This window comes from Actinoplanes campanulatus (assembly GCF_014647795.1).
Lineage (GTDB): Bacteria > Actinomycetota > Actinomycetes > Mycobacteriales > Micromonosporaceae > Actinoplanes > Actinoplanes campanulatus.
In genome coordinates this window covers 511,617-566,952 of the sequence record NZ_BMPW01000001.1, presented here as the reverse complement: position 1 = coordinate 566,952, position 55,336 = coordinate 511,617, and the positions used below count along the sequence as shown (strand labels likewise).

The 55,336-nt window shown below is 72.0% G+C and carries 56 protein-coding genes (2 of these 56 only partly in view); 35 read left to right on the top strand and 21 right to left on the bottom strand.

Annotation, left to right across the window (positions count from 1 at the left end; all coding sequences use genetic code 11):
* Together IEZ13_RS02500 and IEZ13_RS02495 are read left to right on the top strand one after the other, a co-directional pair.
* Positions 1–425, top strand: the 3' end of a protein-coding gene (locus IEZ13_RS02500; RefSeq protein WP_183216207.1) for a 3-hydroxyacyl-CoA dehydrogenase NAD-binding domain-containing protein. The gene continues 1,636 nt to the left of window position 1, outside the view; the window shows 425 of its 2,061 coding nt (coding positions 1,637–2,061); the start codon falls outside the window, past its left edge; it ends in the stop codon at positions 423–425.
* Positions 426–567: 142 nt separating this feature from the next.
* Positions 568–1,305 (top strand): hypothetical protein, encoded by a 738-nt coding sequence (locus tag IEZ13_RS02495; protein WP_183216206.1) that lies wholly within the window; start codon positions 568–570, stop codon positions 1,303–1,305.
* A 62-nt stretch (positions 1,306–1,367) separates the two neighbouring features.
* Here IEZ13_RS02495 and IEZ13_RS02490 read toward each other — a convergent pair whose 3' ends face one another.
* The gene (locus IEZ13_RS02490; RefSeq protein ID WP_183216205.1) at positions 1,368–2,687 is read right to left on the bottom strand and encodes an HRDC domain-containing protein; all 1,320 of its coding nucleotides are present in this window, start codon (positions 2,685–2,687) and stop codon (positions 1,368–1,370) included.
* 144 nt (positions 2,688–2,831) lie between these two features.
* Between IEZ13_RS02490 and IEZ13_RS02485 the strand changes: the two genes are divergently transcribed.
* Positions 2,832–3,860 (top strand): S1C family serine protease, encoded by a 1,029-nt coding sequence (locus tag IEZ13_RS02485; RefSeq protein WP_183216204.1) that lies wholly within the window; start codon positions 2,832–2,834, stop codon positions 3,858–3,860.
* Positions 3,861–3,920: 60 nt separating this feature from the next.
* Here the strand turns inward: IEZ13_RS02485 and IEZ13_RS02480 are convergent, their stop codons facing one another.
* Positions 3,921–4,487: a DUF3000 domain-containing protein gene (locus tag IEZ13_RS02480; protein WP_183216203.1), complete on the bottom strand. Its 567-nt coding sequence runs from the start codon at positions 4,485–4,487 to the stop codon at positions 3,921–3,923.
* Positions 4,488–4,568: 81 nt separating this feature from the next.
* On the opposite strand from IEZ13_RS02480, the gene hemE reads away from it, so the two are divergent.
* The 3 genes from hemE (at position 4,569) to hemQ (ending at position 7,790) form a co-directional block, all read left to right on the top strand.
* Entirely contained in the window at positions 4,569–5,603 is a 1,035-nt protein-coding gene (gene hemE, locus IEZ13_RS02475; protein ID WP_183216202.1) for a uroporphyrinogen decarboxylase, read from the top strand.
* 94 nt (positions 5,604–5,697) lie between these two features.
* Positions 5,698–7,092 carry a protoporphyrinogen oxidase gene (gene hemG, locus IEZ13_RS02470; RefSeq protein ID WP_183216200.1) on the top strand — a complete coding sequence of 465 codons (1,395 nt, stop codon included), beginning with the start codon at positions 5,698–5,700 and terminating at the stop codon, positions 7,090–7,092.
* On the top strand, positions 7,089–7,790 hold the full coding sequence (gene hemQ, locus IEZ13_RS02465) for a hydrogen peroxide-dependent heme synthase (protein ID WP_183216197.1): 702 nt from the start codon (positions 7,089–7,091) through the stop codon (positions 7,788–7,790). Before hemG ends, hemQ begins: the two co-directional genes overlap by 4 nt.
* Here the strand turns inward: hemQ and IEZ13_RS02460 are convergent.
* Positions 7,787–8,230: a GNAT family N-acetyltransferase gene (locus tag IEZ13_RS02460; protein ID WP_183216195.1), complete on the bottom strand. Its 444-nt coding sequence runs from the start codon at positions 8,228–8,230 to the stop codon at positions 7,787–7,789. The genes hemQ and IEZ13_RS02460 overlap by 4 nt on opposite strands.
* A gap of 54 nt (positions 8,231–8,284) precedes the next feature.
* Between IEZ13_RS02460 and IEZ13_RS02455 the strand changes: the two genes are divergently transcribed.
* The 3 genes from IEZ13_RS02455 to IEZ13_RS02445 are packed head-to-tail and all read left to right on the top strand — an operon-like array spanning position 8,285 to position 9,823.
* Positions 8,285–8,539 carry an isoamylase early set domain-containing protein gene (locus IEZ13_RS02455; RefSeq protein ID WP_183216193.1) on the top strand — a complete coding sequence of 85 codons (255 nt, stop codon included), beginning with the start codon at positions 8,285–8,287 and terminating at the stop codon, positions 8,537–8,539.
* A gap of 22 nt (positions 8,540–8,561) precedes the next feature.
* Entirely contained in the window at positions 8,562–9,359 is a 798-nt protein-coding gene (locus IEZ13_RS02450) for a thymidylate synthase (protein WP_183216191.1), read from the top strand.
* Positions 9,356–9,823 carry a dihydrofolate reductase gene (locus IEZ13_RS02445; protein ID WP_183216189.1) on the top strand — a complete coding sequence of 156 codons (468 nt, stop codon included), beginning with the start codon at positions 9,356–9,358 and terminating at the stop codon, positions 9,821–9,823. The genes IEZ13_RS02450 and IEZ13_RS02445 overlap by 4 nt, the downstream gene beginning before the upstream one ends.
* On the opposite strand, the gene msrB is transcribed toward IEZ13_RS02445, so the two are convergent.
* Positions 9,807–10,205, bottom strand: coding sequence for a peptide-methionine (R)-S-oxide reductase MsrB (gene msrB / locus IEZ13_RS02440; RefSeq protein WP_183216187.1), 399 nt, complete (start codon positions 10,203–10,205; stop codon positions 9,807–9,809). The two genes, IEZ13_RS02445 and msrB, sit on opposite strands and share 17 nt — an antisense overlap.
* A gap of 84 nt (positions 10,206–10,289) precedes the next feature.
* Between msrB and IEZ13_RS02435 the strand changes: the two genes are divergently transcribed.
* From IEZ13_RS02435 to ligD, 3 genes are all read left to right on the top strand, one after another.
* Positions 10,290–10,757, top strand: coding sequence for a hypothetical protein (locus IEZ13_RS02435; RefSeq protein ID WP_229794413.1), 468 nt, complete (start codon positions 10,290–10,292; stop codon positions 10,755–10,757).
* Between the two features lie 99 nt (positions 10,758–10,856).
* Complete coding sequence (locus tag IEZ13_RS02430) at positions 10,857–11,360, top strand: LPXTG cell wall anchor domain-containing protein (protein WP_183216184.1); 504 nt, start codon at positions 10,857–10,859, stop codon at positions 11,358–11,360.
* A gap of 77 nt (positions 11,361–11,437) precedes the next feature.
* On the top strand, positions 11,438–12,463 hold the full coding sequence (gene ligD, locus IEZ13_RS02425) for a non-homologous end-joining DNA ligase (protein ID WP_183216182.1): 1,026 nt from the start codon (positions 11,438–11,440) through the stop codon (positions 12,461–12,463).
* On the opposite strand, the gene IEZ13_RS02420 is transcribed toward ligD, so the two are convergent.
* Positions 12,452–12,901 carry a GNAT family N-acetyltransferase gene (locus IEZ13_RS02420; RefSeq protein ID WP_183216180.1) on the bottom strand — a complete coding sequence of 150 codons (450 nt, stop codon included), beginning with the start codon at positions 12,899–12,901 and terminating at the stop codon, positions 12,452–12,454. The two genes, ligD and IEZ13_RS02420, sit on opposite strands and share 12 nt — an antisense overlap.
* Before the next feature lie 56 nt (positions 12,902–12,957).
* Here IEZ13_RS02420 and IEZ13_RS02415 point away from each other — a divergent pair, with 56 nt between their 5' ends.
* Positions 12,958–13,440 (top strand): potassium channel family protein, encoded by a 483-nt coding sequence (locus IEZ13_RS02415; RefSeq protein ID WP_183216178.1) that lies wholly within the window; start codon positions 12,958–12,960, stop codon positions 13,438–13,440.
* Here the strand turns inward: IEZ13_RS02415 and IEZ13_RS02410 are convergent.
* The 5 genes from IEZ13_RS02410 to IEZ13_RS02390 form a co-directional block, all read right to left on the bottom strand.
* Positions 13,367–14,941: an alpha/beta hydrolase gene (locus IEZ13_RS02410; RefSeq protein WP_229794412.1), complete on the bottom strand. Its 1,575-nt coding sequence runs from the start codon at positions 14,939–14,941 to the stop codon at positions 13,367–13,369. The genes IEZ13_RS02415 and IEZ13_RS02410 overlap by 74 nt on opposite strands.
* A 35-nt stretch (positions 14,942–14,976) precedes the next feature.
* Entirely contained in the window at positions 14,977–16,044 is a 1,068-nt protein-coding gene (locus tag IEZ13_RS02405) for an ATP-dependent DNA ligase (RefSeq protein WP_183216176.1), read from the bottom strand.
* Between the two features lie 40 nt (positions 16,045–16,084).
* Positions 16,085–16,450, bottom strand: a complete 366-nt coding sequence (locus IEZ13_RS02400; RefSeq protein ID WP_183216174.1) for a DUF3037 domain-containing protein — start codon at positions 16,448–16,450, stop codon at positions 16,085–16,087.
* Entirely contained in the window at positions 16,447–17,169 is a 723-nt protein-coding gene (locus IEZ13_RS02395) for a HipA family kinase (protein WP_183216172.1), read from the bottom strand. Before IEZ13_RS02395 ends, IEZ13_RS02400 begins: the two co-directional genes overlap by 4 nt.
* A gap of 732 nt (positions 17,170–17,901) precedes the next feature.
* Positions 17,902–18,453 (bottom strand): hypothetical protein, encoded by a 552-nt coding sequence (locus IEZ13_RS02390; protein ID WP_183216170.1) that lies wholly within the window; start codon positions 18,451–18,453, stop codon positions 17,902–17,904.
* Between the two features lie 554 nt (positions 18,454–19,007).
* On the opposite strand from IEZ13_RS02390, the gene IEZ13_RS02385 reads away from it, so the two are divergent.
* Complete coding sequence (locus tag IEZ13_RS02385) at positions 19,008–19,355, top strand: histone-like nucleoid-structuring protein Lsr2 (protein WP_183216168.1); 348 nt, start codon at positions 19,008–19,010, stop codon at positions 19,353–19,355.
* Between the two features lie 490 nt (positions 19,356–19,845).
* Here IEZ13_RS02385 and IEZ13_RS02380 read toward each other — a convergent pair whose 3' ends face one another.
* A complete protein-coding gene (locus tag IEZ13_RS02380; RefSeq protein WP_183216166.1) occupies positions 19,846–22,875 on the bottom strand; it encodes a putative bifunctional diguanylate cyclase/phosphodiesterase in 3,030 nt (1,009 codons plus the stop codon).
* A gap of 78 nt (positions 22,876–22,953) precedes the next feature.
* On the opposite strand from IEZ13_RS02380, the gene IEZ13_RS02375 reads away from it, so the two are divergent.
* The gene (locus IEZ13_RS02375; protein WP_183216164.1) at positions 22,954–23,583 is read left to right on the top strand and encodes a class I SAM-dependent methyltransferase; all 630 of its coding nucleotides are present in this window, start codon (positions 22,954–22,956) and stop codon (positions 23,581–23,583) included.
* Here the strand turns inward: IEZ13_RS02375 and IEZ13_RS02370 are convergent.
* The 3 genes from IEZ13_RS02370 to IEZ13_RS02360 all read right to left on the bottom strand — a co-directional run bounded on the left by IEZ13_RS02370 (position 23,580) and on the right by IEZ13_RS02360 (position 26,604).
* Positions 23,580–24,335: an ROK family protein gene (locus tag IEZ13_RS02370; RefSeq protein WP_183216162.1), complete on the bottom strand. Its 756-nt coding sequence runs from the start codon at positions 24,333–24,335 to the stop codon at positions 23,580–23,582. The genes IEZ13_RS02375 and IEZ13_RS02370 overlap by 4 nt on opposite strands.
* A gap of 56 nt (positions 24,336–24,391) precedes the next feature.
* On the bottom strand, positions 24,392–25,099 hold the full coding sequence (bioD, locus tag IEZ13_RS02365) for a dethiobiotin synthase (RefSeq protein WP_229794452.1): 708 nt from the start codon (positions 25,097–25,099) through the stop codon (positions 24,392–24,394).
* Between the two features lie 371 nt (positions 25,100–25,470).
* On the bottom strand, positions 25,471–26,604 hold the full coding sequence (locus tag IEZ13_RS02360) for an 8-amino-7-oxononanoate synthase (RefSeq protein ID WP_183216160.1): 1,134 nt from the start codon (positions 26,602–26,604) through the stop codon (positions 25,471–25,473).
* Between the two features lie 84 nt (positions 26,605–26,688).
* Here IEZ13_RS02360 and bioB point away from each other — a divergent pair, with 84 nt between their 5' ends.
* Together bioB and bsaP are read left to right on the top strand one after the other, a co-directional pair.
* A complete protein-coding gene (bioB, locus tag IEZ13_RS02355) occupies positions 26,689–27,684 on the top strand; it encodes a biotin synthase BioB (RefSeq protein ID WP_183216158.1) in 996 nt (331 codons plus the stop codon).
* Positions 27,684–27,860 (top strand): biotin synthase auxiliary protein BsaP, encoded by a 177-nt coding sequence (bsaP, locus tag IEZ13_RS48245; RefSeq protein ID WP_479722561.1) that lies wholly within the window; start codon positions 27,684–27,686, stop codon positions 27,858–27,860. Before bioB ends, bsaP begins: the two co-directional genes overlap by 1 nt.
* Here the strand turns inward: bsaP and IEZ13_RS02350 are convergent.
* Both IEZ13_RS02350 and IEZ13_RS02345 read right to left on the bottom strand, forming a co-directional pair.
* A complete protein-coding gene (locus IEZ13_RS02350) occupies positions 27,857–28,885 on the bottom strand; it encodes a GNAT family N-acetyltransferase (protein WP_183216156.1) in 1,029 nt (342 codons plus the stop codon). The genes bsaP and IEZ13_RS02350 overlap by 4 nt on opposite strands.
* An 87-nt stretch (positions 28,886–28,972) precedes the next feature.
* Positions 28,973–29,683: an ACT domain-containing protein gene (locus IEZ13_RS02345; RefSeq protein ID WP_183216154.1), complete on the bottom strand. Its 711-nt coding sequence runs from the start codon at positions 29,681–29,683 to the stop codon at positions 28,973–28,975.
* Between the two features lie 317 nt (positions 29,684–30,000).
* On the opposite strand from IEZ13_RS02345, the gene IEZ13_RS02340 reads away from it, so the two are divergent.
* The 16 genes from IEZ13_RS02340 (at position 30,001) to IEZ13_RS02265 (ending at position 47,125) form a co-directional block, all read left to right on the top strand.
* A complete protein-coding gene (locus IEZ13_RS02340) occupies positions 30,001–30,696 on the top strand; it encodes a pyrimidine reductase family protein (RefSeq protein ID WP_229794411.1) in 696 nt (231 codons plus the stop codon).
* Between the two features lie 97 nt (positions 30,697–30,793).
* Positions 30,794–32,539 carry an ATP-binding protein gene (locus IEZ13_RS02335; protein ID WP_183216152.1) on the top strand — a complete coding sequence of 582 codons (1,746 nt, stop codon included), beginning with the start codon at positions 30,794–30,796 and terminating at the stop codon, positions 32,537–32,539.
* 21 nt (positions 32,540–32,560) lie between these two features.
* Positions 32,561–33,712 carry an exonuclease SbcCD subunit D gene (locus tag IEZ13_RS02330; RefSeq protein ID WP_183216150.1) on the top strand — a complete coding sequence of 384 codons (1,152 nt, stop codon included), beginning with the start codon at positions 32,561–32,563 and terminating at the stop codon, positions 33,710–33,712.
* Positions 33,709–36,201: an AAA family ATPase gene (locus tag IEZ13_RS02325; RefSeq protein WP_183216149.1), complete on the top strand. Its 2,493-nt coding sequence runs from the start codon at positions 33,709–33,711 to the stop codon at positions 36,199–36,201. The genes IEZ13_RS02330 and IEZ13_RS02325 overlap by 4 nt, the downstream gene beginning before the upstream one ends.
* On the top strand, positions 36,198–37,169 hold the full coding sequence (locus IEZ13_RS02320; protein WP_183216147.1) for a hypothetical protein: 972 nt from the start codon (positions 36,198–36,200) through the stop codon (positions 37,167–37,169). The genes IEZ13_RS02325 and IEZ13_RS02320 overlap by 4 nt, the downstream gene beginning before the upstream one ends.
* A gap of 601 nt (positions 37,170–37,770) precedes the next feature.
* Complete coding sequence (locus tag IEZ13_RS02315; protein ID WP_183216144.1) at positions 37,771–38,451, top strand: sigma-70 family RNA polymerase sigma factor; 681 nt, start codon at positions 37,771–37,773, stop codon at positions 38,449–38,451.
* On the top strand, positions 38,448–39,224 hold the full coding sequence (locus tag IEZ13_RS02310) for a hypothetical protein (RefSeq protein ID WP_183216142.1): 777 nt from the start codon (positions 38,448–38,450) through the stop codon (positions 39,222–39,224). Before IEZ13_RS02315 ends, IEZ13_RS02310 begins: the two co-directional genes overlap by 4 nt.
* 223 nt (positions 39,225–39,447) lie before the next feature.
* Positions 39,448–40,143 (top strand): hypothetical protein, encoded by a 696-nt coding sequence (locus IEZ13_RS02305; protein WP_183216140.1) that lies wholly within the window; start codon positions 39,448–39,450, stop codon positions 40,141–40,143.
* 30 nt (positions 40,144–40,173) lie between these two features.
* Entirely contained in the window at positions 40,174–40,947 is a 774-nt protein-coding gene (locus IEZ13_RS02300; protein ID WP_183216139.1) for a DUF4142 domain-containing protein, read from the top strand.
* A gap of 38 nt (positions 40,948–40,985) precedes the next feature.
* Positions 40,986–42,251, top strand: coding sequence for a Pecanex-like protein 1 (locus IEZ13_RS02295; protein ID WP_183216137.1), 1,266 nt, complete (start codon positions 40,986–40,988; stop codon positions 42,249–42,251).
* Between the two features lie 201 nt (positions 42,252–42,452).
* Positions 42,453–43,421 carry a DNA-3-methyladenine glycosylase family protein gene (locus IEZ13_RS02290; RefSeq protein ID WP_372441812.1) on the top strand — a complete coding sequence of 323 codons (969 nt, stop codon included), beginning with the start codon at positions 42,453–42,455 and terminating at the stop codon, positions 43,419–43,421.
* Positions 43,422–43,480: 59 nt separating this feature from the next.
* Entirely contained in the window at positions 43,481–44,764 is a 1,284-nt protein-coding gene (locus tag IEZ13_RS02285; protein ID WP_183216133.1) for a hemolysin family protein, read from the top strand.
* A gap of 45 nt (positions 44,765–44,809) precedes the next feature.
* Complete coding sequence (locus tag IEZ13_RS02280) at positions 44,810–45,376, top strand: GAF domain-containing protein (protein ID WP_183216131.1); 567 nt, start codon at positions 44,810–44,812, stop codon at positions 45,374–45,376.
* A gap of 26 nt (positions 45,377–45,402) precedes the next feature.
* Complete coding sequence (locus IEZ13_RS02275; RefSeq protein ID WP_183216129.1) at positions 45,403–45,600, top strand: hypothetical protein; 198 nt, start codon at positions 45,403–45,405, stop codon at positions 45,598–45,600.
* A 43-nt stretch (positions 45,601–45,643) separates the two neighbouring features.
* A complete protein-coding gene (locus tag IEZ13_RS02270) occupies positions 45,644–46,579 on the top strand; it encodes a diacylglycerol/lipid kinase family protein (protein WP_183216127.1) in 936 nt (311 codons plus the stop codon).
* Between the two features lie 24 nt (positions 46,580–46,603).
* Entirely contained in the window at positions 46,604–47,125 is a 522-nt protein-coding gene (locus IEZ13_RS02265) for a nucleotidyltransferase domain-containing protein (protein ID WP_183216125.1), read from the top strand.
* Here IEZ13_RS02265 and IEZ13_RS02260 read toward each other — a convergent pair.
* The gene (locus IEZ13_RS02260; protein WP_183216124.1) at positions 47,122–48,225 is read right to left on the bottom strand and encodes an MBL fold metallo-hydrolase; all 1,104 of its coding nucleotides are present in this window, start codon (positions 48,223–48,225) and stop codon (positions 47,122–47,124) included. The two genes, IEZ13_RS02265 and IEZ13_RS02260, sit on opposite strands and share 4 nt — an antisense overlap.
* Before the next feature lie 149 nt (positions 48,226–48,374).
* Between IEZ13_RS02260 and IEZ13_RS02255 the strand changes: the two genes are divergently transcribed.
* Together IEZ13_RS02255 and IEZ13_RS02250 are read left to right on the top strand one after the other, a co-directional pair.
* Entirely contained in the window at positions 48,375–48,896 is a 522-nt protein-coding gene (locus IEZ13_RS02255) for an LURP-one-related family protein (protein ID WP_221245023.1), read from the top strand.
* A 24-nt stretch (positions 48,897–48,920) separates the two neighbouring features.
* The gene (locus IEZ13_RS02250) at positions 48,921–50,387 is read left to right on the top strand and encodes a deoxyguanosinetriphosphate triphosphohydrolase family protein (RefSeq protein WP_183216120.1); all 1,467 of its coding nucleotides are present in this window, start codon (positions 48,921–48,923) and stop codon (positions 50,385–50,387) included.
* 192 nt (positions 50,388–50,579) lie between these two features.
* On the opposite strand, the gene IEZ13_RS02245 is transcribed toward IEZ13_RS02250, so the two are convergent.
* The 4 genes from IEZ13_RS02245 to IEZ13_RS02230 form a co-directional block, all read right to left on the bottom strand.
* Entirely contained in the window at positions 50,580–52,214 is a 1,635-nt protein-coding gene (locus tag IEZ13_RS02245) for a GMC oxidoreductase (protein WP_183216118.1), read from the bottom strand.
* Between the two features lie 40 nt (positions 52,215–52,254).
* Positions 52,255–53,853, bottom strand: coding sequence for a phospholipid carrier-dependent glycosyltransferase (locus IEZ13_RS02240; RefSeq protein WP_183216117.1), 1,599 nt, complete (start codon positions 53,851–53,853; stop codon positions 52,255–52,257).
* Between the two features lie 82 nt (positions 53,854–53,935).
* Positions 53,936–54,826, bottom strand: coding sequence for a CDP-alcohol phosphatidyltransferase family protein (locus IEZ13_RS02235; RefSeq protein ID WP_183216116.1), 891 nt, complete (start codon positions 54,824–54,826; stop codon positions 53,936–53,938).
* Between the two features lie 156 nt (positions 54,827–54,982).
* Positions 54,983–55,336: the 3' portion of a fatty acid desaturase family protein gene (locus tag IEZ13_RS02230; RefSeq protein WP_183216114.1), read on the bottom strand. It continues 651 nt past the right edge of the window; only the last 354 of its 1,005 coding nucleotides appear in the window; the start codon falls outside the window, past its right edge; it ends in the stop codon at positions 54,983–54,985.

Below are 55,336 nucleotides of genomic sequence, written 5' to 3'. Positions count from 1 at the left end.
TCGCGCTGCTCCAGCTGGTCGGCCCCGCGGTGGCGTACCACGTGGGCGAGACCCTGCACGCCGCCTTCCCGGACCGCTACGTCGACTCGCCGAACCTCAAGCGGATCGTCGACTCGCGTCTCCCGGTGATGGTGGACAAGGAGATCAACCCGGAGATCATCAAGATCCTCGAGGTGGGCGACGCGCCGCTCACCGCCGACGAGGTCCGGCAGAAGGCCCTCGACGGCCTGGCCGAGGAGATCCGGATCATGCTGGACGAGGGTGTGGTCGCCGAGGCGCAGGACATCGACCTGTGCATGATCCTTGGCGCCGGCTACCCGTTCCACCTGGGTGGCGTCACGCCGTACCTGGACCGCAGCGGCACCGCGGAGCGGGTCGCCGGCAAGCGTTTCCTGCCGGACGGCGTGGCCAACGTCCGCTCCTGATCGGTTAACCCCTTCGGAGGCCCCCGCACTCTCAGTGCGGGGGCCTTCGGCGTACGGGTGTGACTACTCACGGCATGAACGGTCCGTTCCCGCTCCCCGGCGTCGATAAGATCCACCGACCTTCACGAGTCATGGAGCGTTGATGACATACCCTCCGCCGTCCGGCCAGCCGGAGTACCCGCCTTCCGGGTACAGCGCGCCGCAGCCCGGGTACGGCCCCTATGGTCCGCCGCAACCCGGCTACGGGCCCCCGCAGCCGGGCTATCCGGGCTTCCCGCCGCCGTTCCCGCCGGAGAAGCCCAAGTCCCGGACCGTGCCGATCATCCTGCTCTCGGTGGCGATCGGGCTGGTGCTCTGCGTCGGCGGCGCCGCCACGCTCGTGCTGATCGGCAAGAACGCGGTCGACGACGCGGAGGCCGCGGCCGCCCGGATCGCCATCACGCAGCCGCAGACGCTGGGCGGCCTGCCCCTCGTCGACGACCCGCAGTTCGCGGCCATCACCGAGGAGATGGAGAGCAGCCTGGCCGCCTACCCGGGCGCGTCCAGCTCGTTCGGCGCCCTCTACGGCTCGCCCGCCGAGCAGAACATGGTCGCCGCCCTGGCCACCAAGGCCACCATCACCGACCCGGAGAAGGAGCTCACCGAGTCGTTCCGGGTCTTCGGCCAGTCCGCCGAGGTGTCCGGTGTGTCCGATGCCTCCACCGGCGAGCTGGGTGGTGTCGCCCGGTGCGGCACCAGCAGCACCTCCGGCGTCGACCTGGCGATCTGCGGCTGGGCCGACGAGGGCAGCGTCGGCATGATCATGTGGTTCTTCAAGACCGCCGGCGACGTGCGTGCGGACTTCCCGGCGCTGCGCGCCGAGATCGAGACCAAGAGCTGAGTGTGACCGTCGGGCGGGATGTGCCGGTCCTGGTGGCCGGCACATCCTCCAGGTCGGACCGCTCAGAGGGTTTCGGGGAGGACCTCGGCCAGGTCGTCGGCGAGCAGGACCACCTGCCAGTTGCGGGCGCCGAAACCGAGCAGCGTGTCGCCCACCGTGCGGGACGTGATCTCGTCCGGCGGGGACCAGGCCAGCCGGCGGACGAAGTCCGGGCTGACCAGGTTCTCCGGCGGGAGGTTGTGCCGTTCGGCGGTGCCCACCACGATCTGCCGGCACCGGGCCAGCCGGGCCGCCGCGATCGGGTCGCGCTCGGCCCAGCGGTGCGGCGGGGGCGGCCCGTCCACCGGCTGGTTCACCGGCAGCGCGTCGTCCGGCAGGGCACGGGCCTGATCCAGCGCGTCCAGCCAGATCCGGGCCAGCCGGCGCACCGAGCGGCCGCCGAAGCCGGGGATGCCCAGCAGGGTGCGCTCATCCTTCGGATCGGCCTCGGCCGCCGCCACTATCGCCGAGTCGGGCAGCACCCGGCCGGGCGCCGAGTCCCGGCGGGCCGCCACGCCGTCGCGGGCGTACCAGAGCGCGCGGACCCGGGACTGGGCGCGGGCGCCGCGCACCCGGTGGATGCCCGAGGTGCGCCGCCACGGATCGGGGCGCACCCGCGGCGGGCGGTCCGCGCCGGCGACCAGCGCGGCGAACTCCTCGGCCGCCCACGCCGTCTTGCCCTGCTGTTCCAACTCGGCGGCAAGCATGTCGCGCAGGTCGGTGAGCAGTTCCACGTCGAGTGCCGCGTACGTCAGCCAGGACTCCGGCAGCGGCCGGGTCGACCAGTCCGCGGCCGAGTGGTGTTTCTCCAGTGAGTAGCCGAGCAGCTGCTCGGTCAGTGCGGCGAGACCGACCCGCTCGAAGCCGGCCAGCCGGGCCGCCAGCTCGGTGTCGAACAGCCGGCGTGGTCGCATCCCCAGTTCGGCCAGGCAGGGCAGGTCCTGGCTCGCGGCGTGCAGCACCCACTCGGTGTCGGCGAGGGCCGCGTCGAGGGTGCGTAGATCGTCGAGGGGGAGCGGGTCCAGCAGCACGGTGCCGGACCCGGCCCGGCGCAGCTGCACCAGATAGGCGCGCTGGGTGTAGCGATATCCGGAGGCGCGCTCGGCGTCCACGGCAACGGGGCCGTTGCCGGCCGTCAGACGGGAGACGATCTCGGCCAGCTCGGCCTCGGTCTCCACCGGGCGGGGCGTGCCGTCGCGGGGTGCGGTCAATGGTGTCGCGGGTCGGGGTTCCTCGGGGCCGCCCTCGGGACCGCCGGCGTGCGGGCCGGGCGGCACTGGGTGCGGTCCGTCTCCTGCCGTGTCCGGCGAGTCCCGACGGCGCAGGGGTGCTTCGTCGGTCACTCCGTAACCGTACGGGGGTAGCACCCTTGGCGTGCGCAGCCGGGGTCCGGCGCGTCGATTCTTGATCTCGTGCGAAGTTCATCCGTTCAGCGCTCCCTTCCGTACCACCTGTCGCAGCGCCGAGACCCGGGGAGGCCGCGCCGGATGACCGCACCATTCGAACCCTTCACGCCCGCCAACGGATCAGGCGGGCACCGGCGCGCCCAGGAGTGGGCCTGGGAGGACGACCGCTCCTGGAACCAGCAGCCCCAGCAGCAGCAACCGGCGTACGACCCGTGGGGTCAGCAACAACAACAGCAACAGCAGCAGTGGGCGCCCGAGCCGCAGTGGGCGCCGCAGCAGCAACAACAGCCGCAGTGGAGTCAGCCGGTCTACGAGACGCCGCAGCAGCCGGTCTACGAGCCGGCGCCGGCCCCCGCCCCCGCCCCGAAGCGCGCGCGGGGCCGCACGATCGTCATCGGCCTGGTCGCGGCGCTGCTGCTGGTCACCGCCTGGCAGGCGTTCCGGGTGGAGACCATGATCCAGAGCAGCAGCGACCTGGCCTCCGCCGTCAACGCCGAGCAGGGCCGCAGCCAGGAGCTGGAGAAGCAGCTCGCTACGGTCTTCGACCCGGAGGGCATCGCGAAGAGCGTGCTGCCCAGCGTGTTCCGGGTCCGGGCCGGCGACTTCACCGGTACGGCGTTCGCGGTCGGCCAGGCGAACGGGCGGACCAACCTGTTCACCAACTTCCACGTGGTGGAGGAGGTGTGGACCGGCGGCGACCGTGCGGTGTCGCTGGAGCGCGGCAACACCCGGATCGACGCGACGATCGTCAAGGTGAGCGAGGGGCGGGATCTGGCGCTGCTGCGTACCAACGCCGACATCACCCCGCTCGGTGTGGCCGCCGACGAGGTGAAGCCCGGTCAGCAGGTGATGGTCGTCGGCGCGCCGCTCGGCCTCGAGGACTCGGTCACCACCGGCGTGATCAGCGCCTACCGGCCGGGCGCCGAGGACGGGCCGACCATCCAGTTCGACGCCCCGATCAACCCGGGCAACTCCGGCGGCCCGGTGGTCAACTCCAGCAAGAAGGTGGTCGGGCTGGCCACCGCGAAGGCGCGGGACGCCGAGGGCATCGGCCTGGCCATCCCGATCGAGACCGCCTGCCAGACCCTGGGCGCCTGCGGCAACGGCTGAACGTCGAATTCGGTGATCTTGGACGTTTGACCGCCGTTTGCGGTGGCCGATCGTCCAAGATCAGGCGGATTTGACCCGGTCGGTGAGCGAGGCCACCCCGGGTGGCGGCAGGCCGGCCGTCGAGGCCAGCATCGCGCACCAGCCGTACAGATGGGCGCCGAAGTCGGTGGAGGTGGGTGTCCAGGAGGCGCGCACCTCCAGGTCGGCGGTCGGGGCCGGGCCGGCCAGCTCGCCGAACCGGGTGGACGCGGTCTGCGTGACCGTGCCGCCGATCGCCGTGTACGCCGCCGCGTGCTGCTCCAGCCCGTCGATCAGCCAGGTCCACGCCACCGCCGACAGCAGCGGGTCGGAGGCCAGGTCCTCCTCCAGCTCCGCGGTGATCAGCGTGACCAGGCGCAGGTCGCCCTGCCAGGCCTCGTGCCCGGCCGGGTCGTGCAGCAGGATCAGCCGGCCGCTCGCCACCTCGTCACCGCCGCGAAGCACGGTGGCGCTGAGGGCGAACGCATACGGCGCGAGCCGCTGGGGCGCGGCGATCTCCTCGAGCAGGATCTCCGGCCGCGGCGACTCCGCGCGCAGCCCGGCGACGGCGCGGGTGAACGCCTCAGGGGCAGCGGAGGGGGACGCCATGGGGAAAGCCTATGCCGATCTAGCGGCGGTCCGGGGTCGGCACGCCGCCGCGCCCCCGTACTGGCATGGCACCATGGCCCGGTGACGGTTCTCCAGGATTCCCCCTTCGTCCGGGCGTGTCGTGGTCTGCCCGGCCCGCACACGCCGGTGTGGTTCATGCGGCAGGCCGGGCGTTCGCTGCCCGAGTACCGCAAGATCCGGGAGGGCGTCGGCATGCTCGAGTCGTGCCGCCGGCCGGACCTGGTCACCGAGATCACCCTGCAACCGGTCCGCCGGCACAACGTGGACGCGGCGATCTTCTTCAGCGACATCGTGGTGCCGGTCGCGGCGGCCGGCATCGACCTCGACATCGTGGCCGGCACCGGCCCGGTGGTGGCCGAGCCGGTGCGCACCGAGGCCGATCTGGCCCGGCTGCGGCCGATCGTCCCGGCCGACGTGGACTTCGTCACCGAGGCGGTGCGGCTGCTGGTCGCCGAGCTGGGCGCGACGCCGCTGATCGGCTTCGCGGGCGCGCCGTTCACGCTGGCCAGCTACCTGATCGAGGGCGGTCCGTCGCGGACCTACCTGAAGACCAAGGCCATGATGTACGGCGCACCCGAGCTGTGGAACGCCCTGCTGGCCCGGCTCGCCGAGATCACGCTGACGTTCCTGCGGGTCCAGATCGACGCCGGGGTGAGCGCCGTGCAGCTCTTCGACTCGTGGGCCGGCGCCCTCTCCGAGGCCGACTACCGGCGGTTCGTGATGCCGCACTCGGCCGCGGTGCTGAACGGCCTGATCGACGCCGGGGTGCCGCGGATCCACTTCGGCGTCGGCACCGGGGTGCTGCTGGAGGCGATGGGCGAGGCCGGCGCCGACGTGGTCGGGGTGGACTGGCGGACCCCGCTGGACGAGGCCACCCGGCGGATCGGCCCGGACCGTGCGGTGCAGGGCAACCTGGACCCGGCGATCCTCTTCGCCGGGTGGGACACGGTCGAGCGGGAGACCCGCCGGGTCCTCGAACAGGGCAGGGCCGCCCCCGGGCACGTCTTCAACCTGGGCCACGGCGTGATGCCGGAGACCGACCCGGACATCCTCACCCGCCTGGTCGCCCTGGTCCACGAGGTCTCCGGGTCTTAGGGCCCTGGGCGACGGGGCCGGATCGCGGCAGTCTCACGTCACAGACGCGGACCCCACTGGCCGGGGGCCGGCGGAACCTGGGAGTGTGTGAAGCGTGCGGAAGCGGATCGCGGTCATCGGCGGCGGCATCGCCGGCCTGGCGGCCGCCGTGCGCCTGCGGGATGTCCACCCGGGCGCCGAGGTGGTGGTGTTCGAGAGTGGTCCCGCCCTGGGCGGCAAGCTCAGCACCGGTGAGCTGGGCGGGCGCACGGTCGAGCGCGGCGCCGAGTCGTTCCTGAACAGCGCGCCGGACGGCGGCGAGTCCGCGGCGGTGGTTCTGGCCCGGCGGGTCGGCCTCGGCGACGCCCTGGTGCACCCGGCGGCCCGTCCGGCCGCCCTGGCCTTCGGGGGCCGTCTCGCTCCCATCCCCGGCGGCACGCTGGTCGGCGTCCCCGGTGACCTGTCCACGCTGGACGGCGTGGCGCTGCCGGCGAGCGGCGCCGACCGGGACACCGGCCGCCCCCTGCTGGCGCCCGGCGCCGACGTGGCGGTCGGCGCCCTGGTCCGCGAGCGGTTCGGCGACGAGGTCGTGGACCGGCTGGTGGACCCGATGCTCGGCGGGGTCTACGCGGGCCGCGCCGACCGGCTGTCCCTGCGGGTCACCATGCCGCAGCTGGCGCACACCGCGGAGACCGAGCACACCCTGACCGCCGCGGTCCGGGCCGCCCAGGCGCGTGGTCGCCGGGTCCCCGGGCGGCCGGTCTTCGCCGCGGTCGAGGGCGGGATGAGCCGGCTGGCCGGTGCCGCCGCCGCGGCGAGCGGGGCGCGGATCAGCCTCGGTGCGCCGGCGCGCGAACTCACCCGTACCGGGAAGGGTCTTTGGAAGGTGGTCTCCGGGCCGGTGCCCGCGCCGCGGACCGAAGAGTTCGACGCGGTGATCCTGGCGTTGCCGGCGAGGCCGGCGTCCCGGCTGCTGAGCGAGGTCGCGCCGGAGCCGGCCGCCGCGGTCGCCGCCCTGGACTACGCGAGCGTCGCCCTCGCGGCGATGGCCCTGCCGGCCGGGACCGGGCTGCCGGACCTCTCCGGGTTCCTGGTGCCGCCGGGCGAGGGCACGCTGGTCAAGGCGGCCACCTTCTTCACCACCAAGTGGCCGCACCTGGCCCGCGAGGACGGCCCGGTGATCGTCCGGGTGTCGCTCGGCCGGTCCGGCGAGGAGGAGCGGCTCCAGCGGGACGACGCCGCGCTGCTGGAGACGGCCCGCCGGGAGCTGAGCGACCTGCTCGGTGTGGGGCTGCCGGTCCCGGCGGCGGCGTGGGTGCAGCGCTGGGGCGGTGGCCTGCCGCAGTACGCGCCGGGTCACGCCGACCGGATCGCCGCGGCACGGGCCGGGCTGCCGGAGGGGCTGGCGCTGGCCGGAGCGGCGTTCGACGGTGTCGGCATCCCGGTGTGCGTGGCCAGCGGCGAGCGCGCCGCGGACGATGTGAGTACGTTCCTGAAGGGGATCACATGACCGAACAGACGAATGCGGCGCGGATCAACGAGCTGAACGCGACCATCCGCTACACCATGTGGTCGGTGTTCCGGGTGACCGCGCCGCTGCCCGCACTCCGTGACGAGCTGGCCGGTGAGGTGGACGCGCTCTTCGAGCAGCTGGCCGACAAGGACGTGACGATCCGCGGCACCTACGACGTGTCCGGTCTGCGTGCCGACGCCGACATCATGGTGTGGTGGCACTCCGGCTCGTCGGACGCGCTCCAGGACGCCTACGGGCTGTTCCGCCGGACCGCGCTGGGCCGCCACCTGGAGCCGGTCTGGTCGCAGATGGCGCTGCACCGCCCGGCCGAGTTCAACCGCAGCCACCTGCCGGCCTTCCTGGCCGACGAGGAGCCCCGGCAGTACGTCTGCGTCTACCCGTTCGTCCGCTCCTACGAGTGGTACCTGCTGCCCGACTCGGAGCGGCGCGAGATGCTGGCCGAGCACGGCCGTCAGGCGCGCGGCTACCCGGACGTCCGTGCCAACACGGTCGCGTCGTTCGCGCTCGGCGACTACGAGTGGATGCTGGCGTTCGAGGCCGACGAGCTGCACCGCATCCTGGACCTGATGCGTGAGCTGCGGGCGTCCCGGGCGCGTCGGCACGTCCGCGAGGAGGTGCCGTTCTACACCGGCCGGCGCCGCTCGGTCAACGAGATCGTGGCGAACCTGCCTTAATCCCGCTTCATCGGGATGTGCGGGATGCCGTCCTCGAGGTATTCGGGGCCGGACTGCTCGAAGCCGAACCGGGTGTAGTAGGCGGCGAGGTGGGCCTGGGCGTGCAGGATCGCCGGGCGGTTGCCGATCACGGCGAGCGCCTCGGAGATCAGCCGCCCGGCCAGCCCGTTGCCGCGGGCCTCCGGGGCGGTCACCACCCGGCCGATCCGCTCCACCCCGTGGTCGCTCAGGATCCGCAGGTAGGCCCGGACCCGCTTGCCCTGCGCGAACCACAGGTGCCGGGTGCCGGGTTCGACGTCCCGCCCGTCCGGGTCCAGGTAGGCGCACTCCTGCTCGACCACGAAGACCTCGCTGCGCAGCTTGAGGATCTCGTAGAGGAGGGTGGTGTCGAGATCGCGGAACGACGCCACCCGCAGCTCGTCGTGAGGTTCGGGATGCATCGGCACAACATACGTGGGCTTTCGACGTTGTACCGGTGAAGGCTGGAGGACGTCATGATCAAGCGCAGCAGACTGTTCGGCAACAAGACCCGGGTGACGTTCTGCCTCCCGGCTGACGAGCCGCCCGGCACGGTGAGCGTGGTCGGCGACTTCAACGACTGGCGGCCGGGGGCGCACGAACTCCTGGTGCGGCGCAACGGCACCCGGACGGTGAGCGTGCCGCTCGACCCGGGCCACTACAAGTTCCGCTATCTGGCCACCGACGGCGTGTGGCTGGACGACCCGGACGGCTGCGAACTCCACCTCTGAGATGCGGTGATATTTTCACCGCATGGCCGTCGACACCCAATTTGAAGACCTTTTGCGACGGGTTCTCGAGACCGGCACCCCCAAGAGTGACCGCACGGGCACCGGGACGCGGAGTCTCTTCGGCGCGACCCTGCGATACGACCTGTCCCAAGGTTTTCCGCTGATCACCACGAAGCGGGTGCATTTCAAGTCGATCGCGGTCGAGCTGCTCTGGTTCCTGCGCGGGGACACCAACGTGAAGTGGCTGCGCGAGCAGGGCGTCACGATCTGGGACGAGTGGGCCGGCGCCGACGGGGAGCTGGGGCCGGTCTACGGCAAGCAGTGGCGCTCGTGGCCGGGAAAGAACGGGGACATCGACCAGCTCTCCGAAGTGGTCGAGACCATTCAGAAGAATCCGGACTCCCGGCGGATGATCGTCTCCGCCTGGAACGTGTCCGACATCCCGGACATGGCGTTGGCGCCCTGCCATGCGCTGTTCCAGTTCCACGTGGCCGACGGCAAGCTCTCCTGCCAGCTCTACCAGCGCAGCGCCGACCTCTTCCTGGGTGTCCCGTTCAACATCGCCAGCTACGCCCTGCTGACCCGGATGATCGCGGCCCAGGTCGGTCTGGAGCCCGGCGACTTCATCTGGGTCGGCGGCGACGTGCACATCTACGACAACCACATCGAGCAGGTGCGGGAGCAGCTCACCCGGGAGCCGTACCCGTTCCCGGAACTCGAGATCGCGCCCCGCCCCAGCCTGTTCGAGCACGAGTACGCCGACTTCACCGTGGTCGGCTACCGGCACCACCCGCTGATCCCGGCCCCCGTAGCGGTATGACGATCCACATGATCTGGGCCGAGGCCCGGGACCGGGTGATCGGCGCCGGCAACACCATCCCGTGGCGGGTCCCGGGGGAGCAGGCCGTCTTCAAGGAGCGCACCATGGGCGCGCCGGTGGTGATGGGCCGCCGCACCTGGGAGTCGCTGCCGAAGCGGCCGCTGCCGGGCCGGGAGAACATCGTCCTCACCCGCGACCCGAACTGGGCGGCCCCGGGCGCCACGGTCATCCATTCCCTCGATGATGTGAAATATGAGGACTTCTGGGTGATGGGCGGCTCGCAGATCTATGCCGCTTTCCTCCCGGGGGCCGGGCACATCGTCCGGACGAGGATCGACCTGACGGTGCCCGGCGACGCGTTCGCGCCTGAACTCGGCGACGACTGGCGGGTCACCAGTGCCGACCGTGTCCAGGCGCCGAACGGCGTGACCTATGTGGTGGAGGATCTCAGCCGGCGGCCGTGAGCCGGATCGACAGGCTGTTCACACAGTGCCGCGTGTTCTTCGGGGTGAAGCCCTCGCCCCGGAACACGTGGCCCAGGTGCGAGTCGCAGCGGGCACACCGGATCTCGGTGCGCACCATCCCGTGGCTGTGGTCCTCGATCTCCTTGACCGCACCCGGGATGGCGTCGTCGAAGGACGGCCAGCCGCAGTGACTGTCGAATTTGGTGTCGCTCGGGTAGAGCTGGGCGCCGCAGGCCCGGCAGTCGTAGACACCGGCGGTCTTGGTGCTCACATACTCGCCGCTCCACGGCGCTTCGGTGCCGGCCTCGCGGAGCACGCGGAACTCGGCCGGAGAGAGGCGGATCCGCCACTCCTCCTCGGTCGTGGGTAGATCGGTTGTCATGCCATCCACCGTACGTCGCACGCGGCGTGCGCCGGAGGTGGTGACCGCGCCGGTTGAGAGGTCATGGAAGGTGGATCCCCGGCGATGTTCCGGCCGACCTGGCAGCAGGTCCTCGGCCACGGTCTCTATCTCGGCGCGATGAGCGCGGTGGCGAGTGTCACGACGGGGGTGATCGTGGCACTGGCCTGGCCCGGCCGGAGTGGCCCGCCGGGCTGGGTGTGGCTCGCGCTGATCGGTGGGCCGCTGCTGCTCGGTGCGGCGGCCGGCATGGTGGCCGGGCGGCGTACCGGGGTCGAGGTGGGCGCCGGCGGGATCCGTACCTCGTCCGTCTTCGAGGAGGGCGAGGCGCCCTGGCACCGGGTGGTGGACCTGCGGGCCGAGCGGCGCGGCCGCCGCAACGTGGTCTCGGTCTATCTGGACACCGGAGCCAGTGTGCAACTGCACGCTCCGTACAGCGGGGGACTGTTCGCCGCGGATCCACAGTTCGAGCTCAAGGTATTCACTTTGTCGCACTTGTGGCGCAGTCACCGTTTCGGTGGTCTTCCGAGCTGAAGACCCGCCTCGGGGTGTTTCCGGGTAAAACGGGCAATTACCGTTAAGCTCCCGTGCGACCATGGAACCGTACCTTCAGCAACAGAACGGATACTCCTCATGAGCTTTTCGCGTCGGCTGACCGCTGGACTTCCCACGGTCGGCGCCACTGTCCTCGCCGCTCTCGCCCTCGGCGCCACGCCCGCGACGGCGTCCGCCGATCTCGCCGCCAACGCCGGTCACATCATGGCGGCGCCGAGTCCTGAACCGGGCGACCAGGGGGGCGACGGCTACGGCGGCGAGGCCGCGCCGCCCGCCGCCGTCAACGCCGTGACCGCGACCCCGCCGACCCGCGGCAAGCCGGGCTACGGCGGCGTGAGCGAGACGCCGAGCCCCAGCCCGAGCCTGCCGACCGGCAACGTCAACACGGTGCCGCCGGCCGGGGTCAGCTCGGAGATCGCCACGCCGAAGCCGACCCAGACCACCGCGGGCGCGGGCGTCAGCTCCGGCGACACGCTCCCGCTGACCGGCTCCCCGTCCGGGGGCGTGCTGGCCGCCGGTGGTCTGATGGTGGCGGCCGGCACCGCGGCCGTCTGGTACACGCGTCGCCGGCGTAATGTCTGAAATATCAGCATAAAATGGTAGAGGCCGTCCGGTTTGCCGGGCGGCCTCCCCGCGCATCGGCCCCTAAGCTGAGAGGCATGCCGAAAGCCGCCGCGGAAGAGCACGAGGTCGCCGGCCACACCGTGCGCCTGAGCAGCCCGGACAAGATGGTCTTCCCCGAGCGCGGATTCACCAAGCGCGACGTCTTCGAGTACTACCTGGCCGTCGGCGACGGCATCCTGCGGGCCCTGCACGACCGTCCCACCACGTTGCAGCGCTTCCCGGACGGCATCGAGGGCGAGATGTTCTTCCAGAAGCGGATCCCCACCCGCGGCGTCCCCGACTGGATCAAAACCGCCACGATCAAGTTCCCGAGCATGCGTACGGCCGACGAGCTCAGCCCCGCGGACCTGGCCCACGTCGCCTGGGCCGCGCAGATGGGCACCGTGGTCTTCCACCCCTGGCCGGTCCGCGCCACCGCCCCGGACGAGCCCGACGAGCTGCGCATCGACCTCGACCCGCAGCCCGGCACCGGCTTCGCCGACGTGGTCGCCACCGCCGGCGTGGTCCGCGAGGTCCTCGCCGACCTGGGCTGGACCGGGTTCCCGAAGACCTCCGGCGGCCGCGGCGTGCACGTCTACGTGCGCATCGAGCCGCGCTGGTCCTTCATCGACGTGCGCCGCGCGGCGATCGCCCTGGCCCGTGAGGTGGAGCGCCGCAACCCGGCCGGCATCACCACCTCCTGGTGGAAGGAGGAGCGCGGCGAGCGGGTGTTCCTCGACTACAACCAGATGGCCCGGGACCGCACCATCGCCTGCGCCTACTCGCTGCGCGCCAACGCCCGGGCCACCGTCTCCACCCCGGTCACCTGGGCCGAGCTGGCCGAGGTCGAGCCCGACGACTTCGACCTGCGGACCGTGCCGGCCCGGTTCACGAAGGGCGGCGACCCGCACGCCGGCATCGACGACGTGGCCCACGACCTCACCCCGCTGCTGGAGTGGGTGGAGCGCGACGAGCGCGACGGCCTCGGCGACCTGCCCTACCCGCCGGACCATCCGAAGATGCCCGGCGAGCCGAAACGGGTGCAGCCGTCCAAGGACCGCGACCTCAAGTCACAGAAGTAGCTTCATGCCCTCGTGCGAGGCCTCGAAGCCGAGCGCCTCGTAGAACCGGTGCGCGTCGGTGCGGCGCTTGTCCGTGGTCAGCTGCACGATCCGGCAGCCGCGCGCCCGCGCCCGCTCGATCGCCCAGCGCATCAGCTCCCCGCCGAGGCCCTTCCCGCGCCGGGCCGAGCTGATCCGGACCGCCTCGATCAGCATCCGCTCGGCGCCGCCCCGGCTCAGCCCGGGGATGAAGGTGAGCTGGCAGGTGCCGACCACCTCGTCGCCGTCGACGGCCACGATCAGGTAGTTGCGGTCGTCGGAGTCGATGGCCTCGAAGGCCGCCCAGATCCCCGGCTCGATGTCGGCTGACCCGAAGCCACGGGTACGGCTGATGTCGTCATCGGCGAGCAGGCCGAGCACGGCGGGGACGTCGGCACGGGTGGCGATCCGGATCTGCATGATCGAAAGCTTGTCACGGGCTGTCGCGGACCGTTCACCTCGGGCACCATGGCCACATGCACGCGCTGCTCACGCTGCCGAAACTCGTCTACCGCGGGATGGTCTGGCTGGCCAACTCGCCGAAGACGCTGCTGCTGTCCTACTCGATGCTCATCATCATCTGCGGCACCCTGTACCACCATTTCGAGGAGAGGACCATCGGCGACTCGATCTGGTGGGCCGTCGTCACCGCGTCCACGGTCGGCTACGGCGACATCTCACCCGCGACCTGGCAGGCCCGGGTGATGGCCGGGATCCTCATCTCGGTCATGGTGCTGCTGGTGATCCCGCTGATCACCGCGCACTTCGCCAGCAGGCTGATCGTCGACAACGACGCCTTCCGCCACGAGGAGCAGGAAGAGCTCAAGGCCAACCTCCGACGGGTACGCACACTGCTCGAGGAGATGGCCGCCCGTCAGGGAGTGGTCACTTCGGAGGGCAGCGCAGACCCTCCGGCGGCATCTTCAGGTCCAGCAGATAGCGGTCCACCGCGTCCTTGATGCACGTGGTCGAGGGGTAGGCGGTGTGTCCCTCGCCCTCCCACGTGAGCACCTGCCCGACACCCAGCATGTTCGCCAGGTCGGCGGTGTTCTCGTACGGCGTGGCCGGGTCCCCGGTCGTGCCCACCACCAGGATCGGCGGCGCCCCCTTCGCCTCCCCGGCCGGGTACGGATCCCGGCCGCCACCCCAGTACGCGCACGGCAGCATCCCGACCGCCATCGGTGCTCCGAACAGCGGGTACTTGGACCGCCACTCGCCCTGGAGCCTACGGATCTCGGCGACGCCCGGCGCCTTCTGGTTGTCCACGCAGTTCACCGTCAGGTTGGCGTCGAACAGGTTGGAGTAGGTGCCGTCGGGTTCGCGTTCCGCATACTGGTCGGCCAGCTCGAAGATGCCGGTCGCGTCACCGGTTCGGAGGTCGTCGATGGCGTTGGCCAGGTCGGCCCAGCCGGACTCGGTGTAGAGCGACGAGATCAGCCCGAGGAACACCCAGCCGGCCGTGGCGTCCCGCCCGTCCGGCCCGCGCACCGGCGACGTCTCGGCCTTGGCGAGCGCGTCGGTCACGGCGCCCCGGGCGTCCGGCGCGATCGGGCAGCGGCTGGGCTCGGTCGTGCACCACTTGGTGAAGTTGGTGAACGCCCGCTCGAAGCCCTTGGCCTGCTGCTCCGAACCCTGCGTGAAGGTCTCCGTCGGGTCGACCGCGCCGTCCAGCACCAGGGCCCGCACGTTCTGCGGGAACAACTGCGCGTAGGTGGCGCCGAGCAGGGTGCCGTACGAATACCCCAGGTAGGTGAGCTTCTCGTCGCCGACCGCGGCGCGCAGCGCGTCCACGTCACGGGCGGCCTGTTCGGTGGCGAAGTCGCTCAGGTCCTCGCCGTACTTCTTGGTGCAGCCGTCGGCGATCTTCTTGGTGAGCGCCGCCACCGTGTCGAACTCGGCCTGGCTCACCGGGTCCGGGTCGGCGGCGAAGGAGGCGTCCTGGTCCTTCGCGTCGATGCACTTGACCGGGCTGGACCGGTTGATCCCGCGCGGGTCGAAGCCGACGATGTCGAACCGGTCGGTGATCTCGGTGGGCAGGCCGCCCAGCTTCTCCCCGAACGTCAGGTAGACCGCCAGGTCGACACCCGAGCCACCCGGGCCGCCCGGATTGAGCAGCAGCGAGCCGATCCGTTCCGACGCCTTCTGCTTGCCGGAACGGATCCGGATCATCGAGATGTCGTACTTCTTGCCGGCGTCCGGCTTCGCCCAGTCCTCCGGCACCTGGACCGTCGCGCACTGGTAGGTCATCCCGGGCGCGGTCCGGCCGACCAGGTCCTGCGGCACCTCGGGGCAGGGCCGCCACTGCGCGGTGCCGGGCTCCGCCGAGCCGGGCACGGACGTGCCGGACTCCGCCCGGGCCGGCTGGTCGGAGCCCTCCGGAGCGAACGACGGCAGGGTGCAGCCGGTGACCGTGACCAGAACGGCGAGGACTGCGACGGCCAGGCGCGAGCGACGATCCACATACCGACCCTATCCGGTCCGCGCCGGTGCGCCCCTCAACGGCTCGTGAGGACCTCGGCCAAGTCGAACCGCACCGGGCGCTCCAACTGCTCGTACGTGCAGGTCAGCGGGTCGCGATCGGGACGCCACCGCTCGAACTGGGCGGTGTGCCGGAACCGGATCCCCTCCATGTAGTCGTAGCGGACCTCGACGACCCGCTCCGGCCGCAGCGGCGTGAACGACAGGTCCTTGCCCGCGTTCCACCTGCTCACCTCGTTCTTGCGCGGGGTGCGCTCGCCCTGCTCGTGGGCCGCCCAGTTCCACGGGTGTCCCTCGAACGTGGTGACCAGCGGCTGCAACTCCTCGAACAGCTCCTCGCGCACCTTCATCGGGAACGAGCCGATCACCCCGACGCTCACCAGGACACCACGCTCGTCGTGCAGGCCCAGCAGCAGCGACCCGATCCGGTTGTCGGCCGACTTGTGCACCCGGTAGCCGGCCACCACGCAGTCCGCGGTCCGCTTGTGCTTGATCTTCGACATCACCCGCTTGTCCGGCTGGTACGTCAGATCCCGCCCCTTGGCGATCAGCCCGTCCAGCCCGGCGCCCTCGAACTCGGCGAACCACCGGCGGGCGGTCTCCAGATCATCGGTCGCGGGAGTCACGTACACCGGAGGTTCGGCGTTCTTCAAGGTATCCGCCAGCCTGGCCCGGCGCTCCTGGAACGGCAGCCCGGTCAGATCCTCGTCGCCGAGCGCGAGCAGGTCGAAAGCCACGAAACTCGCCGGAGTCTGCTCGGACAGCAGCCTGACCCGGCTGGCCGCCGGATGGATGCGCTGCTGGAGCGCCTCGAAATCGAGAGTGTTCCGCTCGGTGTCGGCGACGATCACCTCGCCGTCGATCACCGCCCGCTCCGGGAAGTTCGCCAGGACGGCGGCGACCACCTCGGGGAAGTAGCGGGTCATCGGCTTCTCGTTGCGGCTGCCGATCTCCACCTCGTCGCCGTCCCGGAAGACGATCGACCGGAATCCGTCCCATTTGGGCTCGTAGAGCTGGCCGGGCGGGATCTCCGCGACGGGTTTCGCGAGCATCGGCCTGACCGGCGGGTTCAGCGGGAGCTGCATCCGATCAGTCTGCCGGGTTTTGTGGCCGCCGGGTGCCCCGTCAGCGCACCAGCAACTCGACAAGTCGTTTCAACTCGGCCTCCGGGTCGGCGGTCAGGCCCATGTGGACCGGCCCGGCCCGCAGAATCGTGCTGCGCGGCGCCACCAGCCAGCGGAACCGCTCACCCTGCCGCATCCCCTCGGCCGCCCCGCTGCCGCCACAGGTCCGGTCCCAGGCGTCCAGCGCGGCCCGGATCGCCGCCACGTCGGCCGACGGGTCCAGCGCGAGCAGCCGGGACTCGTCCAGATGCGTCCGCGCGGACAGGAAGTCCCGCCGCTGGCAGTAGAGCAGCACCCCGACGTTGATCAGCTCACCGCGCTCGACCCGCGGCATGGCCTGGATGATCGCGTACTCGTACGGTGTCATGGCAGCCACGCCTCCGGCCGCTCGGCTCGACGGGACAGATGGCTCAGGTAGGCGGCCCGGTCGCCGTCCTCCAGCCACTCCTGCGGCACCAGATCGATCACCTCGGCCAGCAGCTCCGGGGTGATCCGTGCGGCCAGCGCCGGGCCCTCGGTGGCGAGCCCGTTCGCGTACGGCCTCAGCACGTGGTCGTCCCACCGGTAGGGCCGGTGCACCACCTGCTCGGCGCGCGCCCAGTTGTGGTGGAAGTAGAGCGTCGCCCCATGATCGATCAGCCAGAGCCGGCCGTGCCAGATCAGCAGGTTGGGGTTACGCCAGCTGCGGTCCACGTTCTCCACGAACGCGTCGAAGGCGACGATCCGGCTGGCCAGCGCGGTGTCCACCGGGTGGGCCACCGGGTCGTACCCCAGCGAACCGGGCAGGAAGTCCATCCCCAGATTGCCCCCGGCGCTCGCCTTGATCAGCTCCTGGACCTCCTCGTCCGGCTCGGCGCGGGCCACCACCGGATCGAGCTCCACCCGGGCCAGCTCCGGCACCGGCAGCCCGAGCCGCCGCGCCAGCTCCCCGGCGATCACCTCGGCCACCAGCGCGCGCGGCCCCTGGCCCGCTCCGCGGAACTTGACCACATACGTCCCGAGATCGTCCGTCTCGACGACACCGGGCAACGAGCCGCCCTCCCGCAGGGGCGTCACATAACGGATCGCGGTGACCTCACGCAACACGCCACTCACCCTACGGACCATGATCTCGTACGCGGTGCGCCGCCCCGCCCCACAGCGGCCGTCCCACCCGCTCCACGCGAGCCGCTGCCCGCCTCACGCCCGCAACGCGCCCACCGGGCCGAAGCGCACCCTCACGCCGAACCCCGCCGAACCTTGCCAGACCGTGCCGGTCGGCGGCGGCCCGCCGTGCCGGGCCGGGCCTTGGTGCCGGGCCGGGCCTTCGTGCCGGGCCGGGCCTTCGTGCCGGGCCGCCACGCTCCTGCCCGCCAGGCACCCGGGTTGCCTGCCTTCAGCCGTAAACGCCGGTCGCCCGGGGTGGGTGGTCGCGCCTCCACCAGGGTGGGTGCACACGGAGGCGGTGTCGTGGTCGCCTACCTGGCATATGGCCGTGGTGGCCGCGCGCACGGGGTCTTCCGTGTGCGGCCACCACGTCTTCGGCCACCTCGCCGTGTGCGCCCGCCTAGGGACGTCGGGGCGCCTGGCGGGCGAGAGCGTGACCACCCCGCTCAGGGTGACCGAAAGACTGGGCGGTCGTGACCGGCGGCAGACGGGGGTGGTGGCGACTGGCCGGGCCCGCCCGGCCACCGATCTGCGCCCGGCGGGCGCGGCACAGGCCGGAGCGGGCAGTAAGCGCGCGCCGGCCGGACGGGACGGCCCTGATCCGGCGGGACGAGGACACGCGTACAAGAAAGGATCTTGAAGCGAAACGCGGACCTCGACCACGATGGATCTCTAAGCCTCTGGTCCCCGGCGGCGGAGTTCGTCGACGCGGGTCATGGCTGAGCGCAGCTCCTCCAGCCAGTCCTCGGTGTGCCGGCCGACCAGCTTCACGCACCAGGCCAGCGCCTCGGAGCGGGAGCGGGCCACGCCGGCGTCGACCAGGGTGTCGAGGACCTGGCGCTCGGGCTGACGCAGCCGAGTCATCACCGGTGCGGACAGATGGGTGAAGAGCTCCGAGGTCTCCCCGCATCGGGCACCCCAGGCGACCTTGCGCTGGTAGCGGTGCTCGACCTGGCGGGCGACCCGGATCCGGCCCTCCCGGGTCTCCTCCCGGAACCCGGCGATCCGCCCGGCCTGGCCGGCGGCACGGTCGGCGTCGGTGGCGTCCTCCGGCAGGTCGGGCCGGGGCAGGCGGCCCCAGATGATGATCTCGTCGCGGTCGATGACGACCTCGGGTGCCTCGGTGAACCAGCCGTCGGGGAGCGCGCCGATGATCCAGGCGGCGGCGTCGTCGGCGTTGGGTGGCTCGGTGCGCCCACCGGGGGCGGCGAATCGGACTGGCATGACAACCTCCTCGCTTACCTGATTACATGCTTACAACCTTTCGCGCCGCTCCGCCAGGTCTGACGGCGGGGAGTTGGGCGAGGGCCGGCTCGGCGCGGGCGGGCGGCGGTGGGAGGGTCGCCTGTGGGGCGGGGCGGGTTCGGCGTGGGTGGGCGGCGGTGGGAGGGCCGCCTGTCTGGCAGCGCTTGGCCGCGCTGCGGGGAGCGTGCGTGCGGCGCACGGTGAGATCGCGTGGCAGGATGGTCCGGATCATGGACCGGGAAACGGCGAACCGCCCCGGCACCGGAGGATCGGCGACGAGGCGGCTCGGGTCTGCGGGCCATCGCGAGGGATGGCGACGTGGGAGCGCTCCCACCGCGAACGTTACCGCATATTCACAGGTCTGAAAAGCCCCCTCGGTCGACGGCTCGAGGGGCCCGGCAATTGCGACATGCCAGAACGGGCAATTTGCACTGGCTACCACCCGGGCGACAGAATGAATGCGATGACGACCATTCGCGGCCAGAACCGGGGCGGGCGTCAGCCTAATGACGTCGCTGTAGGAGCGAACAACCATGGCCAAGCAGATAATTACCGTTCTGACCGACGACCTCGACGGGGGTGAAGCCGACCGCACCGTCGAATTCGGTCTCGACGGGGTCAACTACACCATCGACCTCTCCGAGAAGAACGCCGGTAAGCTGCGTAAAGCCCTGGAGCCGTTCCTCTCCGCGGCTACCCGTCTGGGGCGCAACGGCAACGTTCCGACCACTGCCCGGCGGGCCGTCGCGGCCGTGTCGAGCCGTTCCAGCCGGGACCAGAACCAGGCTATTCGTGAGTGGGCGAACAAGAACGGCTACCCGGTCTCCGAGCGTGGCCGGATCCCGAGCAACGTGGTCGAGGCGTACCACAACAAGCGCTAGAGCGCTCCGCGGCGGCGCCGTCCGGGTTTCCGGGCGGCGCCGTTGGCGTCTCTTGTGGACGGCCCGGACCCGCTCTGACCTCAGCGGCGGTCTTCGATAGTGGGCGCGATCGGCGCTATTCCGGTTCCGGTACACGGGAACGAGCCGGCCGCCGGCCGGGGAAAGCCGCGCACGGGACCTGGGAAAGGCCGGCCGCTAAAGGGCCGTTAACCGGCGGGGAATGAGACGGTACCGGACCGACGCAACCGTGGCCGCGCGGAACCCTCCGGGCCTTCGCGGGCGGCCGGTCCGGCGGGCCGGAAAGGGTATCCGGCGGCGTCCGGCGCCCGGAAAACGGGGGGCCGGCCCATGCGTGCGGGAAAGCGCCCGGCCGGGAAATGGCCGGGGATTCGGCGTCGCCGCGGGGCGTACGCGAAACCTGTGCGGGGGTGACCCATGCCGATCAGACGGCTATCTGCTGCGTGCTGCGCAGCCAGGCCAGGACCTCGGTTCAGACGGCTATCTGCTGGGTGCTGCGCAGCCAGGCCAGGACCTCGGTGGGGCCGAGCGGACTGGAGAAGAGGAAGCCCTGGCCGAGCGGGCAGCCGAGGCGGACCAGCACCTCGCGGTGGGTGGGGCTCTCGATGCCCTCGGCGATGACCGTGAGGCCGAGCGACTGCGCCAGGCTCACGATGCCGCTTACCAGGGCCATCGGCTGCGGGCTGGAGACCATGTCGTCGATGAACGTCTTGTCGATCTTGATGATGTCGATCGGGCGCTGGCGCAGGTAGCCGAGTGACGAGTAGCCAGTGCCGAAGTCGTCGATGGCGATCCGGATGCCCATCTCCCGCAGTGCGCCCAGATCGGTCCAGATCCGTTCGTCGTCCTTCACCAGCAGGGTCTCGGTGATCTCCAGCATCAGGCCGTGCGGTGGCACGCCGGTGTGGGTGAGCGCGGCACGGACCTGCTCGACGAACCCGGACTCGCGGAACTGCCGGACCGAGACGTTGACGCTGACGTACGGGGCCTGGCCGGCCGGCAGGATGCGGCGCCACTCGGCGACCGTGCGCAGCGCCTCCTCCAGCACCCAGCGGCCCATCGGCAGGATCAGGCCGCTCTCCTCGGCTACCTCGATGAACTCCTCCGGCGTGACGATCCCGCGCTTCGGGTGGTGCCAGCGGACCAGCGCCTCGAACCCGACCGCCATGCCGCTGGGCAGGTCCACGATCGGCTGGTAGTGCAGCAGGAAGTGGCCCTCGTTGACGGCGTGGTCCAGCGCCGACCGCAGTTCCAGGCGCTGCACCATCTCGTCGTGCAGGTGTGCCTGGTAACGGCGCCACTGGTTCTTGCCGGCGCCCTTGGCCACGTACAGGGCCAGGTCGGCCTGGCGCAGCAGTTCGTCGGCGTCGTTGCCCTCGGGGGTGGTGGTGATGCCGATGCTGGCCGCCGCGTACAGGGGCTTGGCGTCGGTGGCGATCGGCTCGGCCAGCGCCGTGAAGATCCGGTTGGCGGTCTCCTCCACGGCGCCCGGGTCGTTGACGTTCTCCACCAGGGCGGCGAACTCGTCACCGCCGAGCCGGGCCGCCGTGTCGTCGGCCCGCAACGCCCCGGCGATCCGGTGCGCCACCGCGATCAGCAGCTGGTCGCCGACCGCGTGCCCGAGGGTGTCGTTCACGATCTTGAAGTCGTCCAGGTCGATGAAGAGCACGCCGATCACCGAGCCGTCCCGGGCGCTGCGGGCCGCCGCGTGCCGCAGCCGGTCGTTGAACAGCACCCGGTTCGCCAGGCCGGTCATCGCGTCGTGGAACGCCTGATGGGTCAGCTCGTTCTGGAGGCGCCGCTGCTCGGTCACGTCCCGCATCGTGATGACCAGGGCGGACACCGTCGGGTCGGCCCGCAGGTCCCGGCATTGCAGTTCGAGCAGCACCTCGGTGCTGCGGTTGCCGCGCGCCCGGAAGTCCGGCTGCTCGTCCGGCTGGTGGCCGCTCCGGACCGCGGTGAGCACCTCGCCCAGCCGGTCCCGCTCGCCCGGGTGGATCACCTCGGGCAGGAAGTAGCCGGTCGGGTCACCGCCGAAGACGCCGATCGCGGACGGGCTGGCGTACCGGATCCGGTCCTGGTCGTCGACGATCGTGATCACGTCGGCGGTGTTCTGGACGAGGGTCCGGAAGTACCTCTCGCTGTTCTGCCGGGTCACCTCGTGCCCGAGCGCGATCCGCTCCAGGGCCAGCGCCACCTGCCCGGCCAGCACCTCCACCGACCGCTGCAACTCCAGCAGCGCCCAGGCGGGGGCGCCCACGTGCAGAACGCCGACCAGCGGGTCGCCGGCCGGCCGGTCCTTGAGCACCATGGGGCAGCGCAGTGTCTTGGTGAACTGGGTGAGGCGTACCGCCACCGCCCAGTCCACGTCCCGGGTGGTGACCAGGCGCGCGGCGGTGCCGGTGGCCCGGTCCACGGCGGCCTGCGCCACCGCCTCCGGCGACTGCGGTTCGGCCTGCGCGATCGCGATGGCCAGCACCACCCCGTTCGGCACGTCGTCCGGGATGAGCTGGGCGACCGCGGTGCGTACGGCCAGCCCCACCGCCTCCACGTCGGCGGCCGACACGAGGGCCGCGGACGCCTCCCGCAGCGCCCGCTCCCGGGACATCGCCTTCCGGTGGTTCGCCATGATGCCGGCCATCCGGGCCAGCACCAGCGCCATCATCAGCGTGCTCAGCGCGGCCACCACGGTCAGGCCGGCGTACTGGCCGTCCCGGAACATCTTCACCAGCAGCACGGTCGGGGCCGCCATGGCGGCCACCCCGAGCAGCGCCAGCCGGGCGTGACTCGTCTCGATGGGCGGCGACTCGGCCGGGCGGGTCAGCTCCGCCATCGACGGGATCAGCGCCGCCAGCCCGGCCGCCGTGTAGAGGGCCAGCTGCCCGTACCCGGAACCCCGGGCCACGTCGGCGGCGAGCAGCGCCACCACACCGGCGCCCAGGATGTAGCCGGGCGCCACCAGGCGGCCGGGCATGGTCGCCAGCCGGACCAGCAGGCCCAGGCAGAGCAGGTCGGCGACCGGCATGGCCACCTCGGTCCAGCCGGTCGCGACCGAGCTCTCCAGCCGCGGGCCGACCACGAAGGTCCAGATCAGCAGCGCCACGCCGGAGGTGACCATGAGCGCGTCGAGCAGCCCGGCCCGGTCCCGCGACGAGCTGGTCCGCCGGTCCACGAACCCGGCCAGCGCCACCGCCAGGGCCGCGTAGCCGACCAGCAGGAGCGCCGTGCCGGCCGGTTCCAGCCAGGTCAGCCGGTCGGTGAGGAAGTCCGGGGCGCCGGCGGCCGCGCCTCCGAGCGCGGACACTCCGACCGCGCCGGCCAGGACCCACCACGGGCGTACGTCGTCCGGTTGGCTGCGGCGGATGCCGAGGGTCAGTGCTGCCACGGCGGAGGCACCGGCGATCAACAGGAGCGGAGCCCGCAGTCCCGGCTGCAGCCCGAAGGCCACGGCGAGCACCACCATCCAGGCGCCGAAGATGGTGGCCGGCCACCGTGTCGGCATCCCGCTCCCTCCGACGTTCTCCCCAGTCCTGATCGGCCCGGTCGCCGGGCCTCTGAGCGGCAACGGCACAATCGGTGGGTGCTTCTGGAGTTCGTCCACGCCCACACGGTCCTGGCGCCGGTCCCGTTCGTCCCCGAGGTCTCGCTGTACCAGGCCGAGGACTCGATCGCCCTCTGGGAGGCGACCGAGGCGGCCGGCACGCCGCAGCCGCCGCCGTTCTGGGCGTTCGCCTGGGCCGGCGGGCAGGCGCTGGCCCGGCACATCCTGGACGAGCCCGACCTGGTCGCCGGGCGCAGTGTCCTCGACCTGGCCACCGGCTCCGGACTGGTCGCGGTGGCCGCGGCCCGGGCCGGCGCGCGCCCGGTCGTCGCCAACGACATCGACCCGCTGTCGCTGGCCGCCGCCCGGGTCAACGCCGAGGCCAACGGCATGCCGGTGGAGACCGTCGAGGCCGACCTGCTGGACAGCGACGACCGGTACGGCGTCGTCCTGGCCGGCGACGTCTTCTACAGCCGGGAGATGGCCGGCCGGGTCCTGCCGTTCCTGCGCCGCTCCGCCGCCCGCGGCTCCCTGGTCCTGGTCGGCGATCCGGGCCGCGCCTACCTGCCGGAGGGCCTGATTCGCCGCGCCGAGTACGACGTCCCGGTGGTCGAGGACCTGGAGGGCGTCCCGATCCGCCGAACCACCGTCTGGCAGGTCACGACCTAGGCGACCTGACCCAGCGTCCAGGCGCGGACGCCGCCGACGATGCCCGCCGTGTTCGGCACCACCACCACGTCGTCGCCCATCCGGGCGAGCTGTGCGGGTGTGATCAGCCGGGAGTTGCCGCCGCCCAGGTAGACCCGGTCCCACAGGAAGACCGGGCGCAGCCCCTCCACCACGTTGCGGACCCGGCGCGACCAGAGCGCGTCACCGAGGCGGCGGCGCTCGTGCTCGCCGATGTACGTGTCATAGGACATCCCCCACCGCACCGGGGCCTGCGACATCTCCAGGTGCGGGGCCAGCTCGCCGCCGTCGAAGAGGGCACAGCCCAGTCCGGTGCCGAGGGTCAGCACCAGCTCGCAGCCGGTGCCCGCGACCACCCCGCAGCCGTGCACCTCGGCGTCGTTGAGCACCAGCGTGGGCAGCCCGAACGCCTCGGCCAGGGCGGTCCGCGCGTCGAACCCCCGCCACGCCTCGAACAGCTCCGGGTCCACCCGGGTCCGCGGGCCGCTGCGGGTCACGTAGTGCGGGGTCGCCACCACCACGCCGTGCCGGATCATCCCGGGCATGCCGACCGTGACGCGATCCGCGTTCGGCAGCTGGTGACCCAGATCGACGAGCGTCTTGACGAACAGGTCGGGCGGGAGTGGATAGGGGGTGGGCACCCGGATCGGGTGTGCCCGCATGGTCCCGGCCTCGTCGAGGACCGAGCCCTTGATCCCGCCACCACCGCAGTCGATCGTCAGGGTGAATGCCACCCGGCCAGTGTGCATGCGCGACACCTCCCTCGGTGGTGATTGTGCCGGGTGTCCGGTCAGCCCGCCTCTTCCGCCCAGACGCGCCAGTTGTCCAGAACGCCGTACAGCGCGGGGGTGAGCCAGCCGGGCGCGGACCGGCGGAAGACTCCGGGATCCATCGATCCGGCGCCTGCCGGCAGGGCGCCCACCAGGTGCGGGACCAGCTCGCCCAGGTTGGCCCAGTGGACCAGTTCGGGCTCGGCCGGCCAGGCGCCGAGGACCACCCGGGCCGGGACGCCGCGACGGTTCAGCGCCTCCAGCGTGAGGGCGGTGTGGTTCAGCGTGCCGAGCCCGGCGCGGGCCACCACGATCATCCCGCAGCCCAGCGTGGTGCCCAGGTCGGCGAACGTCCACGCCTCCCCGGACGGGCGCACGCCCATCGGCACGAGTAGCCCGCCGGCGCCCTCGACCAGCACCAGGTCGTGTTTCTCCGCCTCGGCCCGGATCGCGTCGACCACGTCGAACAGGTCCAGCGGGGGCAGCCCGGCCACCTTGGCGGCGGCCAGCGGGGCGAGCGGCTCCGGGAATTCGGCCAGGGTGCGCACGGTCTCCGGACCGGCCAGGCGGGTCACCACCTCGGCGTCGGTCGGCATGCCGGTGTCGATGCCGGTCTGACCGGGTTTGATCACGGCCACGCGGAGGCCGGCGGCCTGGGCGGCGGCGGCGATCGCGGCGGTGGCGATGGTCTTGCCGACCTCGGTGTCGGTGCCGGTCACCAGCACGATCCCGCGCCACTCGTCGCTGTCGGCCCGGCTCGGCCGCGCCGTCTCCCGCGTCTCAGCGGGCGTTTCCGCTTCGGGGCCGGCCTCCGGTTCCGCGGGCTCGATGGCGGGCTCGGCGGGCTCGGCGGAAGGCTCCGCAAGCGAGGTGGGTGGCGAGGCCTCCGGTTCACCGGCGGTTTCGGCCGGGGTCACGCTCACCACCGGCGATGGTACGGCCGGAGCGTGCCCGCCCCCGTGGGCCTGCAACGGGTCGGGGGCCGTCGCCACCGTCCGCCGGGCCGGGCCGGTGGCGACCGGCAGGCCGTGGCCACCGCCGCGGTGCGGGGGGACCAGCGAGAGGTGGGTGGGACGGGACGCCTGAGGGGGGTCGGTGGTCATGGTGCGCACTCCAGGATCACGGTCAGGGCTCGGGCGAAATCCGTCTCGGGGACGCCCGCGTTCACGGTCAGCCGCAGGCGCGAGCTGCCGTCCGGTGTCGACGGTGGCCGGAAGCAGCCGACCGCGACCCCACGGTCCCGGCAGTCGGCGGCCCACGCCACGGCGGCCTCCGGCCCGGGCGCCGGCACCGAGAGCACCCCGGCCGCCGGATCGCGGGCCGGCAGCCCCGCCTCCCGGAGCCGAGCGGCGATCCGGGCGCCGCGCTCGAACAGCACGGCCCGCCGGTCGTCGGCCTCCCGGGCGATGCCGACGGCGGCCAGCACCCCGGCCACCACGGCCGGCGGCGGCGCCGTGTCGTAGATGAAGCTGCGGCCCGTGTCGATCAGGTGGCGGACGAACGCCGCCGGCCCGGCCACCACGCCACCGGCGCCGCCGAGCGATTTGGACAGGGTCGCCGTGACGATCACGTCGGGCGCGCCGGCCAGCCCGGCGGCCGCGACCCCGCCCGCGCCGGACGGTCCGAGCAGGCCGAGAGCATGCGCGTCGTCGACGATCAGCAGCGCGCCGTGGGCCGCGGTCACCTCGTGCAGGGCGGCGAGCGGGGCGAGATCGCCGTCGACCGAGAAGACCGACTCGGTCACCACGGCGGCCCGGCCCGGATGCGCTTCGAGGATCGCGGCGACGGCGGCCGGGTCGTTGTGCGGCGACACCCGCACCGGCAGCCCGGAGATCCGGCAGCCGTCGATCAGGGAGGCGTGGTTGTAGGCGTCCGACACCACCAGGTCGCAGACCGCGCCGACGGCCCGGACCACGGCCAGGTTGGCCAGATAGCCGGACGAGAAGACCAGGGCGGACTCGGCGCCCAGCCAGCCGGCCAGCGCCTCCTCCAGCTCGGCGTGCGGGCCGGTGGAGCCACGGACCAGCCGGGAACCGGTGGCGCCCAGCCCGTACCCCTCGAGGGTCTCGCGTGCCGCGGCGATCACCCGGGGGTGGGCGGAGAGGCCGAGATAGTCGTTGCCGGCCAGATCGACGACGGTGTCGCCGGCGGCCCGCGGCCGCAACTGACGGGTGAGCCCCGCCTTGGCCCGCTCGCGGGCCAGACTGTCCAGCGCCTCCAACCAGTCCGCCAAGACACCCCCAGTGATCACGAGAATGGGAAACTATCACCCAGCACCGACAGTCCTGCCGACCTGTGAACTCTGTAGGGTACGGGCATGTCTGACATCCTCGACCGGGCCAGGGCCCGGGTGCTCGACGAAGGTTCCGGCTTGGCCGAGGCGGACATTCTGGAGATTCTGCGCCTGCCTGACGAGGCGCTGCCGGAGCTGTTGCAGCTCGCCCACGACGTCCGGATGAAGTGGTGCGGCCCCGAGGTCGAGGTCGAGGGCATCGTCTCGCTGAAGACCGGCGGCTGCCCCGAGGACTGCCACTTCTGCTCCCAGTCGGGCCTGTTCGCGTCCCCCGTCCGGGCCGTCTGGCTGGACATTCCGTCCCTGGTGGAGGCCGCGAGGCAGACCGCCGCCACCGGCGCGAGCGAGTTCTGCATCGTGGCCGCCGTCCGCGGGCCGGACAAGCGGCTCATGGAGCAGATGCGCGCCGGGGTCGCGGCCATCCGGGAGGCGGTCGACATCCAGGTCGCCGCCAGCCTCGGCATGCTCAGCCAGGAGCAGGTCGACGACCTGGTGGACATGGGCGTGCATCGCTACAACCACAATCTGGAGACCTGCCGGTCGTACTTTCCCAACGTGGTGACCACCCATTCGTGGGAGGAGCGGTGGGAGACGCTGAGGATGGTTCGCGAATCCGGCATGGAGGTCTGCTGCGGCGGCATCCTCGGGCTGGGCGAGACCGTCGAGCAGCGGGCCGAGTTCGCCGCCCAGCTCGCCGAGCTGGACCCGCACGAGGTGCCGCTGAACTTCCTGAACCCGCGGCCCGGCACCCCGCTGGGCGACCGGCCGGTGGTGGAGGGCAAGGACGCGCTGCGCGCCATCGCCGCCTTCCGGCTGGCGATGCCCAGGACCATCCTCCGGTACGCCGGCGGCCGCGAGATCACCCTCGGCGACCTGGGCACCCGGGACGGCCTGCTCGGCGGCATCAACGCGGTGATCGTCGGCAACTACCTCACCACGCTGGGCCGCCCGGCGACCGCCGACCTGGAGCTGCTGGCCGACCTGAAGATGCCGGTCAAGTCCCTGTCGGCGACCTTCTGATGTTCTGCGACCGGTGCGGGCTCCCGGCGGCCGACGGTGACCACACGGGTTGCGCGGCGGCACGTGCGATGGAACCGCCCCGGTTCTGCGCGCGGTGCCGCCGCCGGATGAAGGTGCAGGTCGTCCCCACCGGATGGACCGCCACCTGTGTGGAGCACGGCGTCCGGACCGGCTAGGCCGACGGCGCCGGAGTCTCCCGGGCGGCCGGCATCGTGACACTGACCATCGCGCCGTCGCGCTCGAAGGCGTGCGCCCCGAGCCGCCGCAGCGTGCGCAGCATCGCCACGTTGTCGCTCGCGATGTGCGCCACCACCGCGCCGAGGCCGGCCCGCTCGGCGTGCGCGCGCAGCCGGCGCAGCAGGACGGTGCCCAGGCCGCGGCGCTGCCAGTCGTCCTCCACCAGGACGGCGGCCTCACCCAGGTCGCCCTCGACGAGAAGGGTCGCCATCGCCGCCACCGACCCGCCCGGGGCCACCGCCAGCAGGGTGACCCCGCGGGACGGCTCCAGGAGGCGGCGCAGCCGGGCCTCGCCGGGGACCCCGCCCGGGTAGCGGTGGCGCAGCGTGGCCGGCGAGCACTCCTCGTGCAGGTCGCGGACGGCGGGCAGATCGTCCGGCCCGGCCGGGCGGAGCACCAGCTCGGAGCCGTCCGGCAGGAGCAGGGACACCTGCTCCCGCTGCAACCGGTGGACCGAGGCGGCAACCTCGACCAGCGCCTGCGCCCGGGCGAACTCGGCCGGGGTGAAGGCGGGCAACGCCCGCAGCACCTCCAGGCAGCCGCCGGCCGGGTCGATCAGCGTCATCCGGCCACCGTGGAAACCGGGACCGTCGGAGGCGGACGCCGGCCGCCAGCGCACGTCGGTGGCGTCCAGCAGGGCGACCAGGGACTCGCCGAGGGAATCCGGCTCGTGCACCAGTCGCCCGGCCAGCGCCAGGCCGCGGGTCGGCTGGTCGGCCAGGCCCTCCGCCTCGGCCCGGGCGACGAACGCGTCCCGCCCGCGGCCCTTGACCACCGCCGCCATCAGGTCGGCCTCGGTGAGCGCGTCCGGCGCGTCCACCAGGAAGTCGTCGACCGCGCCCTCCTCGGTGGTGTGCACCTGGACGGCGAGGATGTTCACCGACCGCAGAGCCAGGCTCGCGGTCAGCACCGAGAGGTAGCCGGGACGGTCGTCGACCGTGGCCCTGATCCGCCACAACGCCATGCGGGCACTCCTTTCCTCCGCCCTCAAGAGTGCACCGGCGTTGTTGCGCGGATATTGCCTTCACCAGCGGTTACCGGGTCAGGAGCATCACACCGGGGTGGCCCCGGCGGGCGTGCCGACGGCGTCCAGACGGTCGCCGAGGATGACCGCGGCGGCCCGCACCAGCTGGGCGACCCGGTCCACCTCGGTCACGTGGAAGGCGGCGGCGGGCAGTTCCTCGTCGTCGGCACGGGCGACGACCAGCACCAGCCCGGCCCGGCCGAAGGGGGCCACCGCGTAGCGTGCGCCGCCCGGCTCGGCCATCGGGCGGGCCCGCAGCGGGGTGACCTCGGGCAGGTGCAGCGGGGACGGGGCACGCCAGCTCGCGTAGACCGACCGCGGCTCGCTGCCACCGCCGGCGCCGCTGCGGGCCGCCCAGTCGGCCGGCACCACGGCGGCCGCGGCCCAGTCGGCGGCCAGCAGGCCGGGCACCGCGTCGACCAGGGTGGCCAGGCCGTCCACCGGGTTCGCCGCGACCTGGGCGAGAAGTTCGGCGTCGTGGCCGCCGTTGACCGGGGCTCCTATCGCCTTCCACACCCCGTCGACCTGCACGCCGGGGATGGCGGCGAGACCGGCGAGGAGGCGCTCGACGCGGGTGGCGCCCGGCCACACCACGGTGAAGTCGTCGACGGCGCGGCCGCCGAGCCGTTCCAGCACCACCACCTGGACGATGTCCGCGCCGGCCACCCCGAGGGTGCGCGCGACCTGGCCCAGAGCGCCGGGACGGTCCGGCAGAGTGACTCGAACCCGCAGCAACATGAAACTCCTCCCGTCGCGACGGCCGGTGGCGCCGTCCTGCGATCAACACCTTGCACATTCGGCGTTTCGGACCCGTTGCACGGCCGTGTCCCGGCCGTCAAGCTGCAGCTTTATGTCCGGAATCACAACGTCAGAGTAGGAGTTCGCGATGTTCGGAGAACTGTGCCGGTCGGGTGTCGGACAGTGCCGTAGGGTCGGCACATGATCTGCGCAGCCTGCCGGCAGCGGCGGCACGACGACTGCCGCGGCGGTTCGTGGTGCGACTGCCAGCACCGCGAGCCCGAGCCGGTCCCGCCGGTCACCGGTCCGCCCGGTCCGTGAATCTCGACCCCGGGGCGCTCGCCGCCCACTACCCGCGTGCCGAGCGGCCGGTCCTCCGGGTGAACTTCATCGCCAGCGCCGACGGCGCGGTCACCGTCGACGGCCTCTCCGCCGGCCTCCAGGGCCCCGGTGACAAGGAGGTCTTCGACACCCTGCGGATGGTCTGCGACGCCCTCGTGGTGGCGGCTGGCACGGTCCGCGCCGAGGGTTACGACGCCCTGCGGCTGACCCCGTCCGCGCGAGCCTGGCGGGTCGCGCACGGGCTGCCCGAGTTCCCGCTCATGGTGATCGTCTCCGGCTCGCTCGACCTGGACCCCGCACAGCTGGTCTTCTCGGACGCCCCGATCCCGCCGGTCGTGCTGACCCACCGGGCCGCCCCCGATTCCCCGATCCGCGAGGTCGCCGAAATCATTCCCACGGGTGACACCGAGGTCGACCTCGCGGCCGGGCTGCGGCTGCTGCACGAGCGCGGCGCGACCCAGCTGCTCTGCGAGGGCGGGCCGGGGCTGCTGGGCTCGATGATCGCCGCCGATCTGGTCGACGAGCTGTGTCTCACGGTCGCGCCGCTGCTGGTCGGCGGCCCGGCGGGCCGCATCGCGCACGGACCGCCATCACCGCCGCGGAGGATGTCGCTGCGGCACGCGCTCATCCACGGGGACATGCTTTTTCTCCGGTACGCGCGGAGCGCCTGATTCCTGGATCCAAGATCTTGTGCATAACTCTGTGGATGGACCCCACAAGTTGTGGACAACCAAGGGCGCGGGCATTTTGTCGTACCTCTGAGGCACGATGATCGGCGTGTCTGACGAAACTTCCCCCGTCGGCCGCGTGCTGGGCACCGCGGACGCCACCCCTCTGCAGTTCTGGACGGCCGTGACCCCCGGCAGCTACCTCCAGCTCGACGACGTCGTGGTGACCCGCCGTGACCTGCCGGACCGCGAGCCGGTGACGATCGCCGGGGTGGTCACCCAGGTGCGTGCCCGGCACGAGGGGGCCCAGTTCGACTCGGACGTGTTCGCCATCGCCGAGGGCACCCTGCCCGCGATGGTGCAGGAGGCCGCCGAGATCACCACCACCCGCGTCGACCCGGAGCTGTATGTGCCACCGGCCCCCGGCGCGGTGGTGCACCGGGCCACCGGCGACGCCCGCGACGCCGCGCTGCACTTCGACCGGATGGAGCGGCGGGTCCCGATGGGCACCGGGCGCGACGGGGTGCCGGTCTTCCTGAACGCGGACTTCCTCGACGGCACCCGCGGCGCGCACGTGTCGATCTCCGGCATCTCCGGCGTGGCCACCAAGACCAGTTTCGCCACGTTCCTGCTCTACTCGGTGTTCCGGTCCGGTCAGCTCGGCGCCGACGGGACCAACGCACGGGCGCTGATCTTCAACGTCAAGGGTGAGGACCTGCTCTTCCTGGACCATCCGAACACGAAGCTGGACGAGCCGACCCGCGCCGCGTACGCGCATCTCGGTCTCCCCGCCGCGCCGTTCCCGGACGTCCGGGTCTACGCCCCGCCGCGCGCCGGCGACTCGTCCGGCGCGCCGGACGTGGCCAGCCGCCTCACCGGTGTCGACGCGTTCTACTGGACGCTGGCCGAGTTCTGCGAGAAGAAGCTCCTGCCGTACGTGTTCGCCGACGCCGACGACGAGCGCCAGCAGTACACGATGGTGGTCCACTCGGTCACCGCCCACCTGGCCCGGTTCGCGGTCCCGGCCGAGGGCGGCATCAGCATCGACGGGCGGCGGATCAGCTCGTACCAGGATCTCGTGGACCACGTCGTCGAGCAGCTCACCGACGACGAGACCCGGTCCACCTGGGCCGGCAGTGCGGTCAACATGGGCACGGTCAACGCCTTCGCCCGCCGGCTGATCGGCAGCAAGCGGGACCTGTCCCGGCTGATCCGCGGCGACCTGGCGCAGCGCCGGCCGCACCAGATCAAGACCGCGGACAGCGCTCAGGTCACCGTGGTCGACCTGCACAACCTGCCGGACCGGGCGCAGCGGTTCGTGGTCGGCGTGACGCTGAAGACCGAGTTCGAGGAGAAGGAGAAGGCCGGCACCGGCCGCCCGCTGCTCTTCGTGGTCCTCGACGAGCTGAACAAGTACGCCCCCCGCGAGGGCTCCTCCCCGATCAAGGAGGTGCTGCTCGACATCGCCGAGCGCGGCCGCTCGCTCGGCGTGATCCTGATCGGCGCCCAGCAGACCGCGAGCGAGGTGGAGCGGCGGATCGTGACGAACTCGGCGATCCGGGTGGTGGGCCGGCTCGACCCGGCCGAGGCGTCCCGCCCGGAGTACGGCTTCCTGCCCCCGGCCATGCGCCAGCGCGCCCTGCTGGCCCGGCCCGGCACGATGTTCGTCAACCAGCCGGACATCCCGGTCCCGCTCTGCGTCGAGTTCCCGTTCCCGGCGTGGGCCACCCGCAAGTCGGAGTCGGGGCCGCCGCCGGCCGAGACGTTGCGGTCGATCGTGCAGGGCGCCGACCCGTTCGCGGTGATAGGCGGGCGACCAGGGGCCGACGACGACATTCCCTTCTAGGGATCGGACTAGGGTTCAGCGATGCGCATCCTGCACACCTCCGACTGGCACGTCGGGAAGGTTCTCAAGGGCCGCGATCGTCGTGACGAGCACCGGCGGGTGCTCGCCCAGGTGATCGAGATCGCCCAGGCCGAGAAACCCGATCTGGTGATCGTGGCGGGCGACCTCTACGACACGGCGGCCCCGACCGCCGACTCCACCAAGCTGGTGACCCGGGCGCTCTCCGCCCTGCGCCGGACCGGTGCCCGGGTGGTGGCGATCGGCGGCAACCACGACAACGGGGCCGCTCTCGACGCGTTGCGCCCGTGGGCCGACGCCGCCGGCATCGAGCTGCGCGGGTCGTACGCCTCCGATTTGAATGATCTTTTGATCGAGGGCGTCACCGAGGGCGGCGAGCGGTGGCGGCTGGTCGCCATGCCGTTCCTCTCGCAGCGGTACGCGATCCGTGCCGCCGAGATGTACGAGCTGACCGCCGCCGAGGCCAACCAGACGTATGCGGATCTGGTGGCCCGGCTGATCGCCAAGCTCAGCGAGCCGTTCGCCGAGCCGGGTGTGGTCAACCTGCTGACCGCCCACCTGACGATCGTCGGGGCGAGCACCGGCGGCGGCGAGCGTGAGGCGCACACCGTCATGGGCTACGCGGTGCCGGCCACGGTCTTCCCGCCGAACGCGCACTACGTGGCCCTCGGTCACCTGCACCGGACCCAGTCGGTGATCTCGCCCTGCCCCACCCGCTATTCGGGCAGCCCGCTCGCCGTCGACTTCGGCGAGGAGGAGAACGTCTGCTCGGTGGCGATCGTCGACGTCTCCTGCGACAAGGCGGCCCACGTCCGGGACGTGCCGGTCACCTCGGCGCTCACCCTGCGGACCGTGCGCGGCACCCTGGAACAGCTCGCCACGGTGAACCTTCCGGACGCCTGGCTGCGTGTCCTGGTCCGGGAGGCGCCACGGCCCGGCCTCCGGGAGGACGTGCAGGAGCTGCTGCCCAACGCGCTGGAGGTGCGCATCGACCCGGACATGCTGCCGAGCCGGTCGGGCGCGCGGTCGGCGGAGCGGGCCGGCCGTTCCCCACGCGAGCTGTTCGGCGACTATCTGGACAGTCGCGGCAACGCCGAGGAGGGCGTCCGCGAGCTCTTCGACCAGCTGTACGACGAGGTGAGCAGCAACCAATGAGGCCATTAAGGCTGGACATGGCCGGATTCACGGTGTTCCGTGACCAGACCACCGTGGACTTCACCGACGCCGACTACTTCGCCCTGGTCGGCCCGACCGGCTCGGGCAAGTCGACGGTGCTGGACGCGATCTGTTTCGCCCTCTACGGCACGGTTCCCCGGTGGGGCGGCGTCCGGGGCATCGGCAACGCGCTGGCCCCGTCGGCGTCCGAGGCCCGGGTGCGGTTGGTCTTCGAGTCGGCGAACAACCGTTTCGTGGCGACCCGGGTGGTCCGGCGGGACGGCCGGGGCAACGTGAAGACGGCGGGAGCCGGGCTGCAGCTGATGCCGCCCGGCTTCGACGTCACCAAGCTCGACACCGGCATGGACCTGGCCGATCTCGGCGAGGTGCTGGCCGGCACCCCGGCCGAGATGGACGCCGCGGTGCTGGAGGCGGTCGGCCTGCCGTACGAGCAGTTCACCAGTTGCGTGGTGCTGCCGCAGGGCCAGTTCGCCGACTTCCTGCACGCCAAGCCGGCCACCCGCCAGCAGATCCTGGTCAACCTGCTGGGCCTGCACGTCTACGAGGAGGTGCAGGTCAAGGCGACCGAGCGGGGCCGTACCGCGGAGGCCAAGCTGACCGTGGTCGAGCAGCAGCTCGGCACCCTGGAGGACGCGACCGACGAGGCCGTCGAGGCGGCCGCCGGGGAGCTCTCGCGGATGCGGGAGCTGACCGCCGCCGTGGAGGCGGCCGTGCCGGGGCTGCGTACCGCCCGCGAGGCGGAGACCGCCGCCGCCGGGGCGCGGGACGCGCTCGACGCCGAGCTGGCCGCCCTGGGCTCGGTCCGGGTGCCGGACGGGCTGACCGAGGTGTCCGGCGCGATCGCCGCGGCCCGCGACGCCGCCACCCGCGCGGCCGACGAGGTGCACGCCGCCGAGGAGGCCGAGGAGAAGATCCGCGGCGAGCTGACCGCGGCCGGTGACCCGGGCCGCCTGCGGGTGGCCCTCGACCGGCACACCGAGCTGGCCCGGCTGATCGAGCAGGAGGAGTGGTTCGCCGGCAAGGTGTCGGTCGCCGAGGTCGAGCACCGGGACGCGGTCGCCGCCGCCGATCTGGCGCACGCCCACCACGTCGGCGCCCAGCAGCTTCTGGAGCAGGCCCGGCAGGACTACCGGGACGCCCAGCAGCGGGACCGCGCGGTGGCCCTGCGCGGCCACCTGACCGCCGGCGACGCCTGCCCGGTCTGCGAGCAGACGGTGACCGAGGTGCCGGAGGTGCCCGGGGAGTCGGCGGTGCGGATCGCCGAGGTGGCCGGCAACGTCGCCAAGGAGGAGGCGGAGAAGGCGACCGCCCGGTGGCGCGAGCGGGACGCGGTGGCCCGCAACGTGGCGAACGACCTGGAGCGCAAGCGCGGCCAGTACGAGCACCATCTGACCCGTCTCGCCGAGGTGCGCCGGGCGGTGGAGGGCCTCCCCGGGTTGGAGGCGCTCCAGCAGCGCCTGGCCGAGCTGGGCGAGCTGCAACGGCGCCTGGAGGACGCGGCCGCCGCGGTCCGGGTCGCCCGGGACGGGCACCGTCGGGCCCAGGCCCTGGTCCGGACGGCGGAGGAGCAGCTGCGGGCGGTCTGGCAGCGATTCGACGCGACCCGGGACGGCCTGGCCCGGTTTGTGCCGCCGCCGGCCGACCGGGACGACCTGGCCGGCGCCTGGCGGGCCCTGGTCGACTGGGCGGCCGCCGAGCACGGCCGGCGCCGGGCCGCCCGGGAGGAGGCGGAGGCGGCCGTCCAGGCGGCCCGCGCCTCGACCGTCCGGGTGCACGAGTCGATCGTGGAGCTGTTCACGGCGGCCGGGGCGACGACGCCGGCCGGCCAGGTGGGCGAGTCGGGGCTGATCCGGGCCGCCGCGGTGGCGGCCGAGCGGGCCGCCGCGGCGTGGCAGCGGGCCACCGAGCGGCGTGAGCTGGCCCGGGCCGCCGCCGAGCAGCGGGGGGCGTTGCAGCGGGAGAGCCGGGTGGCCAAGTCGCTGGCCGGGCATCTGCGGGCCAACAACTTCGAGCGCTGGCTGCTGGAGGAGGCCCTCGACCTGCTGGTCGACGGCGCCTCCCGGATCCTGCGGGAGCTGACCGGCGGACAGTACGAACTGATGCACGAGAAGGGCGAGTTCTACGTCGTGGACCACCACGACGCCGGGCTGCGGCGCGGCGTGCGGACGCTCTCCGGCGGCGAGACGTTCCAGGCCTCGCTGGCCCTGGCGCTCGCCCTCTCCGAGCAGCTCGCCGGGATGAGCACCACGGCGGCCAGCCTGGAGTCGATCGTCCTGGACGAGGGCTTCGGCACGCTGGACGCGGCCACCCTCGACGTGGTCGCCGCGACCCTGGAGAACCTGGCGGCCCGCGGTGACCGGATGGTCGGCCTGGTGACCCACGTGCACGCGCTGGCCGAGCGGGTGCCGGTCCGGTTCGAGGTGCGCAAGGACGCGCGTACCGCCCATGTCGAGAGGGTCGGCCTGTGACCAGAGTGTTCGTCGACGCGTGGGACCCGTCCTACGGCGCGTCGTTCGAGGGTGGCGACGGCGGCGACGGGCCGGGGTCGTCCAGCAGCGCCCAGGTGGACGTCGAGGTCGAGGTGCCGGCCGCCGAGTGGGCGCCGATCGACGTGCCGGCCGGCGCCCGGGTGCCGGACGTGGTGTTCCTGGTGGACGGGGTGCGGCGCAACGACGCCCAGGTGTGGACGGCGGAGGACGACGGCACCTCGTACGCCGGGCTGGCCGCCTCGTTCGCGGCCGGCGTGGTGCGCTGCGACCTGGCCCGCGGGGCGGCCGAGCTGGCCGTCGCCCGGGTGGGCCGGGGCCTGTTCACCGCCAGCCCGTCGCTCGGTGACGTCCGCGCCGGGACGGTGCGCTACGAGGTGCACCGGGTGAGCGGGCCCGGTGAGGCGAGCAAACTGCCGGCCGCCGTGCAGGGGCCGCTCACCGCGCTGGAGATCGAGATCTCGTCGGCCGCGCGGGACAGCGGCTCGGACGGGACCGACCTGTTGATCGTGGACGGTCCGCTGCGCAACCGGCGGCAGCTGCCCCGCACCATCGGGTACGTGAAGACCCAGCAGAAGCACTATCTGCCGGCCGCGCAGGAGGCGATCGTGCCCCGGCTGCGGCCCGGCCAGCGGACCCCGGTCTTCCAGATCGGCACGGTCTGGGGCGGCTGGTCGTGGTATCTGAGGTTGCCCGGGTCGTCGGGCGCGCCGTGGTCCGGGATCGTCCGGGTGGAGTGTTCGCCCGAACTGTCTCCGGAGCAGGCGATCGAGCTGGCCGAGGTGTCGCTCGCGACGCTGCCCCGGTTCGCCTCGTCGGCGTACAAAGACCCTCGCGCGCCCCAGAACCTGGTGCCGATCGCGGGCCTGGAGCGCCGTCTGCGGGGCATGCTGGGCGACGCCCGGGTGCTGCACCGGGCGCTGGCCCGCGACTCGGCACGCGCGTTCTGAGAAAGCGTGCCCACTTACTGGGCGCGCGATCTCAGAACCGATCCCGGCGTCTCATTCAGTGGGACGCCGATCCGGGTTCCGGGGCGGGATCCGCTCGGACGGCCGTGGCGCTCGCCGCGGAGGTCGGTGACGGGCTGTCGCGTGGCGTGCGAATTCGGGCACGGTCCACCGCCCGATCAGGGGGATCAGGAATTGGGAGCGCTCCCGGACAGGTGTCGCCCGAAAGGGGCCGACCGGCACTTCGGCATCCCCCGATCGGCTCACCGGGGCCCCTATTAGCCGCACATTACGCACCTGTGACAACGCAGTGGAATCGCTCGTTCACGCTGCGAGATCCCGCTCTCTCGGCGCCTCCGAGAATTATTCTCAGGGACATGTCCAGGGCCGATTGTCACTGAGTATCATTCCGCCTTACCTGGCGTCCCAATCGGCGTTGATCAATACGGAGGGTGATCGGCGATCTGGTGCGCCGTCTCGACCACGAACGCAGCGGAGGACCGTTGAGACCGAGTGTCCCGGAAATTCTCGCCCCGGCTTTGATCCCGGCAGGGCTCCCCGGCCGTATCTCAGGCGACGGGGAAGGGTCCGGGCGGAGGTATCGATGCATGCGGTGGTCGAGGAACGGCTCGCGCCGGAGAGGGTGCGCGTGATGGCACGGCAACACTCCGGTGGCAGGTGGCAGGCTCTGGACGGTGGCAACCAGCGGGACCAGGGCACGGTGATCCCGCGGCAGGGGCCGCGACACGAGGCCGCTCCGAGCAGTTCTCCCAGCCACGAGGACACCCTCGTGCGGACGCTCTACGAGGAGCACGCGGGCCCGCTGCTGATGTTCGTGCTGCGGCTGACCGGCGGTGACCGGCAGCGCGCCGAGGACATCGTGCAGGAGACCCTGCTCCGGGCCTGGCGCAACGCGCACCGGCTCGGCGCACAGGGCCAGCAGTCGCTGCGCCCCTGGCTGGTCACCGTGGCCCGGCGGATCGCCATCGACGAGCATCGCAGCGCCAACGCGCGCCCCGCCGAGACGTACGATCGGGAGCTGGAGAGTTTCCCGACCACGTCCGACGAGACCGACAAGGTCCTGCAGTCGATGACCGTGTCGGACGCGCTCCGGCAGTTGAGCCACTCGCACCGGGAGATCCTGATCGAGACGTACTTCCGCGGCCGTACCGTGCCGGAGGCCGCCGAGGCGCTGAACCTTCCGCTGGGCACGGCGAAGTCGCGGGTGTACTACGCGCTGCGCGCGCTGCGCACCGCGTTGCAGCAGCGGGGGGTGACGGAATGACGCAGGAGCAGCACTACGACGTCGCCTCGTACGCCCTCGGCATCCTCGATGACCGCGATGCCGCCCAGTTCGAGGACCACCTGATCGACTGCGCTCAGTGCGCGTACGAGCTGGAGTCGTTCGTCCAGGTGGCGGACGTCCTCGCGACCGTGGACGCGGAGGCCTTCGTGGCCGCCGAGCGGGCCGAGCGCGACGGCGCGGTCCTGAACCGCATGATGCGCGAGGTCGGCGTGGAGCGGCAGCGGGCCAACAGCCGCAGGCTCTACTCGCTGGCCGCCGCCGTGGTGGTCTTCGCCATGCTGTCCATCGGCGCGCTGTTCGCCGGCGGCCGGTGGCTCGCGCCGGACCAGGCGGGCACGACCGAGACCGGCGCCCAGGGCGGCGCCAGCCAGCTGGACCAGCTGCCGAGCGCCGACGGTGTGGCCATCGGTGGCACCAAACTGCCCGGCGACAACTACAGCGGCACCGACAACCGGACCAACGTCGCCGCCGCGGTCGGCCTGCTGAAGAAGGACTGGGGCACCCAGGTCTCCTTCGCGGTCGCCAACATCAGCGGGCCGAAGACGTGTGCCCTCTTCGTGGTGCGCACCGACGGCACGGCCGAGAAGGTCGCCGACTGGACGGTCACCGAGACCGGCTGGGGAACGCCCACCAACCCGACCCCGCTGATGCTCCAGGCGGTCACCGCCACCCCGCGGGACAAGATCGCGCACGTCCAGGTCCAGGAGATCACCTCGACCGGGGCCGGCGAGACGCTCGTTCGCGTTCCGTAACCGTACGACCACTAAAAGGTCCGGCCGCCCATGCGGCCGGGCCTTTTTCGCGCGCCGGGTCATCTCTTTACGTACGCCCGGTCCGGAAGGTTCAACCGAAAAATCATTGATTTGATCCACCCGAATGTTCAACCGACTTCGCACCCCCTCCGTACTACTGGCCGGAAATGGCAGAGCCATGAATCAGCCGGGAGGGCTCGTGGTACCGGAGAAGCGAAAGTTGATGGTCGTCGGTGCGGCGCTGGCGGCGGTGATCACCCTGCCCGGTTGTGCCCCGGCCGGATTCGACGCGGGCGCCGCCGACTACGGGAACGCGGCCGAACCGGCCTCGAACGACGTCCAGGCCTCGCCGGGCGCCACCGGTGAAGCCGTGGCCGCGGCCGATCCCACCGCCGAGGCGACCGCGCCGGCCGACCCGGCCGGCGGTGGCGAGGCGAACACCCCGGAGATCAGCGACGAGGTGGCCACCACCGCACTGAACGCGACGAAGGTGGCCCGGATGGGCAGCACCGTTCAGGACGAGGACGGCTTCGTGCTCTACCGCTTCGACAAGGACTCCGACGACCCGGCGAAGTCGAACTGCAACGGCGACTGCGCCAAGATCTGGCCGCCGGCGGTCACGAACGACGGCGAGCCCACCCTCAAGGGCGTCGACAAGTCCCTGGTCGGGACGGTCACCCGGGCCGACGGCACCAAGCAGCTCACCCTCAAGGGCTGGCCGCTCTACCGCTACATCGGCGACAAGAAGCCCGGTCAGTGGAAGGGCCAGAACGTCAGCGGCACCTGGTTCGTCATCACGCCCGCCGGCACCAAGAACCTGACCTGCCTGCCGGCCGTGTCGAAGCCGGTCGCTCCGCCGTCCGACGGCACCTCCGGCGAGGCCGGTAGTGGCGAGGCCGGCGGCGACTACAGCTACTGATCCGGCAGACACGAGGCATTGGAGGACATGATGAGGACCCGCCGTAGCCCCCGATGGCTGGTCGGCACCCTGGCCCTATCCCTGGCGTTCATGGTGGCGCCGGCCGGGGTGGCTCACGCCGCGGAGCCGATTCCGGTTCCGCAGACCTCAGGCCTACCGAACAAGGGCACCGGCACGCTCAGCGCGGCCGACCGTGACTTCGTGATCAAGGTGCGACTGGCCGGCCTCTGGGAGGTCCCGGCCGGCAACATGGCCGTGGAGAAGTCGAACAACGCGGCGGTCAAGAAGATCGGCCAGTCGATCGCGGCGCAGCACGTCGCGCTGGACAGCCTGGACCGCACCGCGGCCAAGAAGCTCGGGATCAGCCTGCCCAACCAGCCGAACGGCGACCAGCAGCTCTGGCTGAACGAGATGCGCACGGCGGCGACGCCGGAGCAGTTCGACCAGATCTTCATCGACCGGCTCCGCGCCGCGCACGGCAAGATCTTCCCGGCGATCGCCACGATCCGGGCCACCACGCGCAACGACACGGTCCGCGCGCTGGCACAGCAGACGAACCAGTTCGTCGCGACGCACATGACCCTGCTGGAGAGCAGCGGGATCGTCGACTACGCGGCGCTGCCCACGGCGCCGGCGCCGGCCGCCGCCGGACAGGGACCCGTCCCGATCGACAACCAGATGCTGGTCGCGGCGACCAACGGGGACAGCATCCCCGGCCTCAGCAACACCGTAATCCTGTTGGTCCTCGCTGCCGCGCTGGTGGTCGGGGTCGTAACGACCATGCGCATCTTCCGCGCGCGGTAAGTCGAAATCGCCGACGGCGACGAAGAAAGGTGTCACCCATGCGAAGGTCCAAGTACCGCCGCGCCAATTCCCCGACTTGGTTCAGCGGTCGGCGCCGCATCGCGGTCATCGGCGCTGCGGCGTTGGCGGCGTTCGGCGGCGTAGTGACCGTCACCCAGATCTCCAACGCGGCCACCGAGGACACGGTCACCGACCGGGCCATGGCGGCGTGTGACGATCTCCGGGCGCCGAAGTCCTCGCGGCTCTCCACCCAGACCCGGCGGGGCACGTACACCACGAACAACGGTCAGGTCACGCAGCACCCGGACGACGGTGCCGGTGACGTGGCGACGACCGCGGACGTGCAGAACCGCTGTCGTGAGTGGGTGCTGAACAACGTCGCCTCCGAGACCGAGGCCACCACCCTCCGGCGTAACCGCGGCAACAACGGCGGCCGGGGCAACAACAACGGTGGCGGCCAGGGCAACAACAACGGCGGCGGCGCGGCACCGAGCGCCAGCGCCGCGGCGCCCACCGACGGAGCCACCAGCGCGCCCGCCGACGGAGCGACCAGCGCCCCCGCCGATGACCAGAACCAGGGTGGCGGTGACCAGAACCAGGGTGGCGGTGACCAGAACCAGGGTGGTGGCGACCAGAACCAGGGTGGTGGCGACCAGAACCAGGGTGGTGGCGACCAGAACCAGGGCGGCAACAACGGCGGTGACAACGGTGGGGACCAGCCGGACCCCGCTCCCACCGCCACCACTCCGCCGCCCGGCGCCGGGCTCGGCATCCTGACCAACAGCTGCGACACCTCCGACCTGGAGGACCACGACGGCTTCCAGCGTGGCAACCGCTGCGTCTCGACCGAGTTCGGTGAGGTCGGCGCCGCCGCGAACAACCCGACGCTGCTGATCACCGGCGCGCCCCGGCAGGTCAACCGGAACACCCCGTTCACCCTCCAGGTGAGCACCCGGAACCTGATCCGTGACCGGTTCCTCGCGGCCGGCCAGGGCGGTTACTACGTGGAGTCCAGCGTGCTCCAGGGCGGCCTGGTCCGCGGTCACTTCCACACCGCGTGCCGGATCCTGGACAGCCAGAACCAGGCGCCCGCCCCGGACCCGGTCCCGGCGTTCTTCGTCGCGACCGAGGACAGCCAGGGCAGCGCCCAGCCGGACACCGTCGCCATCCAGGTGCCGGGTCTGCCCCAGGCGGGCACCTTCCAGTGCTCCTCGTGGGCCGGTGACGGCTCGCACCGAATCCCGATGATGGAGCGCGCCAACCAGACGCCGGCCTTCGACTCGGTCAAAATCCGGGTTCGCTGACCGACGGCAAAGACCGCGGACGCCGCTGCCGCGTCGCCGGACCGAACCGGACCGAGGTCTCCCACCCCGGTCCGGGCCCCCCTCGGTCCGGCGATCGTCCTTCCCCCTGCTGGACGAGAGCGCGGCGGGCCACCCGGCCACCACCGGGTTCGGCGCCGCAGAGGGAGACCGGACATTCTCGGGCGTCCGGTCACCACACCGATGGCCCTGACCCCGGAGCACGGTCAGGGCCATCGGTCTGCCCGCACGGAGTGTCATAGTGGCGCGGTGGAAGTCGTCCGCCGCCTGCGCCCACCCGAGCGTTACGCCTTCGCCGTCTCGGTGCGGCCACTGCTGGTCCCGAAACACGATCCCTGCGGGCGGCTCGGCGAGGACGGTCTCTGGCTCGCCATGCGTACCCCGGCCGGGCCCGCCTCGCTGCACCTGGCCCGCGCCGCCGGGGAGCTGATCGCGACCGGTCACGGGCCGGGCGCCGAATGGGCCGCCGACCGGGCCGACGCGATCGCCGGTCTCCGCGACGATCCGGGCGATCTGCCCACGCTCGCCGCGCGGCATCCGCTGGTCGCCCGTCTGGCCAAAACCTTCTCCGGGGTACGCCTACCGGCCACCGGACAGGTCTTCCCGCGACTGCTCCGCGCCGTCCTCGAGCAGAAGGTCACCGGCAAGGAGGCGCACCGGTCGTACCGTGCGGTCTGCCGGCATTTCGGTGAGCCGGCGCCGGGCCCGGCCGGTCTGCTGCTGCCACCCGATCCGGCCGTCGTGGCGGCCACCGCCTACTGGGAGTTCCATCCGTTCGGCGTCGAGCAGCGCCGCACCGAGACCCTGCTGCGGGCCGCGCGGGTCGCGGACCGGTTGGAGCGCTGCGCCGACGCGGCCGAGGCGACCACCCGGATGACCGCGCTGCCCGGGATCGGCCCGTGGACCGCCGCCGAGACGGTGCGGTACGCCTACGGCGACCCGGACGCGGTCAGCGTCGGCGACTTCCACATCCCCAACACGGTGGCCTGGGCGCTGGCCGGGGAGCCGCGCGGCACCGACGCCCGGATGCTGGAGCTGCTCGAACCGTTCCGTGGCCACCGGGGCCGGGTCTGTGGCCTGCTCGCCCTGGGTGGCATCCAGGCGCCGAAGTTCGGTCCGCGGATGCCGCTGCGGTCGTTCGCGCGGTTCTGATCCGCCACCCTCCGCTACGGTGTTCACCGAATGTGCGTTTTGTCCCGGAGGGTGGGTTGATGGGTGGCGTCGGTGTGCCGATCCTCCTGGTGCTTCTGCTGATCCTGGTCAACGCGGTGCTCACCGGCAGCGAGATGGCCCTCATCTCGTTGCGGGAGGGTCAGGTCCAGCGCCTGGAGCGGGAATCCCGCCGCGGGCGGGTGCTGGCCCGGCTCACCCGGGACGCCAACCGCTTCCTGGTCACCATCCAGATCGGCATCACCCTGGCCGGCTTCCTGGCCTCCGCCGTGGTCGCCCTCTACCTGTCGAAGCCGCTGGCCGGCCAGCTCGGCTTCGCCGGCACCGCGGCCGAGCCGGCGGCCACCTTCCTGACCACCGTGGTGCTCACCTTCGTCACGCTGGTGCTGGGCGAACTGGCGCCGAAGCGGATCGCCATGCAGCGGGCCGAGAGCTGGGCGCTGCTGGTGGCCCGGCCGCTCGACCAGCTGTCGAACTTCTCCCGCCCGGCCGTCTGGCTGCTCGGGAGGGCCACCGACGGGGTGGTGCGCCTGGCCGGCGTCGACCCGCACGCCCGGCGTGACGAGGTCACCGCCGAGGAGATCCGCGAGCTGGTCGCCGCCCAGCAGGAGATCTCCGCCGAGCAGCGGACCATCATCACCGGCGCCTTCGAGATCGCCGACCGGATCATGCGGGAGATCCTGGTGCCCCGCCGTGACGTGCTGACCCTGCCCAGCGGCCGGCCGGCCGCCGAGGCGCTTCGCATCCTGATCGACAGTGGGCACTCCCGGGCGCCGGTGATCGGCAAAGCCGGGCTGGACGATGTGATCGGCGTGGTGCATCTGCGGGACCTGGTCGGCGCCGACGGTCCGGTCGACGACGTGGCCCGGCCGCCGCTGTTCCTGCCGGAGACGCTGCGGGTCTCCGACGCGCTCATGCAGTTGCGGGCGGAACGGCAGCCGCTCGCCCTGATCGTCGACGAGCGCGGCGCCATCGACGGCATCGTCACCATCGAGGACCTGGTCGAGGAGATCGTCGGGGAGATCTACGACGAGACCGACCGGGACGTCGCCTCGACCGTACGGGAGCCGGACGGCGCCCTGCTGATGCCCGGCTCGTTCCCCATTCACGACCTGCCCGACGTCGGGTTCCGCGGCAACCCGCCGGAGGAGGGCGACTACACCACGATCGCCGGGATGGTGCTGGCCGCGCTCGGGCACATCCCGACCGAGCCGGGGGAGGTGGTGACGCTGCCCGAGTTCACCGCCGAGGTGACCGAGGTGACCGGCCGGGCCATCACCCGGGTCCGGGTCCGCGCCCTGGCCGAGTCCATCGACGCCGACTGACCTGGTGTGCGACGGATCACGTCCGGCGGCAATAGGCTTCGATGCATGACAGAGTCGTCGAACGCCTACGAGTACCTGGACAACGCCGACCCGCGGGAGCAGGCCCGGCTCGCGGCGGTGCGCCGCTACCGGCTGGTGGACCAGCCGGTCGAGGACGCGTACGACCGGATCGCCTTCGTGGCCGGCGCCCTCTTCGGCACGCCGATCGCCACCGTGTCCCTGGTCGAGCAGGACCGGGTGTGGCTGGCCGCCTGCCAGGGCCTGACCGGCGTCCGGGAGATCGGCAAGGAACCCGGCCTGTGCGCCTCGGTGATCGCGCAGGACGACGTGTACGTGATCAACGACGCCGCCGTGGACCCGCGCACCCTGGAGCACCCCCTGGTCCGGAGTGAGCTGGGCCTGCGCTTCTACGCCGCCGCACCGATCCGCACCCACGACGGTTACCGCCTCGGCACCGTCAACGTGATCGACAGCGTGCCCCGGGAGGCGAACCCGCGGCAGCTCACCGCCCTCCAGCACCTGGCCTCGATCGTCGCCGATGAACTGGAGCTGCGGCTCATGGTGATCCGCAGCGCGGCCGCCGAACAACGCATGCGGGAGACCGTGAACTGATCACCGTTCGTGGGTAATCGAAAGGCATGATCTGGACCTTCGCTCGCAGAGTCATCCTGACCGCCATTCTCGTGCCGCTCGGCGCCGCGGGAGCCCGAAGGCTCAGCGCCGCGGTCGAGCGCCGGCGCGGGCCGAACCGGGCGTCGCGCCTGCTCCGGCAGGGCGCCGACACCGTGCAGACGCTGTTCGGCCGGAAGAAGCGCCGCCGTTTCGGGTTCCGCTGAGCCCCCTGATTGGATTTCCGCCGGACCGGGTAACGGCGGCGTCATGCGCACCCCTCGCACGATCGCCGTCGTCGCCCACCAGCGGAAGAGCCTCGGTGGTGGGCTCGACGAGTTGCGCCGCCTGCTCACCGGCCGCGGCGTCGAGAATCTGATCTGGCATGAGGTCCCGAAGAGCCGGAAGGCGCCGAAACGGGTCCGTCAGGTGATCCGGGACGGCGCCGACCTGCTCGTCGTCTGGGGCGGCGACGGCATGGTCCAGCGCACCCTGGACGTACTGGCCCGGGAGAAGGGCGGCGGCCGGATCCCGGTCGCGATCATGCCGGCCGGCACCGGCAACCTGCTGGCCGGCAACCTCGGCATCCCGGAGGACCTGGAGAAGGCCGTCGAGATCGCCTTCACCGGCGAGCGCCGGCGGCTCGACCTGGGCCGGATCGCCGGCGAGCACTTCGCCGTGATGGCCGGCGTCGGCTTCGACGGCGCCATGATCAAGGACGCCGACGGCGGGCTGAAGGACCGGCTCGGCAAACTGTCGTACGTCTGGACCGGTCTGCGCCACGTCAACGGCGAGGCCCCGCGCGTGAAGATCGAAGTGGACGGCACCGCCTGGTTCGACGACGAGGCCAGCTGCGTCCTGATCGGCAACGTGGGCACCATCACCGGCGGCATCCGGGCCTTCGACGACGCGTCCCCCGACGACGGCTGGCTCGACGTCGGTGTCGCCACCGCCCAGAACGCACTCCAGTGGGCCCGCGCGCTCGGCACCATGGCGGTCACCCGCTCCGACAACTCACCGTTCGTCCGGATGACCCGCGCCCGCCGGGTCGACGTCCAACTCGGCTCCAAACTGGAGTACGAACTCGACGGTGGCGCCCGGAGCAGGACGAAGAAGTTCTCCGCCAAGGTGGTCCCGTCGGCGGTCCGGGTCTGCGTCCCGGCCGAAAAGCCTATGGCCGGGGACGCCACCGCTGCGAAAACCTGACCCTCTCGGACATCGGGAGGACGGATGGCGGGGCGGCACGTCGCGGCGGCCGGGGACGTCACCGCGATCCTCGACGCCCTCGAAACGCACCGGGTGGAGGTCTGCCTCGGTGGCGGCTGGGCGGTCGACGCGCTGCTCGGCGAACAGACCCGGGAACACTCCGACCTCGACCTGTGGGCCCCCGCGGCCCACCTGGAGTGGCTGTTCCGGGCGCTGGCCGGCCGCGGCGTCGACCGCATCTTCCCGCGGCCCGGCGACCGCCCGTGGAACTTCGTGCTGCACGACGGCGCCCGGCTCCGCGTCGACCTGCATCTGTACGAACGGCTCCCGGACGGGCGGCTGCACTTCGGCTCGCCCGCCGACGGGGTGACCTTCCCGGCCGCGGCGCTGAACGGGCAGGGCGTGATCGACGGGCAGCCGGTGCGCTGCGAGGTCCCGGAGTGGGCGGTCCGCTGGCACACCGGCTACCCGCCCCGGGCCGCCGACCGGCACGACGTGCCGCTGCTCTGCGCCCGCTTCGGCATCGCCCTGCCGGACAGCTTCTAGGCGATCTGCTGCCACCAGCCGTCGACCGGCGGCGGGTTGTCGACATCCACCCGCTCGCCCGGGCGCGGGACGGCCAGCCGAACCCCGCGGGCCTTGGCCTCGCTCCAGACCCGGTCGGCCGGCTCCGCCCAGTCGTGCAGCGCCAGGTTGAAGGTGGCCCAGTGCACCGGGATGAGCAGGCCGCCGTCCACGTCCACGTGGGTGGCGACGCCGTCCTCGGGAGTCATGTGGATGTCCGGCCAGGCGTCCCCATACGCACCCACCTGGACCAGCGTCGCGTCGAACGGGCCGTGCTCGGCGCCGATCGCGGCGAAGCCGGGGAAGTAGCCGGTGTCGCCGGAGTAGAACACCTTCCGGGTCGGGCCGGCGATCACCCAGCTCGCCCAGAGTGTCTCGTCGCGGGCCAGGCCACGGCCGGAGAAGTGCCGGGCCGGCGTCGCGGTGAACTCCACCCCGGCGACCTTGGCTCGCTCGTCCCAGTCCAGCTCCACGATCCGGGTGGGCGGGACGCCCCAGCGCTCCAGGTGCGCGCCCACCCCGAGCGGCACCAGGAAGCGGGCGGCCTGGAGGTCCACCAGCGTCTGCACGGTGGCCATGTCGAGGTGGTCGTAGTGGTCGTGGGAGATCACCACGGCGTCGATCGGCGGCAGCTCCCGCAGGGCGACCGGCGGCTCGTGCAGGCGGCGCGGGCCGGCCAGCCGGGACGGGGAGCAGCGCTCGCTCCACACCGGGTCGAGCAGCACCCGCCGGCCCTCGATCTCGATCAGCGCGGAGGAGTGTCCATACCAGGTGATGTGCAGACCCTGGGCGTCGCCGCCCGGCGGCGGGGTGAGCACCGGGACCGGCTGATGCGGACGCCGTGCCTCGCGGCCGGTCAGCGCCGCGGCGGCCAGCCGCGGCATCGACGCGGCGGTCACCTCGGAGGCCGGCACGGTGTTGCGGAACTTCCCACCGGAGAACTGCGGCGACGTCTGGACTCGGGCCAGCCGGGCGCCCCGCGCCCGGGCGCCGAGCTGCGCCGGAATGTCACGGGCGGCCCACACCGCCGCGGCGCCCAGCGCCAGAGCCATCACGGTACGGGTACGCCTTCGCTTCGCCATGTGACCCAGTCTGACCTGCCCCGGTCGGCGACTGCCACCGCCACCCTCAGCCTCCACTCAGTAAGTGACGGGTATGACACACTGCCGCGGTGACGCTCGATACCCTTCAAACGCAGCAGCACCTGATCGTGCGCCAGCGCATCCGTCTCATGGTCAACCAATACGAGGTCCACTCCGTCGACCCGGCCACCGGTGGGGAGGCGGGGATCCTCGCCTTCGCCCAGCAGAAGCGGCTGGCGTTCAAGGAGCAGGTGACCCTTTACACCGACGACACCAAGCAGACCCCGCTGCTCGGTTTCAAGGCCCGCCAGGTCATCGACCTCGGTGCCACCTACGATGTCACCGACGTGAACGGGCAGCCCATCGGCCTGTTCCGGAAGAGCTTCGCGGCCTCGCTGTTCCGGTCCACCTGGGTCCTCGAACAGCCCGGCTACGGCGAGATCACCGGCCAGGAGCGCAACCAGTGGGTGGCGATCCTGCGGCGGTTCGTGGACTCGCTGTCGTGGCTGCCCTACCACTTCGACTTCACCATCCAGGGCCGGCCGGCCTTCTCGGTGGTGCGCAAGTGGGGGCTGCGGGACACGTACCAGGTCAGCATCCACGACCCGGCCCTGGACCGCCGCCTCGTGGTGGCCATGGCCGTCGCTCTGGACGCCCTCCAGTCCCGCTGAGTCTCTCCCGGTAAGTTTTCGGGCATGGATGATCCGCGTGCCCAGCGCCTCTTCGGTGACCGCCTGGTCGCCCCCGGTGACCTGGCGTCGAATCCCTTCCGAGTGGACCGGGACCGGATCGTCAGTTCGCCCTTCCTGGCCCGTCTCGCCGAGGTCACCCAGGTGATCAGTCCCGGCGGGGCGGGCCTGCTGGTGCACAACCGGCTCACCCACAGCCTCAAGGTGGCGCAGGTGGGCCGGGCCATCGCCGACCGGCTGCGGGCCGCCGCCCCGGATCTCGCCGAGAAGCTGGGCGGCTGCGACCCGGACGTGGTCGAGGCGGCGGCGCTCGCCCACGACCTCGGGCACCCGCCGTTCGGGCATCTCGGCGAGCGGGTGCTGGACCGGCTGGCCCGGCACCGGCTCGGGCTGCCGGACGGGTTCGAGGGCAACGCCCAGTCGTACCGGATCGTGACCAGCACCGAGATCCGTGGCCAGGCGACGATCGGGCTCAACCTGACCAACGCGGTCCGGGCGGCGATCCTCAAGTACCCGTGGACCCGGCGCACCCATCCGGACCCGCACCCGCGGTTCATGGACCCGCCGCCGCGCGGTGCCGCCGCGCCGCCCGACGACCCGGACGGCGGCTCCCTCAAGTTCGGCGCCTACTCGACCGAGATCGCCGACGTGCGGGCCGCCCGGGCGCCGTTCTCCGGACGGGTCGCCGACTGGCAGCAGACCGTCGAGGCGTCCGTCATGGACACCGCCGACGACATCGCGTACGCCATCCACGACCTGGAGGACGTGCACCGTCTCGGCGTGCTCCAGCAGGGACTGGTCGCCACCGAGCTGATGACCTGGCAGCGCTGGGGCCCGGAGACCGACCTGAACCGGGCCGGCGGCGCCATCGAGTCGCTGCGCCGCCAGCTGCACCGCAAGGACGGCTGGATCGCCGACGACGACGCCTTCGCCGGGGCCGTCGAGTTGGTCCGTGCCGAACTCGTCGACGGCCTCCTGGCCCGGCCCTTCGACGGCTCCCTGGAGGCCGAGGCCCGGGTCGCCGCCTTCTCCGCGAACTGGACCCGCCGCCTCGTCGAATCGGCCGAGCTGATCGAACAGCCGGCCGTCCGCAGCGGCCACGTCCAGCTGGCCCGCGCCCAGTGGCACGAGGTGCAGATCCTCAAGTTCGTCCAGAACCGTTTCGTCCTCGAACGACCCGACCTGGCCCTGCACCAGCGCGGTCAGGGCCGGCTGCTGTCCTCCCTGGTGGAGGCCCTGCTCGCCTGGCTCACCGATCCCGACGAGGAACAGCGCCTGCCACCCCGCCTGCGTGACCTGGTCGAACTGGCCGAGGCCGAGCTCCCGGCCGGCACCCCGGGCCGTATCGCCCAGGCCCGCGGCCGTGCCGTCATCGACTTCGTGGCCGGCCTCACCGACAGCCAGGCCGTCGGCCTCCTGGAAGCCCTCTCCGGCCGCTCCCGCCAGCTATGGACCGACGCCCCCGTCCTTTGATCCCGCCGGTGGTCCAGCCGACCCACACAACCACCCACCCCCGACTAGGACGGCGGTGCACTCGCCATTCCCGCAAAACGCCGCCGGTGTCGAGGCAAGTGATTTCCCGACGCAGCGGGGTGTGCTGCGGCGGGAAATCACCTGCCTCGACACCGGTTACAAGGCGTTTTGCCGCGGAGCGAAGCGGAGCCATCAGGCCCAGCGGAGGGCCGTGGGGGCGTGGGGTGGGACCGCGGGGGAGTGCGGCGGGATCGGGTCGACGCGGCGGTAGGTGTCGCCGAGGGGCGGGCGCTGGTCCGGTTCGCCCTTGTTGGGCCAGAGGGCGGTGGCCCGTTCGGCCAGGGCGGTGATCGTGAGGGACGGGTTCACGCCCAGGTTCGCCGGGACCGTGGAGCCGTCGATCACGTGCAGGCCGGGATGTCCGAAGACCCGGTGGTACGCGTCCACCACCCCGGTCTCCGCCGACTCGCCGATGGTGGCGCCGCCGAGGATGTGCGCGGTGAGCGGGATGTTGACCACGTCGCCGAGGGTGCCGCCGGGATAGCCGCCGATCCGGTCGGCGATCCGCCGGACCGCCTCGTGGCCGACCGGGATCCAGACCGGGTTGGCCCGACCGTGCCCGAGGGTGGTGGTCAGCCGCCCGAACCGGGTGCGCCGGACCGTCAGCGAGTTGTCCAGGGTCTGCATGACCAGGGCGATGATGGTGCGCTCGCTCCACCGGCGGACCGACAGGGAGTGGCCGAAGACGACCGGATGCCGCAGCGCCTGCCACAGGAAGCGGAGCGGGCGCGGCACCCGGCCGCCGCCGTCCACCAGGATCGTCGACAGCAGGCCCATGGCGTTGCTGCGCGGGCCGTACCGGACCGGCTCGATGTGGGTGTCGGCGTCCGGGTGGAACGACGAGGTGATCGCGATGCCCTCGGAGAAGGGCCGCTCCGGCACGTCCTTGGTGGCCGCGCCGAGCAGGGCCTCGGAGTTGGTGCGGGTGAGCCGGCCGAGCCGGCCGGAGAGCCCGGGCAGCACACCGGAGTCCTTCATGGCGTGCAGCAGCCGCTGGGTGCCGAGCGCGCCCGCCGCGAGGATCACCTGGCCGGCCGTGAAGACGCCGGACCGGGTCTGGAGCCGCCAGCCGTCGCCGTCCGGGCGCAGCGCGGTGACCTCGGTGTCCGGGTGCACCACGGCCCCGGCGCGCTCGGCCAGGTAGAGGTAGTTGACGTCCAGCCGGTTCTTGGCGCCGACGGCGCAGCCGATCATGCAGTTGCCGCACTCGACGCAACCGGTGCGGTCCGGGCCGGCGCCACCGAAGTAGGGGTCCGGCACGGTCTTCCCCGGCTCGCCGAAGAACACCCCGACCGGGGTACGCCGGAACGTGTGGCCCACCCCCATGTCCTCGGCCACCTGCTGGATCACCACGTCGGAGGCGGTCATGCTGGGCTGCTCGGTGACGCCCAGCATCCGTGACGCCTGGTCGTAGAAGGGGTCGAGCTCGGCGGCCCAGTCGGTGATCCCGGACCAGTGCGGGTCGGCGAAGAACGGCGCGGGTGGCCTATAGAGGGTGTTGGCGTAGACCAGCGATCCGCCGCCGACCCCGGCCGCGGACAGCACCATGATGTCCTTGAGCAGGGTGATCCGTTGCATGCCGCGCAGCCCGAGTCGCGGGGCCCAGAGGAAGCTGCGCAGGTCCCAGGAGGTCTTGGGCAGGGTGTCGCGGGTGAACCGGCGGCCGGCCTCGAGCACGCCGACCCGGTAGCCCTTCTCCGCCAGCCGCAGTGCGCTGACGCTGCCACCGAAGCCGCTGCCGACGATCACGATGTCGTAGTGCGTCATCGTGCCACCTAAGCATTACCGGCCGGTAACCCTCAATATCTCAGCGCCGGTAGATACGGATGGAGTGGCCGACGTTCCCGATCTCGGTGCTGCTCTCGATCCAGCTCTTCAGCCGGGGCCCGGCGAGCGCCACCCGCGAGTCGGAGACCACGAGCAGCCCGCGCACCTGGTCGTCGGGGACGGCGTACGGATCACGCGCCTCGATCCCGTAGTACCCCGGCACACCGGAGCCCTTGTAGACGAGCCACACCTGCTCGCCCGGATGGTCGGTGCGCAGCCGCTGCCCGAGCCGGGCGAGGTCCTGCCCCCAGTCGACGTTGGCGTCGTGCAGGTTCAGGTGGGTCCGGTCCGTCCCGCCGAACGCCTCGTTCGAGTAGGGCAGGTAGTAGGGGAACGTCAGCAGCGAGCTGACCGCCACGGCGAGCACCAGCAGTGCCGTGGTGATCCGCGCCCACCTGAGGCGGATCAGCGCGACCGTACCGGCGGCCACGGCCAGGAACATGGGCAGGAAGATCGAGTAGCGGGTGCCGTAGTTCCGCTCCCCGGTCATGCCGACCGCCACCAGCAGCGCGGAGACCGGCAGCACGTAGAGCGCGGCGGCCCGCAGCCGCGGGATCACGATCATGGTGACCGTGCCGGCCAGCCAGAGCGCCAGCATCCCGAGCGGCGTCTTGATCATGATCGCGGCCGGCAGGTAATACCACGGCGAGCCCTTGTAGGCCTCACCCAGCAGGAACCCGTTGAACGACCGGTTCTCGAACTTGAACTGGATCAGCATCCCGTCCTGGTAGGCCTGCGGGAACGGCAGCAGGTCCACGGCCAGCCGTTTCAGCTCGTGGATCTGCTCCAGGCCGGCCGGGGTGGTCCAGCGCAGCCGCGGATCCACCATCAGATAGGTGATCCACACCACGGCCACCGCGATCACCCCGGCGCCCAGCGCCGCTCCCGCGGCGATCAACAGACGGCGGCCGCGCTGATCGGTCCGGTTGCGCCAGGTCGACAGTCCGGCCAGGAGCGCCAGCAACGGTACGGCGGGGAGCACGCTCATCCTGGTCGCCAGCGCCGCACCGAGAGCGGCCCCGGCCAGGGGCACGTAGAGCGCCGGCCGGGTGCGGGCGCGCCAGGCCAGCCAGAAGGCGGTCAGCAGCATCCCGGCGGCGGGCACGTCCAGGGTGGCCAGCGAGCCGTGCGCGATCACGTCGGGGGAGAAGCTGTAGAGGGCCAGGGCGATCAGCCCGGCGAGCGGCCCGGCCACGTCCCGGGCGAAGGCCAGCACCACCAGCCCGAAGAGCAGGGTGAGCAGGATGACCGGCAGGCGGGCCAGGAGCATCAGCCGGAACGGGTTGTTGCCGGTCTCGTACAGCAGGTGCCGGCCCAGCCGGGTCTGGTTGCCCGGGTAGGCCGGGTCCAGCTCGGCCCCGGCCAGCGCCGTCCCGGCCGCGATGATCAGCTTGCCGAGCGGCGGATGCTCCGGGTTGTAGCGCAGGCTGTGCTGCTGCCGGTACACCTCGGCGGTGGCCACGTAGACCGGCTCGTCGATGGTCGGCGACTGCTGGACCGCGGTGGTGACCATGGCGAACGCCATCTGCCCCAGCATCGCCAGAACCGCCAGGAGATGGATCAGGCGGCGTCGTGGCATCGGGCCAATCTAGCCCGGCCACCGGGCGGAACGAGAGCACCCCCGGCGGACCGGCCGCCGGGGGTGCGTCACCGCGTGGGTGTCAGACCGTGGAAGGGACGCGCCGGCCCTCGTCCTGGCCCGCCTCGAACTCCTCGTAGGCGGCCTGGGCGGCGGCCAGCTTCGCGGGGAACTGCTGGCAGGCGCGGAACAGCTTGAAGATGAGGAACGCCTCGAAGGCGAGCAGGCCGGCGCCGATCGCGATGGTGACCGGGAAGATCAGGCCGGTGATCGGGCCGATGATGAAGACCGTCATCTCGTACTCGATGCCGCTGATCAGGTGCGTGCGGATCCGGTTGCGGCGCAGCGTCGCGCCGATCCGGTTCTTCAGCGAGCCGCCGCCGGTGGGCGCCGGGGCGGGCTCCGGCATCTCGTCGACCGGCTCGGCCATCGCGGCGGCCGGCTCGGCCTGCACCCGTACCGGCTCGAGGTACGCGGTGAGCTGGTCCTTCATGCTCTTCCGGACCTTGGTCATCTGGGCGCTGTTCAGGTAACGGAACAGGTCCAGGAAGATCGCCACGGACATCAGCCAGAGGTACGCGACGTTGTCGGTCTTCGCGTACTGACCGCCGAAGAGGCAGAGGGCGATGATGAAGACCCGGACCCGGTCGAGGACGAAGTCGAGCCACTGCCCGAACATCGTCCCGGTGCCGTTCAGCCGCGCGATCTTGCCGTCCATGCAGTCGACCACGAAGCTGATGTGGAACAGGATTCCACCGGCGACGAGGTACCACCGCTCACCGACGGCGAAACAGGCGGCCGCGCCGAAGCCGAAGATCGACGCGACGAGGGTCAGAATGTTGGGCGTGATCCACCGGTACGGCGCCACCAGACGCACCAGTCGCGACGCCAGGGGGTCGACCAGAAGCACGGTCCACCACGCGTCGACCGGTTTGTAGGTCCGTTCCCGGATCTCCTGCAAGGTCACCTTCACCCGCGGCACTTTATCCCTTAATCCCATGAAAACGCTATGTACCCCGTCGGTTCACCAAGGTCACTACCAGCGGTAACGTCGATCGCGGCGGGGGGTAGCCGAATTCTGCTCAGTTATTACGAACCGGTGTCGATTCCGGACACGCACCCGCAGACTCTACGCCCGGCCCGCGCGCAACTCCGCGCCGACGTCGTGCAGGTGCCGCAGCGCCTGCCGGTACGACTCCAGCAGTCCGGTCATCTCGTACGGCACGCCGATCTCGGCGCAGTAGTCGCGCACGATCGGCTGGGCCGCCCGCAGGTTCGGCATCGGCATGGCCGGGAACAGGTGGTGCTCGATCTGGTAGTTCAGCCCGCCCAGCGCCACGTCGACGAACCGCCCACCACGTACGTTCCGCGAGGTCAGGACCTGCTTGCGGAGGTAGTCCTCGGTGCCGTCCGGATGCGGCATGCCCTTGTGGTTGGGGGCGAAGGTGAGCCCCAGGTAGACACCGAACAGCGCCTGGTGCAC

Coding starts and splice junctions, on each gene's coding strand:
- IEZ13_RS02495 (WP_183216206.1), top strand. CDS start 568: ATGACATACCCTCCGCCGTCCGGCCAGCCGGAGTACCCGCCTTCCGGG.
- IEZ13_RS02485 (WP_183216204.1), top strand. CDS start 2,832: ATGACCGCACCATTCGAACCCTTCACGCCCGCCAACGGATCAGGCGGG.
- IEZ13_RS02480 (WP_183216203.1), bottom strand. CDS start 4,487: ATGGCGTCCCCCTCCGCTGCCCCTGAGGCGTTCACCCGCGCCGTCGCC.
- hemQ (WP_183216197.1), top strand. CDS start 7,089: ATGACCGAACAGACGAATGCGGCGCGGATCAACGAGCTGAACGCGACC.
- IEZ13_RS02460 (WP_183216195.1), bottom strand. CDS start 8,230: ATGCATCCCGAACCTCACGACGAGCTGCGGGTGGCGTCGTTCCGCGAT.
- IEZ13_RS02455 (WP_183216193.1), top strand. CDS start 8,285: ATGATCAAGCGCAGCAGACTGTTCGGCAACAAGACCCGGGTGACGTTC.
- IEZ13_RS02450 (WP_183216191.1), top strand. CDS start 8,562: ATGGCCGTCGACACCCAATTTGAAGACCTTTTGCGACGGGTTCTCGAG.
- IEZ13_RS02445 (WP_183216189.1), top strand. CDS start 9,356: ATGACGATCCACATGATCTGGGCCGAGGCCCGGGACCGGGTGATCGGC.
- msrB (WP_183216187.1), bottom strand. CDS start 10,205: ATGACAACCGATCTACCCACGACCGAGGAGGAGTGGCGGATCCGCCTC.
- IEZ13_RS02435 (WP_229794413.1), top strand. CDS start 10,290: ATGTTCCGGCCGACCTGGCAGCAGGTCCTCGGCCACGGTCTCTATCTC.
- IEZ13_RS02430 (WP_183216184.1), top strand. CDS start 10,857: ATGAGCTTTTCGCGTCGGCTGACCGCTGGACTTCCCACGGTCGGCGCC.
- ligD (WP_183216182.1), top strand. CDS start 11,438: ATGCCGAAAGCCGCCGCGGAAGAGCACGAGGTCGCCGGCCACACCGTG.
- IEZ13_RS02420 (WP_183216180.1), bottom strand. CDS start 12,901: ATGCAGATCCGGATCGCCACCCGTGCCGACGTCCCCGCCGTGCTCGGC.
- IEZ13_RS02415 (WP_183216178.1), top strand. CDS start 12,958: ATGCACGCGCTGCTCACGCTGCCGAAACTCGTCTACCGCGGGATGGTC.
- IEZ13_RS02405 (WP_183216176.1), bottom strand. CDS start 16,044: ATGCAGCTCCCGCTGAACCCGCCGGTCAGGCCGATGCTCGCGAAACCC.
- IEZ13_RS02400 (WP_183216174.1), bottom strand. CDS start 16,450: ATGACACCGTACGAGTACGCGATCATCCAGGCCATGCCGCGGGTCGAG.
- IEZ13_RS02390 (WP_183216170.1), bottom strand. CDS start 18,453: ATGCCAGTCCGATTCGCCGCCCCCGGTGGGCGCACCGAGCCACCCAAC.
- IEZ13_RS02385 (WP_183216168.1), top strand. CDS start 19,008: ATGGCCAAGCAGATAATTACCGTTCTGACCGACGACCTCGACGGGGGT.
- IEZ13_RS02380 (WP_183216166.1), bottom strand. CDS start 22,875: ATGCCGACACGGTGGCCGGCCACCATCTTCGGCGCCTGGATGGTGGTG.
- bioB (WP_183216158.1), top strand. CDS start 26,689: ATGTCTGACATCCTCGACCGGGCCAGGGCCCGGGTGCTCGACGAAGGT.
- bsaP (WP_479722561.1), top strand. CDS start 27,684: ATGTTCTGCGACCGGTGCGGGCTCCCGGCGGCCGACGGTGACCACACG.
- IEZ13_RS02350 (WP_183216156.1), bottom strand. CDS start 28,885: ATGGCGTTGTGGCGGATCAGGGCCACGGTCGACGACCGTCCCGGCTAC.
- IEZ13_RS02345 (WP_183216154.1), bottom strand. CDS start 29,683: ATGTTGCTGCGGGTTCGAGTCACTCTGCCGGACCGTCCCGGCGCTCTG.
- IEZ13_RS02335 (WP_183216152.1), top strand. CDS start 30,794: ATGATCGGCGTGTCTGACGAAACTTCCCCCGTCGGCCGCGTGCTGGGC.
- IEZ13_RS02330 (WP_183216150.1), top strand. CDS start 32,561: ATGCGCATCCTGCACACCTCCGACTGGCACGTCGGGAAGGTTCTCAAG.
- IEZ13_RS02325 (WP_183216149.1), top strand. CDS start 33,709: ATGAGGCCATTAAGGCTGGACATGGCCGGATTCACGGTGTTCCGTGAC.
- IEZ13_RS02315 (WP_183216144.1), top strand. CDS start 37,771: ATGCATGCGGTGGTCGAGGAACGGCTCGCGCCGGAGAGGGTGCGCGTG.
- IEZ13_RS02310 (WP_183216142.1), top strand. CDS start 38,448: ATGACGCAGGAGCAGCACTACGACGTCGCCTCGTACGCCCTCGGCATC.
- IEZ13_RS02305 (WP_183216140.1), top strand. CDS start 39,448: ATGGTCGTCGGTGCGGCGCTGGCGGCGGTGATCACCCTGCCCGGTTGT.
- IEZ13_RS02300 (WP_183216139.1), top strand. CDS start 40,174: ATGAGGACCCGCCGTAGCCCCCGATGGCTGGTCGGCACCCTGGCCCTA.
- IEZ13_RS02295 (WP_183216137.1), top strand. CDS start 40,986: ATGCGAAGGTCCAAGTACCGCCGCGCCAATTCCCCGACTTGGTTCAGC.
- IEZ13_RS02290 (WP_372441812.1), top strand. CDS start 42,453: ATGGCCCTGACCCCGGAGCACGGTCAGGGCCATCGGTCTGCCCGCACG.
- IEZ13_RS02285 (WP_183216133.1), top strand. CDS start 43,481: ATGGGTGGCGTCGGTGTGCCGATCCTCCTGGTGCTTCTGCTGATCCTG.
- IEZ13_RS02280 (WP_183216131.1), top strand. CDS start 44,810: ATGACAGAGTCGTCGAACGCCTACGAGTACCTGGACAACGCCGACCCG.
- IEZ13_RS02275 (WP_183216129.1), top strand. CDS start 45,403: ATGATCTGGACCTTCGCTCGCAGAGTCATCCTGACCGCCATTCTCGTG.
- IEZ13_RS02270 (WP_183216127.1), top strand. CDS start 45,644: ATGCGCACCCCTCGCACGATCGCCGTCGTCGCCCACCAGCGGAAGAGC.
- IEZ13_RS02265 (WP_183216125.1), top strand. CDS start 46,604: ATGGCGGGGCGGCACGTCGCGGCGGCCGGGGACGTCACCGCGATCCTC.
- IEZ13_RS02260 (WP_183216124.1), bottom strand. CDS start 48,225: ATGGCGAAGCGAAGGCGTACCCGTACCGTGATGGCTCTGGCGCTGGGC.
- IEZ13_RS02255 (WP_221245023.1), top strand. CDS start 48,375: ATGGTCAACCAATACGAGGTCCACTCCGTCGACCCGGCCACCGGTGGG.
- IEZ13_RS02250 (WP_183216120.1), top strand. CDS start 48,921: ATGGATGATCCGCGTGCCCAGCGCCTCTTCGGTGACCGCCTGGTCGCC.
- IEZ13_RS02245 (WP_183216118.1), bottom strand. CDS start 52,214: ATGACGCACTACGACATCGTGATCGTCGGCAGCGGCTTCGGTGGCAGC.
- IEZ13_RS02240 (WP_183216117.1), bottom strand. CDS start 53,853: ATGCCACGACGCCGCCTGATCCATCTCCTGGCGGTTCTGGCGATGCTG.